Here is a 42,341-nt window from a genome sequence, read left to right as displayed (position 1 = left end):
CACGCCTACCAGGGCCGGTACTGGATCGACGGCGACCGGATCGACTACCTCGACGACCTCGGCTTCTGGGCCGTGGGCTACTTCCGCGGCGACGAACTCCACCACGTCGGCTACATCATGCACCTGGCCTGAACCCCCAGCCACCCCACCGCTCCACACCAGAACACGGCCCGAACCCCCGCACACCACCGGCCGCCACCACAACCCGGTCGACCACACCCAACCGGCCGACCGGTTGGGTGTGGCCGGTCGGCCGGTCGGCCGACCCCGGCCAAACGACCGACCCCGGCCAAACGACCGGCACCGGCCGACCGGCCGGGGCCGGTCGCCCCGAACGGCACCGTCACCCCGGCCTCATCAGCGGCGGGCATGCCCTGACGGGCTTTCACCTCGGCGAGCGGGCCCAGCGGTGACCCGGTGGTCCGACCCCGCTCAGAAAACAGCACTTCAGCGAGGCTCCGCCTTTGTCGACCTGGCCACCGACGAGATCGGGGACCCGTCTCCACGTATGGCCCCGAACTCTGCGGTGCGGCCCGGGGCTTGAGGTGGAAGCGCGGACGCCGCCTTCGGTGCCCGTATGGCTGAAGCCGTGCTCCGCCGCGTCAGGAACAAGTACCGGGCCGCACGGTCTGCCACACGCTGATACGCACGCGGCCGGCAAGCGGCCCGGGCTCACGGCGTACCGGCCACGAATCCGGTGCTGGGTCCGTTCCACGCCGGACGCGCGGGAACCGCTTCACTCACGCCTGCCGCTCTCTCTCGTGGCGTCGTCGACCTTCATGCCGTTCCCGAAGACATGGCCGACGACCGGACGTCACTTCTGGAGTTCCCATGTCCCAACCCTCCGTCTCTCTTCGAGCAACAACCAGGCACAGCACGTCGGACCAGCCCCCGACCTGGGCCCCGGCCCTCGCGACCATCGCCCTCCTCACCGCCCTTGGCGTCCTGATGGCCGGGCAGATGTACACCGTTCTTGCCCTGTTGCACCCCATGGCCGCCTCGCTCGGTACGACACCGGGGCAGGCAACCTGGACCGCCACGGCGTTCGGATTCGCCTACGCCGCCGGATTCCTCCTCGCCGGCCCACTGGCGGACCGCTACGGATCACGCGCCGTGATCACCACCGGGCTGGTGGCCGCCACCGCAGCCACCGCGGCGGTCAGCGTCGCCCCCGACCTTCCGACGGCGGTGGTGCTGCGCAGCGTGCAAGGACTGACGGCCGCCGCCTTCGCGCCCTCCGCACTCTCCTACGTCGCCCACCACATCGCGCCCCGACACCGCGGTACCGCCCTGACCTGCATCACCAGCGGCATGCTGGCCGCCGCCGTGATCATGCAGATAAGCGCACAGGCTGTCGCGGCCCTGCTCGACTGGCGCGCGTTCTTCCTGGTCACCAGCGCTGTCATCGCCCTCTTCCTGCTGCCCGTGCGTCGCGTCCTGCGCCCTGCCCTCCACCACGGCCCCCGCGGCGGGCTGCTCCAAGCTTTCTCCGGAATGCCACGGCTGCTGCGCCGACCGCGTCTGGCCGCCCTGTACCTGTCCACGGTCACCCTGATGTCCGCCTTCGTCGCCGTCTACACGGCGGTGGCTGTCGCCGGGCCGCCCAGCATCGCCGGAAACTCCTCCGCGGTCCTCGTCCTGCGGGCCAGCGCACTGCCCGCCCTGGTCGCCATTCCCCTGCTCGCTCCCGTGCTCCAGCGGCTGGCCGCTCCTCTGCGCGCGGTCCTCGCCTTCGCGCTGGCCGCCCTCGCGGTCATGGTCGGTTCCCTGCTGGGGAACCATCCCGTGCCGCTGGCCATGGCCCTGCTCATGTTCGTGGCCGCTGTCGCGGCGGCGGCACCGGCCGTCATCGAGACCATCAACGCTGCCACCGCCCCGCATTCGCGCGGCGCGGCCGTCGCGCTGTACGGATGCAGCATGTTCGTCGGAGCCAGCCTGGGCCCGCAGCTCTCCGGTGCCCTGACCGGCCTGGGCTTCGGTGGCATCCTGCGCCTTGTCGCCGCCGCGCTCGCTCTGGGCATCCTCCTGGCCCTGCCCACTCTCCGAAACCAGCGCGCCGCGTAGTGAACTGCTCCGGGATCGGTGAGGCTCCGGACTGTCCTGAGTGGTCCGGTGGGGTCGAGTCGCCTGGCTTCAGGCTACTGGCGAGGTGCGGAGTTCGTACCCCTCCGTGCTGAGCATGCCCAGCACGGAGGGGTCCCCCGGTGAACCGGACAAAGCTGTGAGGAAGGCGGGGAAGGGCCTTACCCGGCCTTGGGGCAGGGGCCGTCAGCGTCTCTCCCGCAGGATCGAGAAAGGGATCGGGCGATATGGCTTCGGTATTTCCACTGTCCTTTCGCCATTTCCACTGTCCTTTCGTCGCACTCCACTCCGTAGGATTGACGAATAGATCTGGGACGTAAGGTGTTTGAAGGGCGGCGGGGTATGGACGGCGGCAGTGTGGCCTGGTGGCGTCAGAAGCGGACGAAGGCATCGATCGACTTCGAGCGACCGTACGGTTCTCAGCCGTTGACGTCTTCTCTCGCGGCTGTCCGGGGCACCGATCCCACCGGTCTTGCCGTCCCCGCGCTCCGTCTGGCCGCTCTTCTCGATCCTGACGGCCATCCTCATGCCCTCTGGACACAAGCGCCCCTCCTCGCCTACCTCGCAGCTCATCGCACCTCACCCGCCGGGAAGGACACCGCGCGAGGCAACTCGCAGGTCACGGCCGACCAGGTCCACGCAACCCTGCGGCTACTGCACCGCCGTGCGCTTCTCATGTGCGACCCCTCTGCCGAGCCTCGGGGCGTCCGCGTCCACGCTTCAACTGCCCGTGCCGTCCGTGAAACCATCTCCGACACCGACCTGCCCCGCCTGACAGTCGCGGCAGCCGATGCTCTCTTGGAGGCGTGGCCCGAGGCCGACCAGCACCAGGCCCAGCTGGCAGCGGTCCTGCGTGCCAACACCTTCGCTTTGGCCGACCACACCGAAGGCCATCTGTGGTTTCCCGAAGTGCACTTGGTCCTTTACCGCGCTGGTCAGAGTCTTCGTAACGGAGAGCTGGCAGACGCCGCCGTCGGCTATTGGCAAGAGATGGCCAGCCGCATTGAACGACTGCATGGCTCCGGCCATCCCGACACTTTGTCGGCTCGTAACAATCTTGCCGTCTCATACCGGCAGGAAGGCCGTACTGACAGGGCTGTTCGCTTGCTGGAGCGGGTGCTGGCCGCTCGTGAGGGGCAGCTGGGTCCCGATCATCCCGACACCCTGACCACTCGTGCCAACCTCGCCGTCAGCTACTGGCAGGAAGGTCGGGTGGACGAGGCCATCGATCTGGAGGAGCGGGTGCTGGCCGCTCGTGAGGGGCAGCTGGGTTCCGATCATCCCGACACCCTGACCACTCGTGCCAACCTCGCCGTCAGCTACTGGCAGGAAGGTCGGGTGGACGAGGCCATCGATCTGGAGGAGCGGGTGCTGGCCGCTCGTGAGGAGCAGCTGGGTTCCGATCATCCCGACACCCTCACCACCCGTGCCCACCTCGCCCTCTCCTATCGGCGGAAAGGCCGTGCCGACGAAGCTGTTCGCTTGCTGGAGCGGGTGCTGGCCGCTCGTGAGGAGCAGCTGGGTCCCGATCATCCCGACACCCTGACCACTCGTGCCAACCTCGCCGTCAGCTACTGGCAGGAAGGTCGGGTGGACGAGGCCATCGATCTGGAAGAGCGGGTGCTGGCCGCTCGTGAGGAGCAGCTGGGTTCCGATCATCCCGACACCCTCACCACCCGTGCCCACCTCGCCCTCTCCTACGATGACGTTGGGCGTGTCGAGGAGGCCATCGAGACCACCGAGCGAGTACTGGCCGCTCGTGAGCGCATACTTGGAGTCGACCACCTCGACACCATCGCCACCCGTGCCGACCTTGCTGGCATGTACTGGCAAGAGGCGCACTTCTTCAACGCCACGGCTTTGCTGATACAGGTGGTGGCCGCTCGTGAGCGTCTGCTCGGAGCCGACCACCCCGACACCCTCACTGCCCGCGGTGACCTCGATGAACTATTGGCTATCCCTGACTGACCGGCATGAGGGGCGGAGCCGGTGAAGGAACGGAACAACGCGTCGACCGACAGGACTTCTCACGTCGTCCCGTCGGGCCTGTTCGAGAGCGTGTCGGGTGGGATGGATCCACATGAAGTGGACCGTGTCCGGGCCGAGTCGGCGCTGTTCGTGACGGATGTGTTCGCCACGGTGGCCCGGAAGGACCAGCGGGTCGAGGGCGACTGCCGTCTGCGCGGACTGGTGTTGGACGGCCACCGCCGGTCCGTTCAGGCGATGGCCTCGTGATTACCGGACGGCAACGAGCGGAACCCGCGGCAGTTCGTGAACCGGTGCACGTGGGATCCGATGCCGGTGCGGCGCCGGATCTGTGAGCGGATGCTGCCGCTGATCGGTCCGGCGGTGTGGGTGATCGACGACCTGCCGGTGCCCAAGAACGGCCGGACGCCGGCAGGGTGGCTCCGCAGTACGGCGGAGCCCTGGGAAAAAGGGCGAACTGCCAGGTCGCGGTCAGCACCGACAACGGCGCCGAGTTCCAGCCCGCCTTCCACTGGCACACGCTCGGCAAAGGCATCGCCCACAACTGCACCAGGCCGCGAACACCGCGGCTGAACGGCAGGGGCGAACGCTCCCACCGCGTCGAGACCGAGGGGTTCTACCGGTTCCTCGACGGAGTCGTCATCGATGAGCCGAGGTCTTCGACGGCAAGCTGCGTGAGTGGGAGGACCGCTACGACTGCCATCGCCCCCACGACGGCTTCGGCGGCCGTACCCCCTGCGAACGCCTCAAGCGGAAGACCACGACCCAGGCGTGATCGGCGATCGTCAGTTGCCCAGTCATCGTCCCGGCCCTGCCACACAGCCTCACCGCCCGTCGGGAACGTGCGGGAGCAGACGGCGGATTCGTCTGATGCCGTGCCCTCACCGACGTCTTCGGTGAGGGCACGGCACCTGTGGGCATGGGCCGGTGTGCGGCGAGTGCTGTGCCCGCGGCTACTCCTGGGCCGAGCCGGCTGCGAGAAGCTGCGCGAGTTCGTCTTCGGCCAGTCGCAGCGGGGCGAGGCGAGCGAGGTGATCGTCGGTGAGCCGCAGCGCGGACGCGGCGACGTTCTCCTCGAGATGAGCGATCGAGGATGTGCCGGGGATGGGGCAGAGCACGCTCGACCGGTTCAACAGCCAGGCGAGAGCCACCTGCGCGGGCGTCGCGTTCAGCTCCGCCGCCACTTCGGCGACGATGCTGTTGGCGAGGGCCAGCTCGCCACTCATGATCGGAAACCACGCGATGAAGGGGATGTGCTCCCGTTCGCAGTGTTCGAGGACGTCCTCTCCCACGCGGGCCGCCACGTTGAAGATGTTCTGCACGGCTGTCACATCGATGATCTTCTGTGCGGACTCGATCTGGTCGACCGTGACACTCGACAGTCCGAAGTGGGCGATCTTGCCCTCGTCCTGCAGTTCCCTCATCGCGCCGATCTGGTCGTCGAACGACACCAGTGGATCGACGCGGTGCAGGTAGAAGAGATCGATTCGATCCGTTCGCAGGCGGCGGAGACTGGCCTCGCACTGCTGCCGCAGGTACGCGGGGCGTCCGACGGGCTCCCACACCCCCGGCCGTACCTGGGCCTGACCTGCCTTGGTCGCGATCAACAGGTCGTCGGGGTAGGGGTGAAGTGCTTCGCGCAGGATCTCCTCGGTCACGCCGAAGGCGTAGGAGTCCGCGGTGTCGATGTGGTTGACGCCGAGCTCGACCGCACGGCGTGCGACGCGTACCGCGTTCCCGCGGTCCGCGGGCGGCCCCCAGATCTCCTTGTCGGCGAGGCGCATGGCGCCGAACGACAGGCGGTTGACCGTCCGGTCCCCGATCCGGACCGTTCCGGACTCGTCGATCTGCTGTTGTACATCAGTCATGATTCCCATGCTCCGATCGTTGGTCCGGCGCGGGCCACTCGATGACGGACACAGAACTTGAACATCGCGCCATGGTGGCCGTCCTCGGGCGCTGCCCGCGGGCCATGCCGAACGTACGGCGATAGCGGCCGGGCGGCATCGCCGTGAGCCGGGTGAAGTGATACCGGAGTGCCGCTTCCGAGCTGAAGCCACTGGTCTCGGCGATCCGGTCCACGGTCCAGGTGGTGCGCTGCAGCAGTTCCTGCGCTCTGCGCACCTTGGCGCGTTGCAGCCATTCCATCGGCGGGATACCGACCACGTCGCGGAACCGACGGGAGAAGGTACGGGTGCTCATGCAGGCGTGCTGCGCGAGTTGGGCCACCGTGGACGTCTCGTCGAGGTGCTCCTCCGCCCATCGCAGGGTGTCCTGCAGGGAGCGTGTCCGGCCGGGCACCTCCCACCTCGCGTACTGTGACTGATCGCCGTCGCGGCGGAGCGGTACGACCATGAACCGTGCGATCTCTGCCGCGAGCGCCGATCCGTGGTCCTGCTCGACCAGGTGCAGCACCAGGTCCAGGGCAGCTGTGCCGCCTCCCGAGGAGAAGAGCCCGCCGTCCTCGATGAACAGGCGTTCCGGGCGGACCCGCACCGTCGGGTGACGTGCCGCGAGTTCGTCGGCCCAGTGCCAGTGCGTCGTGGCCTGCAGGCCGTCGAGCAGACCCGTGGCCGCGACGAGGAAGGTTCCCAGACACAGGGACACGACGCGAGCACCCCGGGTGTGCGCGCGCCGGACCGTCTCGGCGAGCGCGTCCGGCGTGTCGAGGTACTCGGGATACGCGGGCACGATCAGTGTGTGCGCCGACTCCGCCCACGACAGGGGACGGTCAGGAAGGAGCCGGAAACTCCCGGCATACCCGGTACGGGTGGCAAGAGGACGTTCGGGTCCCGCCACCGCGACCTCGTACAGCGTGTCGCGGGCATGGTCGTTGGCGGCCGCGAACACCTGCACGGCCAGGGCCACCTCGAACGCTCCTACGCCGTCATGGCTCAGAACGGCCACACGGTGAGGGATCGATCGAGCGGCGCGGGTCATGAGGTCACCCTTCGGCGATCAGAAGTTGTTCGGTACTGGCTCTTGCGGTGATCACGAGGGTGCGGCCGACTGGCGGCCGGGGAGCGCGGAGCGGGCCGGGCGTGTGACCCCGGTGCGAATCCGTACGTATCGGGCTCGCAGCGCGCCGTCGGCGGGCGCCGCCGCACCGGAGCGCGGATGCGCGGCCCGGCAGCCGTGCGGTGCGCATACCGGAAAGAGTGGGGAACCGCGGCTCGGCGCCCGGAGCGACTCCGGGAACGCGGAGAACGGTGGCCGGGGCGGTCGGGGAACTGAGCGAAGGCCGTCTCGGAAAGGAACTCGCGGGCAGCAGCCTGCGTCTCCCCCTCGGGAAGTGCTTCGCCTCCGTGCACCGCCGTCGGCCCGTGGTCGACGTGCGGATGATCTGCCAGGACCGGCGATGCCGTTCGGGAGGCCGGTCACTCTCGATGCCCTGGTCTGCGTCCCGGCGCAGGGGCGGTTCCCGCCCCTGACCGTTTTCCACGGTCGCGGCCTCCGGCGTCCATGGCCCCGGGTGGAGGATGTTCGTCACGAGCAGGTGGTGCCGTTCTTCGGGACGGTCCCGTCGAGCAGGTACGTGTCGACCAGCTTGGTCAGGCAGTCGTTGACGGCGTAGGTGCCGTGTCCCTCACCGTCGACGGTGAGGTGGACACCGACTCCCTCGCCCAGTTCGTCCGCCATCTTCTCGGCCCCTTCGTAGGGGGTGGCGGGATCGCCGGTGTTGCCGATGACCAGGACGGGGTCTGCGTCGTCGGCCGTGACGTCGAGGGTGGGGGCGTGGCCGTCCACGGGCCAGCCGGTGCACTGCAGCAGGCCCCAGGCCATCCAGTCGCCGAACACGCCGGACGCCTCGCGGAACTCGGGAAGGTGCCGGTGCACGTCGTCGGCGGTGAAGCGGTCCTTGTAGTCGGCGCAGTTCACCGCGGTGTTGGCGGCGTTGATGTTGGAGTACCCGCCGTCTTCGAAGGCACGTCCGTTGAGCATGTCGGAGAACACCAGCAGCGCGGTGCCGTTCCCCTTTTGGGTCTCGGCCAGTGCGGCCCTGAGTATCGCCCAGCTCTCCTTGTCGTAGAGGGCGGCGGCGATGCCGTTGAGGGCGAGGCTCTGGGTGAGGGGACGTGTGAACTCGGTGGGCAGGGGACGCTTGTCCAGGCGCTCGATCAGCGCGACGATCTCCTTCTCGCCCTGAGCGGGGTCCTTGCCCTCGAAGAAGCACGAGTCGTGCTTCGCGCAGTCCTTGAGGAAGTTCCGCAGTGCGCCCTGGAATCCCTTGGCCTGGCCGAGTCCGCTGGCGAGGATGTTCTCGGTGGGATCGACCACGGCGTCGAAGACGAACCGTCCGACGTTCTTCGGGAAGAGGTGGGCGTAGACGCCACCGAGCTGTGTTCCGTAGGAGATGCCGAAGTAGTTCAGTTTCGCGTCGCCCAGGACCTGGCGCATCAGATCCAGGTCACGTGCGGCCTGCTGGGTGCCGACGTGCTCCAGTACCGCGCCCGAGTTGTTTTCACAGGAGCGGGCCCACGCGCGTGTCCCGAGGGTGTGGGTCTTCTCCTCCGCGGCGTGGTCCGGGGTCTTGTCCGTGGCCAGCCACGCGTCCATGGCCTTCGTGTCCAGGCACTGCACGCCGGCGCTGTTTCCGACCCCGCGCGGGTCGAAGGAGACCAGGTCGTAGCGCTGGTGCAGTTTCCTGTAGTCGTCGCCGGCGATGAGGGGCAGCGTCGAGACCCCGGAGCCACCGGGTCCGCCGAAGTTGAAGAGCAGGGATCCGATGCGCTTCTCACCGGGATCCGGTGCGGCTTTTGCCCGGATGAGGGCGAGGTCGATGGTCTTGCCGTCGGGGTTTGCGTAGTCCAACGGCACCTTCACGGTGCCGCACTGCCACGTTGTTCCGTCCGGCAGCTTCTCGGGCTTGTCACCGCCGCCCTGAGCCGTGGACGGAGCGGGGCACGCGGTCCAGTGCGGTTTCTGTTCGGTGAGAGCACGGGGTACCGGGGGTGGCCCGGAGGTGTCGCCGGTGTTGGGGTCGCAGGCCGTGGTCCCGGCGACTGCCAGTGCGGCCAGCGACGCCAGGACGAGGACTGTCCGGGACGAGCGGTGGTGAGGAGACATGCTTCTGCCGATCCGAAGTCGTAGCGGGTGGAAAGGTCGAACGCTCAGACCTCGATGTCCTGGTGGTACGGGGAGTGCCGATCGGCGCGTACGCCCCGAAAGGACTTGATTCCCCGGTGGGCCGACGCGACGAGCGCGGCGAACAGGAGGTTCGCGCTGCACAGGAAGGTCCACTCGGTCACGGGGCCGGCGGCACCCGCGGTCGATTCCAGCGACGAGAGCAGCATCGTGCCCACGGGGTGGAAGAGGACGCACAGGAGGAGGAAGACCCAGAACGACTGCTTCTGCAGCGGCTTGGACCACACGATGACGGCAAGGGCCAGTGTGGTCACCAGGACGGCGAGGACATCGATTCGATCCATACGGCGATCCTTTCGCGCAGCGGGCGATGCGGCGTCGACCACCAGGAGGAAGGTGTCCTAGGCCGCAGGACATAGAGCATCGGCACGGCGCCCGGCACCGGCCCGGGGCGGCTCCCCGGGCCGAAGGAGCCCTGGCCCCCGTAGAGGCCGCCGGAGCTGGTCCGCCCCATCCGGAACGCGGGATCCTGACCCTTGTCACCACGGGCTCGAGCAACCGCGGATCGGAGCGCGTCCGGGGCCGGCCACGGGCACGGCGAAAGTGCACGTGAGCGCGGTGCCCGACAGACCGGGTCGGCGGGATCCCGTGCAGTGACCTTCTTCGCCTGCGAGGGCCGACTGCCCGGCTCGTCGGGGATACCGGCTGCCCGACGGGTTCACCGCGCGTCCCTGTGCCGCCGGGACCGCACCGGTGTCGGTCACTCGAACGTGCCCGATGGGTGCTTCTGACGCCGGGTACTCTTCCGCGGCGCCGCCGCTTCCGTCCCGCCGGTCGGCCCGGGACGTGCTGGGCCGACCGGCGGGACCGGATCGAGCAGAGCCGAACGGCACTCCAGAGGCGCCTCGTTCGTCACGAAGCGGGCGATGTGCGGACGGACTCTCCCGTCCGGCCACCGTCGTGCCCGCCTCGACCGCTGTGCGGCGAGCCGATGAGGCGCGGGCCCGGACGCTGTCGTGAGGGAACCGGATCCGCGATCGTGTGCACGGTTCGCCCAGGCGGACGCGTCCGCCGCTCCACGGACACCGGTTTCTCAGGGGACGGAACTCACTGCCCCGGGCGTGGGTCGGACGGTGCGAGTTCCAGGACGGAGACCAGGGACGCCGACGACGTCGTCCTGGTCAGCGTCAGGCCGGCCCGCTCGAAGAGGTTCCCGAACTCGTCGAGGCTGCGCTCGCGTCCGGTCGACAGCGCCATCATGTTGAGGTCCATCAGCGGCTGCAGGCCGGGTGTGCCCACCTCGTCCACGAGGAGTTCCATCACCAGCACGCGTCCACCCGGTTCGAGTGACTCCCGGCAGTTGCGCAGGATGCGTACGCAGGCGTCGTCGTCCCAGTCGTGCAGGACGAACTTCAGCAGGTGTACGTCCCCGGACGGCACCTTCTCGAAGAAGTCACCGCCGACGAAGGTGAACCGGTCCGTGACCCCCAGGCTCGACGCGGAGGCGTCCGCCTCGGCACCCACGTGCGGGAGATCGAGGACCGCCCCGGTCAGTCCGGGATGCCGCTGCATGAGCGTCTGGACGAGGTTCCCCCCGGCGCCGCCGACGTCCACGACGACCTCGGTGCCCTTGAGCCGGATCACGTCCGCCAGCTGGTGGGCCAGGCCGCGCGTCATGGCGGTCATGGCGTTGGTGAACACCTCGGCCTCCGTGGGCACGGTGGCGAGCCAGTCGAAGATGGAGGCGCCGAGAGCGGCCTTCGCCTGGGTGGTACCGCTGCGGATCGCATCCGACAGCCGTCCCCAGGGCAGCCAGTGCGACTGGGCCCCACCCCACAGTGCCAGGTCCCGCAAGGATCCCGGGGCGTCGGTGCGCAGGGTGTCGAGCAGAGACGTACTGACGAACCGCTCCCCGTCCGTCGACGTGGCGAGTCCGAGGGAGGCGCAGGCCCGCAGGAACCGGAAGGTCGAATCCGTGTCCAGTGACTCCGCCGCGGCCACGTCGGCGGCCGTGGCACCGTCGGGATGCAGATGGTCGGCTATGCGCAGCTCGGCTGCGGACCGGACCACCTGGGTGACCCAATACCCTGTCATCATCTGGAGCATGCGCCCCGTGTCGTCCCTGGGCGGTGCGGCGGAACCGGCCGCGACGAAATCATGTTCGAACAAAGTCATGTGCTGCGTCTTTCGATTCGGTTCGGAAGTGTGCGGAGCCAAGGACACTCGGTCGGTCCGCTCCGAGGGGTCGGGTTCGTGCCCGGCGTCGGCCACCGGCGGGTGCGGCGCTGTATGTGCGGCACCGGGCCTTCGGTGCTCGCAGTCGGCGCCCGGTCAGCGCCGGTTCACGCCGCGGCGACCATGGTGTGGGTGTCGAGGACGGTCTCGAAGTGCACGGGGACACCGTCCCGCAGTCGCCATATGTGCACGAAGCGCGTCCGCATCGGCTTCCCGGTGGTCAGGTTCGTGGCGCTGTAGTGGCCGAGCGCGACGACACGGTTCCCGGCCTGCATGATCTCCGCGGGCGCTACGGTGAAATCCTGCCACTCGGTGGCGAATCGGGAGAACACGTTCTCGAGTATCTGCTCGCGTCCCCGGTACGTGCCTCCGTAGTGCAGACCCGGCGGGACGACCCATTCGATGCGCTCGTCGAGTCCCGCGAGCAGCGCGGGGACGTCGCCCTGGGCGAGGGAGCTGTACAACGCCTCCACCACCGCACACCCTGTGGCGGTCTGTTCGTCGTGCTGGTGCGTGGTCATGTGGTGCCTCCGTGCTGTGTCGATGGGCGGCCGGCGCATCCCGGCAGCCCGCGGCGGCCCGGAACGCGGGTTCCGGGCGCTGCGGCCGAGCTCGCGCCCGTCTGCGTAAACCCTCCTCGAGAACGGGCCCGCGGACATCGGCTGATCGACCTATGTCGCTGGTCCACCCCCTCGGAGGGAGTCCGCTCCTCGTGTCGCGGCCGCCGACGCGCGTCCCGCGCGTGAGGAGCAGAGCGGGGTCGGCCGACTTGCGGGGCCGTAGGGCATCGGGGGTGTGCGGGGGCGCCGTGGTGCTGCAGCCGGAGAACTTCTGGGGGGTGTGAACCGGTTGCTGTCCGGTGCCGTTCTCAGCGGTGGAGGCTCCGCCTTGTATGCGGAAAGCCTCATTGCGGTCGGCCCGACTCCCCCTGACGGCCGGGCGCGCACCCGTGCCGCCGCCCACCTGGCGGCGGCACGGGCGCCACAGCCCCAGATTCCCAACGTCTCAAGAATCATCTCCGGCAACAACGACGTCGAGGTGGTGCTTGGGCGGCAAGGTCGACGAAGCGTGATCTTGCACCAGGACAGCCGCGGAGGATGATTCATGGGCCAGTCGATCACCCAGGCACCGGACACAGCCAGTGTGGCCGCCAGGCGAGGGACGTACTCCAAGGGTGGGGCGCCCAGGCTGGAACCCGTGGCGATCGTCGGTATCGGGTGCCGTTTCCCCGGTGGCGTCTGCGACCCGCGCAGCTTCTGGGAGCTGCTGGTATCCAGGACCGACGCGATCGTCGACGTGCCGCAGGACCGCTGGAACGCGGACGCCTTCTACGACGCCGACCCTGCAACACCGGGGCGGATGACCGTACGGCAGGGCGGCTTCCTGCAGTCGCCCGTCGACCGGTTCGACGCGGGCTTCTTCGCCATGCCGCCGAGGGAAGCCGCCGCGCTGGACCCCCAGCAGAGGCTGCTGCTCGAAGTCGCCTGGGAGGCGTTCGAGGACGCGGGACTGGCGCCGGAGCGGACCGCCGGAACCGGCGTCGGGAGCTATGTCGGGGGCTTCACCTTCGACGCGGCGACAGCCCAGCTCGGCGTCGGCGAACGTGACCTGATCAGTACGTCCACACCGACGGGGGTCAGCATGACCATGCTGGCTGCGAGGCTGTCGTACGTTTTCGACTGGCGCGGCCCTTCCCTGACGATGGACACCGCCTGCTCGTCCTCCCTGGTGGCGTTCCACCACGCCTGCGTCGCCGTGTCCCGCGGTGAGTGCGACATGGCCGTGGCCGGAGGGGTCAACGTAATGACCAATCCGGTCACCACGATGCTCATGTCGAAGGGCCAGTTCCTCTCTCCCGACGCGCGTTGCAAGTCCTTCGACCACCGTGCCAACGGCTATGCGCGCGGTGAGGGCGCGGGAATCCTCGTACTCAAGTCGCTGGCCGCCGCAGAGCGGGACGGCGACCGTGTCTACGCGGTGGTGCGCGGCACCGCCGTGAACCAGGACGGCCGCACGCCGGGTATCACCGTTCCCAGCGTCGACGCGCAGCGGGCGGTTGTCCGCCAGGCGTGCGCCGCCGGCGATGTCGACCCCACGTCGATCGGGTACTACGAGGCCCACGGTACGGGTACCGCCGTGGGCGACCCCATCGAGGTGACCGCCATCGGCAGCGTACTCAGCGACTCGGACCGTACTCACTGGATCGGGTCGGTGAAGTCCAACTTCGGGCACACCGAGGCGGCGGCCGGAGTGGCCGGCGTGATCAAGGCGGTGCTTTGCCTCGAACGCGGACTCATACCCCCCAACCTGCACTTCGAGAAGCCGAACCCGAAGATACCGTTCGACTCCGTGCCGCTGCGCGTGCCCACCGAGGAAGTCGCCTTCCCTGCCTGGGACGGGCCGCGCCGGGCCGGAGTGAACTCCTTCGGGTTCGGTGGCACCAACGCGCACGCCGTCCTGGAGCAGGCTCCCACTGCTTCCGCCACCTCCTTCGCGACCGAGGGGACGGACGGCGAGGCCCTTGCCGCGGACGACGACGGCACTCCCTGCCTGCTTCCCCTCTCCGCCCGCAGCCCCAAGGCCCTGCACGCCCTCGCCGACCAGTACGCGGAGTTGCTGGAGCGGCCAGGCGCGCCGTCCCTGCGCCGGATCTCACGGGCCGCCGCGACCCGGCGCCAGCACCATCCTCTTCGCACCTTTGTCGTCGCCGACGGCCCGACGCGGGCCGCTGAGCAACTGAGGCAGCAGCGGGAGGCCGGTCCCCGCCCCTCCGCCCGGCCCGATGTGGCGTTCGTCTACACCGGTATGGGCCCGCAGTGGTGGGGCATGGGCGGTGAACTCCTGCGTACGTCGGCGCGGTTCGACGAGACCGTCACCGCGTGTGACGAGATACTGGCGCGCTTCGGCCTGTCGATACGCGCCGAGCTACTGCGCCCCGAGCCTGATTCACGACTGACGCAGACGCTGTACGCACAGGTCGCCAACTTCGTCGTACAGGCAGGACTCACCGCGGTGTGGCGGGAGTGGGGCGTCGAGCCCGCGGCCATCGTCGGGCACAGCGTCGGGGAGGTGGCCGCCGCCTACGCCGCGGGCGTGTACTCGCTCGACGACGCACTGACGATCTCGTACCACCGCGCCAGCCTCCAGGCACGCCTCGCCGGCCGCGGAGTGATGGCTGCCGTGGACATGCCGGAGGAGAAGCTCCGGCCTCACCTGCCGACAGGAGTGGGCGTCGCCGCGGTCAACAGCGCGACCGCGACCACTCTCGCGGGCGACGCGGGTGCCATGGACGAGGTCACCGCACGCCTTGAGGCCATGGGCGCCTCGGTGAAGCGGTTGCGGGTCGAGGTGGCGTACCACAGCCACCAGATGGACGAGATCCGGGAGCCGCTGCTTGCCGCCCTCCGTGACATCCGGCCCCATGGGACGAAGGTTCCGCTGGTGTCGACCGTGACGGGTGACCGGGTCGACGGGACCGAACTGGACGCGGAGTACTGGTGGCGGAACGTACGCCGGCCGGTCCGGTTCGCCGACGCCGTGAGCCGCCTGTCGGTGCTCGGGACCAGCGCTGTCGTGGAGGTCGGCCCGCACCCCGTACTGGCCACGGCGATCGACGAGGCACTGTCCGGACGCGGCCGCGAGCTGGTACGGGTGGCCTCACTCCGACGGGACCGGCCACAGCGGCGGCAACTCCTGGAAGCTCTCGGCACCCTGTACACGGCGGGCGTCGAACCCGACTGGGAGCAGGTGCACCCCGGCACGCGCGATCACCTCGATCTGCCCCGTTACCCCTGGCAGCGGGACCACCACTGGAACGAGTCGGCGGCCGGAAGGGAGGCGCGGCTGGGCGGTGACGGCCCCCGGCTGGCGGGCCGAGGAGTCCAGGCCCCCACGCCGGTCCGGGACGTCCAGTTGTCCACGGCCGAGTTCCCGTACCTGCCCGACCACCGCATCGGACAGACCGTGGTCTTCCCCGGCTCGGGATATCTCGAAGCGGCGCTGGCGCTGTTCCCCGACGAGACCCCGGTCTCCTTCGAGAACGTCGTCCTCCAGCGTCCGCTGATCCTTTCGCCACAGGTCGTCACGACACTGCGCACGGCTTACGACCCGGAGAGCCGGCTGGTCACGCTTCACTCCAGGGCACGCGCCGACGAACCGTGGACGCTCCACGCGCGGCTGCGACGCCCCGAACTCATCCGCCCCCGGGCACCCGAGCCCCGAACCGGGAACCTGGCGGAACTGACAGCAGGTCTTCCGCGCTGGGACCGCGACGAGATCTACGCCCGGCTGGACGACACCGGTCTGGAGTACGGTCCGGCGTTCCGGGCCGTCGAAGGTGTCTGGCACAGGGAGGCGACCGGAGAGATCTTCGCGGAGCTGCGCACCGGCACCGTCGACACCGAGGGGTACCGCCTGCACCCGGCGCTTCTCGACGCCGCCCTGCAGGCCATGATCGCCGGGGCGCTGCGTTCGGCCGACGAGGTCGCGGGAGCCACGTTCGTTCCGGCCGGCATCGCCGAATTCCGCTTCCACCGGGCGCCGGGTGAACGACTGTGGGTACACGGGCGTGACCGCCGCAGCACGGTCGAGGGACGTATCGAGTGCGACCTCACCCTGGTCACCGACGACGGCGAGGTGGTCGCGGAGGTCTTCGGACTGCGCGCCCAGCGCATGGCCGACGGCCGGTCGGAGGAAGGCACGGGCCTACCGGAGAGGTACTACGAGCACGTCTGGCTGCCTCGTCCCCTCGAAGCGGCGGGCGGCGTTGACGGCACCTGGATCGTCGTCGGCGGGGCCCAGGACGTCGCAGGACTCGTTCAGGAACTGGAGGCGCGGGGCGGCACGGCTGTCCACGTCTCACCGGACGAGGGCGACGGGGGCGGCTGGCCGGAGCGGGTGGCCGCGCACGTCTCACACGTGCCGTCCAACCGCGGAGTGATCTACGTGAACCCCCTGGCGCAGGGCGACGACGCCTCGGCGTGCTTCCCCGTCGCCGACCCGCTGCGGCTGGTGCACGCCCTCCCGGCCTCGCACTCCGCCACGCGGCTGTTCCTGGTGACGGCGGGTGCCCAGAGTGTGAACGGGGACGACGCCACGAGCAACCCGTTCGCCGCGTCCCTGTGGGGTCTCGGCAGGGTGATCGGCGCGGAGCGGCCCGAGCTGCGCTGCCGTCTGATCGACATCGGCGCGGACACGTCAGGCACCTATGACGGTTCCTCCGTTGCCGTGCTCGTGGACGAACTGACCCACGACGGCCTGGACGAGGTGGCACTACGTGGAGCCGACCGGTACGTACGCCGCCTTGAGCACTCCGGTGACCGCTCCCCGCTGCACCACGTGACGGTGCGCACCGAACAGACACCGGTACATCTGAACACCGACGGCCCCGGGCTGGACGGCCTGCGCTTCGCGGCGACGGACCGCCGTGCGCCCGGCCGGGACCAAGTGGAGATCGCTGTCTCCCATGTGGGCCTCAACTTCAAGGACGTGCTGAAGGCGACCGGCCTGCTGGCACCCGCGGCGAGGGAGGGCAGCTACTCGCAGGACACCCTCGGTCTTGAGTGCTCGGGCACAGTGGTCCGGGTCGGCGACGCAGTCTCGGACGCAGCCGCAGCACTACGCGTCGGCGACGAGGTCTTCGTCCACGCCAGGGACCTGTTCTCCTCCCACGTGACGGTCGACGCCGTCCGCGTGGCCAAGAAACCGTCGGCACTCTCACCGGCCCAGGCAGCCTCCCTGCTGCCCGTGATCACCGCGCACCAGTCCCTCGTACGGCTGGCCCGGGTACGCGAGGGGGAACGGGTCCTGATCCATTCGGCGACCGGCGGGGTGGGCCTGGCGGCAGTACGCATCGCCAAGACGCTGGGTGCCGAGGTCTACGCGACGGCGGGCAGCGAGGACCGCAGGGAGTTCCTGCGTGGCGAGGGAGTGGCAGGCGTCGCCGACTCGCGCTCGACGTCCTTCGCCGACGACATCCTGCGCATGACCGACGGCGAGGGCGTGGACGTAGTCCTCAACGCGCTGGCCGGCGAGATGCTCCAGAAGAGCCTGGGGCTGCTGCGCTCGTTCGGCAGGTTCGTAGAGCTGGGCAAGGCAGACATCGCAGCCGACCACGCCCTGCGGCTGGCACACTTCCACCGGGCACTGTCGTTCCACGCGTTCGACTACGACCGGATGATGCTGCTGGACCCCGAGGCCGTCCATACGTGCATGCGTGAGATGGCCGAGTTGTGCGAACGGGGCGAGTTCGAGCTGCCGCCGGTCACCTCGGTGCCCGCCGGACAGGTGGACGAGGCGTTCCGGTCGATGGCGGGACGCGATCGCATCGGCAAGACGGTCGTGAGCGTCGGCCGGGAGTCGGTGACCGTACCGGCGGCCTCCCTGGCGGCCGCTACGTCCTCCGCCTCCGAGGCCACGCCCCCCGTCCGGCACGACGGCACCTACCTGATCACCGGCGGCCTCGGCGGCCTGGGACTTGTGGCGGCCGAGTGGCTCGCGGAGCAGGGCGCGCGCCACCTCGTCCTCCTGGGCCGTAACGGCGCAGCCAACGAAGAGGCCGAGCAGGTGGTAGGCGATCTGATCGCTCGGGGCGTCGAGGTACGTGTCGAGAAGGCCGACATTGCCGACCGTGCCACGGTGACGCAGCTGTTCGCCCAGCTACGCGCCGAACTCCCGCCGCTGCGCGGGATCCTGCACGCGGCAGCGGACTTCGACGACGTGGTGCTCGCGGACACGAACCCGCCGCGGCTCCTCGCGGCGACCCGTCCGAAGGCGGACGGCGCCTGGAACCTGCACCTCCAGACGCAGACGGACGACGGCCTCGACTTCTTCCTGCTCTTCTCCTCGATCGCCGCGCAACTCGGCGCGGCGGCGGCGGGCGCATACGCGACCGCCAACGAGTTCCTCAACGGCCTGGCCCGCCACCGCCACTCCCGTGGGCTGCCCGCGACCAGCGTGGGCTGGGGCATGATCGACACGGTCGGCGTGGCGGTCAGCCGGAACGGAATCGTCGGAAACATCCTGCGCCGCAACGGCCACATCGGACTGACGCCCGCCCAATGGACGGCCGAACTGGACACTCTGCTCCGCACGCGGCCCGTCGAGGCATCGGTGGCCATCGTCGACTGGCAGAGCTGGGCACAGGCCAACCCCCAGCTGGCGTCACTGCCGGCCCTCCGCTCGCTGGTGCCCGAAAGCGGGCGGGAGAGCCAAGGCGAGTCATCGGTGCCGCGTCGCCTGCGGCAGGTCACAGGAGACGAACGCCTGCACCTCCTCGCCGAACATCTCGTACCCCTGCTGCACCGGGTGACAGGACTGTCCCAGGAACAACTCCGCGATCAGCAGACGGTGGACATCGACTCGCTGACCGGCGTCGAGCTGCGGGTGCTGCTCCAGAACAACCTCGGGGTATCGATCCCGGCGGTACGGCTCCTGCGCGATCTGTCGGTGGACCGGCTGGCCGCCCTGCTGGCCGAGGAACTGGAGAAGGAGCCGACGGACAGCTTCCGCCCACAGGAGCGCCTCAGCGCGCACACCTTTCCGTCGGCCGACGGCCTCACCGTCCACGGCCACCTCAGCGTCCCCGCAGGACCAGGACCCCACCCGGCGGTGGTCGTGTGCACCTCCGGCGCTGGTGGAGCGCTGGACGACAAGGGCAGGTACGCGGGCGTCAGCGAACACGCTCCCCTGCACGCCGCCGGCTTCGCCGTCCTCACCGTCGACCAGCGCGGAGCTCCGGGCCACGGCGACGAGTACGCGGCCCGGGGCGAGATGGGCGGCGGGGACATCGACGATGTCGTGGCGGCGGCCCAGTACCTCGCCGACCTGCCGCAGGTCGACGCCACACGGCTGAACATCCTGGGCACCAGCCGGGGCGCGTACTCCGCCCTCCTGGCGCTGGCCCGCGAACCCTCACTGTGGCAGCGCGCGGTCCTCATCATGGGCCTGTACGACCCGGCGCGGCTGGTCGAGGCGGAAACGTCGGACCCCGGCACCCTGCTCCCGTCCCACTCCGATGTCAGCCCCGACGAGATCCGCGCCTACTTCGCCGACCCGCGACGTCAGCCCCTGCGCTCCTTGGACGCGGTCAGGACACCGCTATTGCTCGTGCACGGCGATGCCGACGAGGTGGTACCCGTATCGCAGGCGGAGGAGCTGGCCGAGCGAGCGCGTCAGCTGGGCCTCCCCGCACGTCTGGTGACCGTTCCCGGTCTGGGCCACGACAACGAGCACGCAGGCGAGGACTGGCCCGAACTGTGGTCCCGGATCGGCGAGTTCCTGGATGGCCGGGTATGACGGGTCAGAGCGTCCACACGGATGCGGTGATCATCGGTGCGGGTATGTCGGGCCTGTGCCAGGCGGTGGAGTTGAGCAAGTCCACGTTGGACTTCGTCGTCCTGGAAAAGGCGGACGGCCTCGGCGGAACATGGCGCTACAGCACTTATCCGGGCGCTTCGTGCGACGTCGAGTCCCACCTGTACTCGTACTCGTTCGAGCGCAACCCGGGCTGGAGTTCCACCTACGCCAGGCAACCCGAGATCCTCGCCTACCTGCACAGGATGGCCGAGCGACGCGGGCTGCTGCCGCACATCCGCTTCGGCACCGACGTGACGGGCGCCCGCTGGGAGACGACAACGGGCAGATGGACGGTGACGACGGCGGACGGGACGGCATACGTCAGCCGCTTCCTGATCCTCGGCGTGGGGGGCCTGCACATGCCGCTGACGCCGGCGCTGCCGGGGTCGGACGAGTTCACCGGAGCGGTGTGGCACTCATCAGGCTGGAACCATGATGTCGACCTCACGGGCAAGCACGTGACGGTCGTGGGAACGGGTGCCTCCGGTGTCCAGATCATCCCCGAAGTGGCGGCGCGGGCGGCCCGGCTGACGGTCTTTCAACGTACACCGGCCTGGGTGCTGCCCAAACTGGACACCCCGCATCCTGCCTGGCGCAAGAAACTCTTCCGCGCTCTGCCGTGGGCACTGGCCCTGCACCGACTACGCATTGACGTGGCCCGTGAGAAGCGAGGCATCGGTTTCCACCACCGCCCGGACGCGCTGAGGGTGGCGGAGGACGTGGTACGCCACCAGATCGACGAACACATCGACGACCCGGACCTACGCCGGAGGCTCACCCCGGCCTACCGCTTCGGGTGCAAACGGGTGCTGCTGTCCAACGACTACTACCGGTCCCTCAACGCCCCTCACGTCCAGGTGGTCTCCGGCAGCCCGGTCGCCCTACGCCCCCAGGCAGTCGTGGACGAGACCGGCGCAGACCACGAAACCGACGTGATCATCTACGCGACCGGCTTCGACCTGGCAGGTTCCTTCAACCGGATACACATCGAAGGAACCGGTGGACGCCTGCTGAAGGACACCTGGCACCGCACCGGCATGAGCGCCTACAACGGCGTCGCCGTATCGGGCTTCCCCAACATGTTCCTCCTCCTGGGCCCCAACGGTTTCGTCCCCTACACCGGCGCAGTACAGAACATCGAGGCCCAGGCTCGCTACGTCATACGAGCCATGCGAGCCGTCCGCTCCTCCCGCGCACGAGCCCTCGACGTACGCCCGGCCGCCGAACAAGACTTCCAGGGCGCCGTACGCGCGCGGTACGACCGCACGGTGTGGGCCGTGGGCGGCTGCCGGAGTCAGTACGCGTCGGACTCGGCCGCGGGGACGGTCCTGTGGCCGGACTCGACGTGGGCGTATCGGTGGCGGCTACGGAGGGTGCGCAAGGAGGATTACGAGTTCCAGCGGTAGGTCATGTCCGCCGGAGTACAACGCCGGTGCGTCGAGGCCGCGTGCGCCTCTGCCGAGGGGGCGGTGAACAAGACCTTCAGTGAATGAGGTCAGGTGTTCGGTGGCGAGGTCCTCGCCACCGCGATCCTCGACCGGCACCTGCGCCACTGCGACGTCGTCCCGATCAACGGGGCCCCGGCCACCGACTCAAGGACCGCCTCAGGGCCATCGAACGGGAAACCGGCATGACCTGACCACTGGTCACGTAGTCGTACCGGCCCGGTCGCATCGGAGAGTACGAGGACACTCCGGGCGTGTGAACGATCGAGGTCAGACCTCGGTGGATCCGAGCGTCAAATGGCCGGCCTGCCCGAGGGATTCCTCCGTCTGTGCCAGCAGTGCCCGGGCCTTGCTCTGGACGGCATCCAGGGCGTCCGCGCCGGCGACGAAGCGCAGCGGCGGTTCGTCCTGGTCGGCAATCGTCAGCAAAGCCCGGGCGAGCTTGGCGGGGTCGCCGGGTTGCTTGCCGTTCAGGCTCTTCCACGTCTCGGTCATCAGGGCGGTGCGCGGGGCGTAGTCTTCGATGGACAGCTCGGGCCAGACCCTGGAGCCATCCGCGAGCAAGTCGGTCCGGAAGAAGCCGGGTTCCACGACTGTGGTGCGGATACCGTAGGGGGCCACGTCGTAACGCAGGGCCTCCATCCAGCCCTCCACACCGAATTTGGATGCGGTATAGGCCGCAGTGAACTCCATACCACTCACGCCGAGGGCCGAGGTGATGGTGATGACGTGGCCGGCACGTTGCTGACGCATCGCGGGCAGAATGGCGCGGGTGACGTTCATGGGTCCGAAAAGGTTGGTCTCGATCTGCTGACGCAGTTGGGCAGGCGAGATTTCCTCAAAGTAGCCGGGGAAGAAATCCCCGGCATTGTTGACCAGGACGTCGATGCGGCCGAAGCGGTCGAGCGACGCTTCCGTGGCTGTTTGAGCATCCTCCAAGCTGGTGATGTCCAACGTGGTGACCAGCAGGTTGTCCTGCGGCCCGCCCAGGGTCTTCTCGATGTCCTCAGTGCGGCGGCCCGTGGCGACGACCTGATGGCCGACTGAGAGGGCTTCGCGGGCGATGTTCCTGCCCAGACCGCGTCCTGCACCGGTGATGAAAACAACCTTGCTCATGAGTGTTCCCTGTGGATGTGAGGCGGTCCGGGAGGACCGGGTACAGCTGATGGGTGTTTTCCGTTGATGGCTCGAAAGGAATGGCCGCCCGGTCCTCCGGTATGTTCCGGCCACTGATCGGGAACTGCGGTCAGCGCTGTTCGGGGACCTGTCGGCGAAGTGTTCTTCGGGGCACGGAAGCGCTGGTCACGGTGGAACGGAGCGACGAGCGTGAGCGCGTCCGGCAGACGGACACGGGTCGGCATCGACGCCGGCGAGGGGCATCACCGGGCGGTAGCGGTCAACGCCGACGGGGAGACGCTGTTCTCGACGAGAGTGGTCAGCGATGAGGCCCGGATCCTCACGCTCATCGAGACCGTCCGGGAGCGGGCCGACCAGTGCGGTGGACGGTGGACATCTCCGGTCGGGCATCCACTCCGCTGCCGGCCTTGCCGGCCACGCACGGCCAGAGCGTGGTCTACGTGCCCGGGCGCACCGTCAACCGGATGACCAGTGCCTGCAAAGGCGAGGGAAAGACCGACGCGAAGGACGCGCGGGTCCTTGCTGACCAGGCCAGGACGCGCCGGTACGAAGAAGCGGGCCGCGAAGCTGGTCTGCGACCTCGCCCACCAGCTTTCCGGCTTCGGACGAGCGGATCAAGGACAGCGACCGGGAGGTCCGCGAGACTTTCCGCACCGCCGACCGTGCCGAGATCATCGAGTCCATGCCCGGAACGGGCCCGATTCTGGACGCTGGGCCTGTCGCCGTCGCGGGTGACCTGACCGGCAGTGGCCGAGTACGATGCCGCGGTCCCCGGCCTGCATGGTTCCCGCGGGCGCTACGGTGAAGTCCTGCCACTCGGTGGCGAATCGGGAGAACACGTTCTCGGGTATCTGCTCGCGTCCCCGGTACGTGCCTCCGTAGTGCAGACCCGGCGGGACGACCCATTCGATGCGCTCGTCGAGTCCCGCGAGCAGCGCGGGGACGTCGCCCTGGGCGAGGGAGCTGTGCAACGCCTCCACCACCGCACACCCTGTGGCGGTCTGTTCGTCGTGCTGGTGCGTGGTCATGTGGTGTCTCCGTGCTGTGTCGATGGGCGGCCGGCGCATCCCGGCAGCCCGCGGCGGCCCGGAACGCGGGTTCCGGGCGTTGCGGCCGAGCTCGCGCCCGTCTGCGTAAACCCTCCTCGAGAACGGGCCCGCGGACATCGGCTGATCGACCTATGTCGCTGGTCCACCCCCTCGGAGGGAGTCCGCTCCTCGTGTCGCGGCCGCCGACGCGCGTCCCGCGCGTGAGGAGCAGGGTGCGGACATGTCCGGGACACGGGAGAGGGACGGTTACGCTGGGGCGGTGGAAGACATTCGGTTGGCCGAGGTGCTGGCTGCGCTTTCCCTGACAAGCGACTTGGCCGCGGGCATGACCTTCGAGAAGGGGCTGCGCACCTGCGTCGTCGCCACGGTGTTCGCCCGAGACGTCCTGGCGGGCGACCGGGAGACCTGCCGGGCGGTCTACGAGACGGCGCTGCTGCGCTCGGTCGGCTGCACGTCCTACGCTCCCGAGCTCGCGGGGGTCTTCGGCGACGAGGTGGCGTTCCAGAGCGCGCTGAAGCACCTCGACCCGGGTGACGACGCGCCTTTGGCCGAGCAGTTGCTCCGGCTCGGGGGCTGGACGCGCGAGAGCGCACAGCGGTTGACGGACACACTGACCGAGGTGCTGCCCACGGTCGGTGTGGAGGCCATGCGCAACGGCTGCGAGGCCAGTCGGGCTCTCGGTTCGGGTCTCGGCGTACTGCCGCGGACCCTCACGGCGTTGGACGACGTGTACGAGCGATGGGACGGACAGGGCATTCCCCTCGGAACCGCGGGTGAGGACCTGTCCTTCGCCGCCCGGGTCGTCCACGTGGCCGAGCAGGCTGTCCTGGCCCATGCGAAGGGTGGTGAACCGGCCGCCGTCTCGGCGGTGGTCAGGCGCGCCGGCGGCCACCTGGACCCCGACCTGGCCCGTGCGTTCGCGGCCGACGCCGCGAAGCTGCTCGCCCCGCTTCGTGAGCCCGACGCCGTCGCCTCCGCGGTGGCCGTCGAACCGCCCCCGTACGTCAGGGTGTCCGCCGGGGAGATCTCCGGCCTGTGCGCGGTTCTCGGCAGGTTCGTCGACCTCAAGGGCACGTGGCTGGTCGGACACAGCGAGCACGTCGCGCGGCTGGCGGAGAGTGCCGGCCGGCTGGGGGGCCTCGGCGCCGACGAGGTGACCCGGCTGCGTTGCGCGGCTCTGCTGCACGATCTGGGGCGGGCCGGGATCTCCGCCGACGTGTGGGACCGGGCGGGACCGTTGAGCACCGCCGACATGGAGCGGGTGAGGATGCACACGTACTGGACCCAGCGTGTGCTGGAGCGCGTGCCCGGGCTCGCCGAGCTGGCACCGATCGCCGCCGCACACCACGAGCGCCTCGACGGCAGTGGCTATCACCGCGGTGACTTCGGGACCCGTACCTCTCCCTCGGCCCGCATCCTCGCCGCCGCCGACGTGTTCGCCGCACTGACCGAACCGCGTGCGCATCGGGAGGCCCTCACCGTCGACGAAGCCGCCGGACACCTGACGCGCGAGGCGGATTCCGGCGCCCTGGACCGTGTCGCCTGCGACCTCGTGCTCCGGGCGGCGGGTTCACGGCAGTCCCGGCCCCGCTGCCCGGCCGGGCTCACGGCGCGGGAGGTCGAGGTACTGCGACTGGCCGCCCGTGGACTGACCAACCAGCAGATAGGCGCCGAGCTGTCCATATCGAGCCGCACCGTGGGCCATCACCTCGGGCACATCTACGACAAGACCGGGCGGCGGACCCGGGCCGGGGTGGCTGTCTTCGCCATGGAGCAGCAGCTCCTGCCCTGACCGCCGACCGGCCTTCGCGGTCGTGGGCACCGGCGGCTGGAGCGCCGGTCACCGGAGTCGGTCCGTCCGCGCCCGTCAGGATGCGCGTCCTGTGGACCCCCGGCTCGCGCCGGCCCACGGGGCTCGGACGCCTGGACAGGGTGGGACACGGCAGAGGAACGGATCCACCCTGGGGGCACTGGGACCAGGCTCCCAGCCGCTCGGGAGCCTAACCTGACCGACATGACAACCTCGAAACTGGGCGACTACCTGCAGGGTCGGCGCGCGCAGGTGACGCCGTCGGACGTCGGTCTGCCCCAGGACGGGCGTCGACGCGTCCCCGGTCTGCGCCGTGAAGAAGTCGCGATGCTGGCCCGCATCAGCGTCGACTACTACCTGCGACTGGAGCAGGGCCGTGAGCGACGCCCGTCCACCCAGGTCCTGGACGCCCTGAGTGACGCGCTGCTGCTGGACAACGACGGCCGGCTGCACCTCTACCGGATCGCGGGCATGACCCCGCTCCCGCGCCACGAGGGCAGCATCGAGCGGGCCGATCCCCAGCTGCTGACGATGGCCGAACTGTGGGACCGCACGCCGGCCCTGCTCCTGGGGCGGGCGTACGACGTCCTGGCCATGAACACGCTGGGACGGGCCGTCTTCCCCCACCTCGAACCCGGCAGGAACCTGCTGCTCGCCATGTTCCTCGACCCGTCGGTCCGCTCGTTCCACGCGGACTGGGACAAGGCCGCCGCCAACGCGGTCGCGGGATTCCGCTTCCTGGAGGGCGCCCGGCCGAACGACCCGCGGATCCACGAGGTGCTGCGGACCGTCACGGAGAACAGCCGCGAGTTCGCCGACCTCTGGCAGAGGCGGGACGCACGGGGCAAGAGCGACGCCGCGAAGGTTCTGCTGCATCCCGACGTCGGCGAGCTCACCCTGCGCATGCAGACCTTCGACGTACGCTCCGCCCCGGGACAGCAGTTGGTCGTCTACCACGCCCAGGAGGGCACCCGGACCGCGGACGCGCTGCGCCTGCTCGGCTCGCTGGCGGCGACCACCCGTTCCGGGCACCAGGAAGACTCGCCGAAACGGATCACGTGAAGGCGCGGGCCCGCTCCCGAGCCCTGGCCTGTGTCATCTGTGTCCCCGTCCTCATCGCGGGAGGTCTGACCGCCTGCGCCGCAGTACCGGACGGCGGGAGACCCCCGGTCTCCGACGAGGCCGCACAGCGCGGCCGGCCACAGCCCCCGTCCACCGCGACACCACCGCCCGTCGCGACACCGCGGACGCGCCAGGCAGAGGTGACGGACGCCTCACCGCACCCGTACGTCGGAATGTGGGTGACGGCCGACGGGCACATCCGCCAGGAACTGCTCGCGAACGGCCGCTACGACGAGGCCCGCGGAGACCGGGAGAGCGCTTACACGGGCTCCTACCGGGTCTTCGGGACCCGGATCGAGTACGTGGACGACACCGGGTTCACAGCGGACGGGACGTTCGACGGAGACGTACTGCACCATGGGGGCTACATTTTCCATCGCGAGGGCGGCGACGCGCGCGAACGGAGCGGGGAGGGACGACGCTGAAGGACAACCCCTCGGGGCGGGGACCGAGCACATGCCTGACGGCAGGGAGTCCGGACGGGCCGGTGCGGCTCACCGCTGCCGCAACCGCTTCGGCGGGACCTCATGAGGACGCGGCCGCGGCGCCGTCCGGCCGGCTCGGGAACGTGACAGGCCGCTGGGCAGGCAGTTCGCGGCTCGCCGCGAACGGGAGCCCGCCGGCCCGCGTCCCCGCGGCCGTCTCCGCACTCGCGTCGATGGGGATGCCCCGACACCGGCTTTCGCCGACCCTGTTCGCGGTCGTGCACACGGTGCTGATGCTTCTCACGGTCCCGACACTGGAGGAGCCGCCGAGCACACTCGCGTGGATCACCGCTTGCTCCGCCACGGTGTTGACAGTCGCGGCGCTCGCACGACGCGACCGGACGCCGCTCGCCGCTCTGGGCGCGATTCTCGCGGTGTCGGTGCTGGGGCAGATTCTGACAATTCCCGACATGCTGGGCCTGATACCCGGGCTGGCGGTCCTGATGGCGATCTTCTCCGTCACCACTGTGAGCGACTGGACCGTCGCTCTGGGCGCGACCGTCACCGCGGCAGTCGTCCAGCCCCTGCCGATGGCCGTACGGCATGGCTTCGACGGCGTCTCCTTCTCCGACTGGCTCATCGCCGTCGGCCTCTACCTGATGGTGTCGGCTCTCGGCGCGGGCCGCCGGCACCGGCTGCGGGAACGGCAGGCGGTGGAAGAACGACTGGCCCGCGCCGCGCAGGAGCGCGCGCAGGCCGCCGATACGGAACGGGAGCGGCTGGCGCAGGAGTTGCACGACATCAGCGCGCATCACCTCACCTCGGTCGTGGTGTCCGTCGAGGCCGCCCGCAGGCTCGGTGAAAAAAGACCCGAACTGGGCGCCGAAGCGCTCGCGTTCGCGAGCCGCACGGCCCGCGAGACCCAGTCCGCGCTGCGGCGTCTCGTGGAGGTCATGCACGTGGGCGGCACACCGGCTCCCGCCTCGATGACCGCTCCGATCGAGGCCCTGATCGCCGGCTTCGGCAAACTGGGCCGTCCCATCTCCGTCTCGCTGCCCGCCGACCTCGCCGGCCCCACGGCGGAGGCGGTCCACGGCATCGTCCGGGAGGCGCTGACCAACGCCCTGCGCTACGCACCGGGCGCCTCGGTCGGCGTCCGGGCGGAGCGGGCCGGGGACGTCCTGCGGCTGACCGTCGACAACGGCAAGCCACCCGGCGGCACCGGCGGCGACAAGCTGGGCCTCGGCTCCGGCCGCGGAGTGGCGGGGATGCGTCAGCGCGCCGCTGCCGTCGGAGGGCAGTTGTCCGCGGGGCCCCGCCCCGGCGGGGGCTGGCGCGTGGAGGCCCTGCTCCCCGACGCCCCGCCCGCACGGCGGCCGGTCGGGGGACGGCGGCGCGACTTCACCCGCGAGCAGCGGATCGCGGACGGGGCGGTCTTCGGCTCGGCCGCCGTGCTGTCGTGGAGCGTCGCCCTGATGAACGCGAGGAACGCCGGTCACGGAGTCCAGGTGTGCCTGCTGCTCGCGCTGGTCCTGACCGTTCACGCGCTGCCGCTGTTGTGGCGACGGCGTGCTCCCTGGCTGGTCCTCGCGGCGGTCGGGGCCACTGCCCTGGTATGGCCGGTGCTGCTCCGCGGCAATGTGCTGCCGCCGTCCGGCGCGGCCTTCCTCGTGGGTGGCGGAGTCGTCGAGCTGGCCGCCGTCTATGCCGTGGCGGCCTACGGCCGAGCCCTGAGACCCGCGACCGCGCCCGCCGCCCTGCATGCCGGGCCCCCGGCGTCACCTGTGACGTACCCGTCCGGTTCGCGGCTGTCGTACCTGTCGGTCCCCGCGGCGACCCTCGCGTTCGGGATCTCGATGGCAGCCACCCTGGCCGCCGACGGAACGCTGCTCGGCGAGCCGATCGTCTCTCTTCCCGCGCTTTTGCTCTACGGGTTCTTCACTCTCGTCGTGCTGTTCGTCTTTCTCGGCCTGGGCTTCACGGCCGTGTGGGGAGCGGGGTGGCTGATGCACAGGCGCCGCAGGCGGGAACTGAGCAGCCAGGACGCGGCGCTCACGGCCCTGTTGGCGCAAGCGAGGGAGCGGATCCACAGCGAGCGGCAGCGGGTCGCCGGCGGTCTGCAGGAGACGGTGTTCCAGCAGACGACCCGGGTGATCTCCTCGGCGGAGGCGGGCAGCCTGGACGACGTCGCCGCCGCGTCGAGGGCGGCGCTGGCCACCATGCGTCGACTGCTCGGGAGCCTCGACGCGGGCAAGGCGCCCACGGTGCCTCGGGGAACCGCCGCGCAGGGCGCTTTTCGCACATAGGAGGAGCCGGCGCGATGCGCCACTGTGCGGGTGACCGCCTTCCGGCTTGCCCGCTGAGGGTGAGCCGACTCGCTATGCCCTGCGCACTACCTCCGTGGGAGGATGTGCGAGAGCGGTGAACCCGGCACGGACAAGGCAAGGAGAAGCGCCATCAGTATTCGTCTGCTGGTCGTGGACGATCAGGCGATCGTTCGCGCGGGCTTCGTGGCGATCCTGGGCGCCGAGGACGACATGGTCGTGGTCGGCGAGGCCGCGGAGGGGGACACGGCGGTGTCCATGGCCGCCGAACTCGCTCCCGACCTGGTGCTGATGGACATCCGAATGCCCGGCATGGACGGGCTGACGGCCACCCGGCTGATCACACGTCACAGCGGCGGTACCAGAGTCCTGGTGCTCACCACGTTCGACCTCGACGCCTATGTCTACGAAGCGCTGCGTGCCGGAGCCTCCGGCTTCCTGCTCAAGGATTCCGAGCCGGACGACCTGCTGTCCGCGATACGGATCGTCGCCTCCGGCGACGGCGTGCTCGCGCCCGCGGTCACGCGACGCCTGATAGCGGCCTTCGCCCACGGCGCCCCTGTCCATGCGAACGTGGCCGAAGTCCTGGACCGCCTCACCCACCGCGAACGCGAGATCCTGGTGCTGGTGGCCACGGGCTTGAGCAACGCGGAGATCGGAGCGCGTCTGGAGCTGACCGTGGGCACGGTGAAAGTGCATGTGAGCGCGGTACTCAGCAAACTGGCTCTGCGGGACCGCGTCCAGGCGACCATCTTCGCCTACGAGAGCGGACTGATCCGTCCGTCGGGGACGCAGGCCGACTGAGGAGCGCGGGCCGCACGTCCGCGCGGCGGCGGGATCGTAGCGCTGTCCGTCCCGCCCGGCGCACGGTGGCGCCGAGCGGGACGTGAGCCCGGCACGACCGACATGCCGCCCACGAAGCGGGGCGACCACCCGCAGGCCGACGCGGGATCGTGGGGCCACCGCCGTAGAGCCGCCCTGGTTCGGGCGGTGACGTGCTGCCCGCGAACATGCGGGGCGCGCGGTTTCCCACCGCCTCCGGCCCGGTGCGCACCTGTGGTTCACGACGTTCCCCGTCGAGGCGGGTAGACCAGCGACATAGGTCGATCAGCCGATGTCCGCAGGTCGGTTCTCCAACAGAATCTGTAGAGGTGGAGCACGGACCCGATCGCCCGGCCGCGGCCGGAACACCGGGCTCCCCGTTGCTCCCCTCTACGCACCGCAAGAGAAAAGGACCCATCGTGGCAACCACGCGCTCAGCACACACCGTCTGGGAAGGCGGCCTGCTCACCGGAGGCGGCATCGTCACCTTCGACTCCTCCGGCACCGGTTACCGGCCGGTGTCGTGGCCGTCGCGCGCCGAGCAGGCGAACGGAAGGACCAGCCCGGAGGAGCTGATCGCCGCGGCCCACTCCAGTTGCTTCTCCATGGCACTGTCGCACGGCCTCGAAGAAGCGGGCACCCCGCCCACCGGGCTCGTCGTCTCCGCCGACGTGACGTTCCAGCCCGGCGAGGGCGTCACCGGCATCCACCTCACCGTCGAGGGCACCGTCTCCGGCATCGACAACGACGCGTTCGTCGCCGCGGCGCAGGACGCCAAGATCAACTGCCCGGTCAGCAAGGCCCTGGCGGGCACGACGATCACGCTCTCGGCCAAGCTCGTCTGAACCGGACCCCAAGTCTCTACCGGACCCTGTGTCTCCAGGGGTACCGCGCGCCGCGGAGGCGCGCGGTACCCCTTGGCTTGAGCGCCGCCAGGGCGGGCACGGCCTGTGCCCGGGCACGGAGCGGTCACGCAGACCGGCGCACAGGGACGGGCTCGGCGCCGCACAGGTGTGTGCTGCGGCCGGGTGGCCGGGCCCGGTCGTTTGGGTGTGGCTGATCGTGTTGTCGTGGTGGCCGGTGCCGTGTGGCGGTTCGGGTCGTGTTCTGGCGTGTGGTGGTGGGGTGGTGCGAGGTCTCAGCCCGGGTGCATGACGCAGCTGACGTACTGCCGCCTCTTCGAGCAGCTCCTCCACGCCACCACTACGGCCACCACCGACGACGACGCCGGCGCGGCCGAACTCGGCGCCGCCCGTGACCTGCACATGGACGACGCGAGCCCACGAGCCGCCGTCCTCCGCCACCGAACGCAGACACACTGCGCCTGGCTCCGCGCCAACGAGGAGCGCCTCCGGCTCCAGCAGACGTGGCACCGGTTCTTCGCCGACGGCCAGTACGACGTCCTCATTACGCCCGTCGCTCCCACTGCGGCGATCCCGGCCGGGAGCCGCTCCCTCATGGTCGATGGCGTCGAGCGGAGCTTCTTCGACCAGACCGGTTGGGCCAACCTCACCAGCCACGTCGGTCTGCCCAGCTTGGTCATGCCTTTTGCGCGCGGCGCCGAGGGACTCCCGATCGGTGTGCCGCTCGTAGGCCCGGCCTATGCGGACCGGAGCTTGCTCGCGCTGGCCGAGCGCCTGGCACCCCTGCTCAAAGGGACGGCCGAGGGCGTCATCGCACCACGGAGCGGATGACCTCTGCGTCGCCGCTGTAGGCGACGGCGCCTTCATCGTCGGCAGGCGACCGCCCTGCGGTGCCACGCGTGAGGACCGCTCCACCGTACTGGTTGAAGAGGCGCTCGGCTCGCGCCAGATCCTCCGGGGTGTCCACCGCTACACCGTCGTCCAGGACAGGGACCATGTGTACGGCGTGACCGTGCTCGACGAAGCGCAGCATCTTCAGCGGTGTCCGTCAAAGCAGAACAAGCTCACGTCGGGTTAGACCGATTCTGTCTAAGTAGACTTGGACACGTCGTGGTCGATCTAGGTTGGTGGAGAGTTCCGGTGCACGAGAGCATGCTTGCCAAGCCCGAGGACGTGGTCGACCGTGATCGGGAGTGGGGTTTGCTGACCGAGTTCGTCACGGATCCTGATCCGGCGATGCGTCTGGGGATCGTGTCGGGGCGTCGGCGGCACGGGAAGTCGTATCTTCTGCAGGCGTTGTCGGAGCGGGTCGGGGGTCTGTACGTCACCGCGGTGCGGGAGGAGGGGCGGCTGCCGGCGATGCGGCGGTTCAGCGATGCCATCGCGGCTCACGCGGGTCTGCGGCCCGGCACGCTGCGGTTGACCGACTGGCGTGAGGTTCTGTCCAACGCCCTCGATGTCACCGTGCGTTCACAGACTCCGCTGCTGGTGATCGACGAGTTGCCGTATCTCCTCCAGCACTCTCCCGAGATCCCGGGCCTGCTTCAGCAGCTCTACGACGAGCGCCAGCGGGGCACCGGGGCCGGCCCCGGAGCGCGGGTGATCCTGTGTGGGTCCGCGATGAGCGTCATGCACGAACTGCTGTCGGGAACGAAGCCGTTGCGCGGCCGTGCGGTGATCGATCTGAGGCTGGGGGCCTTCGACTACCGGGCCTGCCGTGCCTTCTGGCAGATCGGCGACCCGCTGACCGCCCTGCAGGTGGACGCCGTCCTCGGCGGCGCTCCCGGTTACCGGCCGGTGGCTGCCCGCCCGCACCCGGACGACGGCTTCGTCTCCTGGCTCACGCGGACGCTCCTGGACCCGGGGCGGGCGGTGTACTCGCGAACGGAGACGGAGTATCTGCTGCGCGAGGATCCGCGGATCACCCAGCACACCCTCTACTACGACATCCTTACGGCGATCGCCCAGGGTGCCACCACCCCCACCAGGATCGGCGCGGCCCTGGAACGCCAGCGCAACGCAGTCACCCACCCGCTCGACGTCCTGGAGTCCACCGGCTACATCCGGCGCGAGCAGGACATCCTGCGTCCCCGCCATCCCGTCATCACGCTGGCCGACCCCGTCATCCGCTTCAACCAGCTGATCACCCTGCCGCAGGCGGCCACCGTTGAAGAGGGTTTCGCCGAGGAGGCGTGGCAGGCCGCCGCGCCGACCTTCAACTCCAAGATCCTCGGCCCCCACTTCGAGGACCTCGCCCGTACCTTCACGCGCCGCTACGCCCACACCCTGCTTCCCGGCGGCCTGCCCGGTCCGGTCGGTACCACCGAAGTGGCGGACCCCGGGGCCCGCACCAAGCACGAGGTGGACGTCATCGCCCTGGCCCTGGGCGAGCGCCCGCAGGCCCCCCGGGCCCGGATCGCCCTCCTCGGCGAGGCCAAAGCCACCGCTGCCCGCCGCGGCACCGGCGACCTGCAACGCCTGGAACGCATCCGTACCCTGCTTGCCGACCAGGGGTACGACACCACGGGCACCACCCTGGCCCTGTTCTCCCTGCACGGGTTCTACCCGGACCTGATCGACTCCGCGGCCGGCCGCGACGATCTGCTCCTGGTTGATCTGGCGACTCTCTATGGGGTCGGGTAGCCACCACTCCTGTCGCAATGACAACGGCGAACTCGGCGGCGTGGTGGGGTGCGCCCTCGCACAGCAGCGGCGGACCGTGGGCTGCCAGGCGCGGCCGATGCCGATGAACAGCCAGCCGGGACTGTAAAGACAACGGATGATCCGCCCAGCAAGGAGGAGAAGCCAAGTGACGGATCAGAGCCCGGGACGTCCCTCGGGGTGGGTGTGGGGTGGTGTGGGCTGGAGAGCGTGACTCCATTATGGCGGCCGGAGAGGTGGTGCGGGTCATGATGTGCGAGCCGGCGTCCGGAGCGAGCGGGGGCGGATCCCCGGGCGAGCTGGTTGCCGCAGTCTGCTCAATCAGCCCTGAACAGGACGGACTCTCGGCCTTGACGCTCGTTTGACGCTCTGGGCGTCTGCACGAAGGACGATGAGTCGAGAAACCGGCTCTGACCAGGGCTTTTCTGGGACCCGTTCAGGCCGACACCTTTCCGATGACGCATCATGTGGAGTGCGTGGCGATCCTCGAGCCTGCGGCAAAGGGGCCATGACCTGGGGTTTTCCTAGGTCGCTCAAGGGTGGACAGGTGTCCTCGACCTGTTTTTCGAAGCACATCATGTTGAGCGTGTTGTGCTCGTTGAGCCCGCTCGTGACAGCACCCGACCTGCGATTTTGGCAGGTGCGCGGGGTGTGCGGGGCAGGCGTTGCGGGCGACACCCGACGATCGGGTGTCGCCCGCAACGGTGTCTTGACGCCCACTTGACGCACTTCATGAGGGTGCGTCAGGAGCGTGTCACCGCCGGCCGTACGGCTTGCCGGTGGTTGCGCGTTGCGCCCGACGCTGCGGCTTCCGCCAGGGCCGCTGCGCCGACCAGGCCGGAATCAGGACCCAATGCGGCCGGTACGGCACGCAGATGATGCAGGAACGGCATCGCCGCGTAGCGCCGCAGGTGGTGGTTGAGCGGAGAGAAGAGCACATCGCCTGCCTGGGCGACGCCACCGCCGACCACGGCGATGTCGATCTCGACCAGTGCGGCCGTGGCGGCGATACCGGCTGCCAGGGCGCGGGCCGCACGGTCGAACGCGGCGACGGCGGCCGTGTCACCGGCTCGGGCCGCCGTCGCGACCGCCGACGCGTCCGCCGTCGCAGGCGGCCGCCAGCCGAGCGAAAGCGCGTGCCGGGTGATGGCCGTACCGCTGGCGATGCCTTCCAGGCAACCACTCGCACCGCACGGGCAGGGCTCGCCGTCGAAGTCGACACTGATGTGCCCGAGGTGACCGGCGTTGCCGGTGAGACCGTGGCGCACTTGGCCGTCGAGGATCAGACCGGCGCCCACGCCCGTGGACACGACCAGGCACAGTGCGTCCTCGTGGCCGCGTGCGGCACCGTGGCGGTGCTCGGCCGCGGCCATCGCCACCGCGTCGCCCGCCAGCACGACGGGCCTGTGCGCCAGTGCCGGATGCGCGCTGACGGATTCGACGAGCGGAAAGTCCCGCCAAGCGGGGATGTTGACGGGGCTGACGGATCCATGCGCCAGGTCGACCGGGCCGGCGCTGCCGATGCCCAGTGCACGGACGTCTTCCCACAGCGGGGCGGCAGCCAGGGCGTTCACCACCTGGTACACGGCGTCGAGGAGTGTGCCCGCGGATTCCTGCGCCGGGGTGGCGCGGCGCAGGTGGTGGACGAGAGTGCCGGCCGCGGTGACGAGCGCACCCGCGATCTTGGTTCCCCCTATGTCGAGGGCAGCTATCAGGACATCGTCCGGGGCTGGGACGACTAGTTGCTGACTACTCACAGTGATGACTCTCCGAAGGGTGGTGCGTACGGCCGGGTCAGGACACCGTCACATCGGAGCACGAGTATGACAACGATGTCCACGGCTGTGCGCATCTCCTGCGGACAAGGTCTCCAAGCCGAACCAGATTTAGTCATGGTTTAGTAAATGCGCAGTTCAGGGCCCTGAGAATCAACGAAATCAATCTAGACCGGTCTATGGACACTGCCGCGAAGTCACGTCTATGTTGAGCGCTCACCAGGCCGGGGCCTCGGTGCCCGATGTGGCGTTCCCCTCGGCCTGGCGTCGACATTTCGCGATGAGAGGTGGCGGGGATGCGGAGACGTTGGGTGCTTCTTGTGGCTGCAACGATGGTGGCAGCCACGGCCTGTAGCGGTTCGGAGGGCGACGAGCGTGGCGAAATCGCCGCTCCGCCGAGTGATCCGGCGAAGGTGTCGGGCGAGATCACGGTGCTGACCAACCGGACGGACCAGATATCCGACGGCACCCTGGAGAAGTACGCCGCGGAGTTCCGCAAGGTCTACCCGGGCGTGAAGGTCAAGTTCGAGGGCCTGAGCGACTACGAGGGTGAGACCAAGATCCGGATGAACACCGACAAGTACGGTGACGTCCTGCTGATCCCCAACTCCCTGTCCGTCGAGCAGTACCCCACCTTCTTCGCGCCGCTGGGCCAGGCCGGCGAACTGTCGGCGAAGTTCGACTACACCGACCACGCCACCGTGGACGGTCAGGTCTACGGCCTGGCCAACATCGGCGTGGCCAACGGATTCGTCTACAACAAGGCGGTCTGGGCGAAGGCCGGCATCACCGACTGGCCCGCCACGCCGGAGGAGTTCGTCGCGGACCTGGAGACGATCAAGGCGAAGGCCGGCGCCGTCCCGTACTACACGAACTACAAGGACGGCTGGCCGCTGACCAACTGGACGAACGCCGTCGGTTCTCCCGAGTGCGATCCCGGTGCCTACGACGCGCTGGCGACGACCGGGAAGCCCTGGACCGAGGGTTCGGACCTCTACACGATCGACAAGCTGCTCTACACGATCGTCGAGAAGAAGCTGAGCGAACCCGACCCCACCACGACCAACTGGGAAGACTCCAAGGCGCAGATCGGGACCGGCAAGGTCGCCTCGATGTGGCTCGGTTCCTGGGCGATCTCCCAGATGCGCGCCGCGGCGGAGGCGGCCGGCGAGAACCCCGACGACATCGGGTTCATGCCGTTCCCCGCGCAGAAGGACGGGAAGTTCTGCTCGGTCCTGCGTCCCGACTACCAGTACGCGGTCAACGTCCACTCCGACAAGAAGGCCGCCGCCCGTGCGTGGATCGACTGGTACATCACCAAGTCCGGCCAGGCCGCGGCCGAAGGATCCATCTCCTCCGTGAAGGGTGCCCCGCTGCCCGACACGCTGAAGGCGTTCTCCGACAACGATGTCACCACCATTCCGCAGCACCAGAAGAACCGCGCCCGGGTCAACGAGATCGACAAGGCGTCGGAGATCGGGATCACCGCGCAGGAGTACCGGCAGAAGCTGGTCGACGTCGCCCGCGGTGCGGCCGACGGGGACATGGACAGCTACTTCGACGAGTTGAACGGGAAGTGGTCCGAGGCTCGGCAGACCCTCGGCGGCTGACCGCACCACGGCACGGTGAGAACGCTCGGAGAACCCGTCCCGGGCGCACCGGGACTCCACGTGCCCCCGTCGCTCGCCGTGCCGTCGTCGCTCAGTACGCCCGACCGGGAACCCACCACGAGGAACCATGAGATGACCGCTGTCCAGAAGACCCGCGCCCCGGCGCACGCCGTCGGCCGGCGCAGTGCTCCGCCTCCCGGGTCCGGCGCCGGCCGGCCGCGCACCGGCAGGCGCCGCCGTACCGCCGCCCTGACCCCCTGGCTGTTCCTGGCCGCGCCCCTGACGCTGCTGGTGATGTTCACCTACCTCCCGGTGGCCGAGATGATCGGTTACAGCTTCACCGACTGGGACGGTGTCAGCCCCACGCGCTCCTACGTGGGCGCGGAGAACTACACCGACCTGGTCACGCGGCCCGCCCGGTTCGAGGTCTTCCTCGTGAGCGGCTTCTACCTGGCGGCCTCCGTCGTGCAGATCGCTCTCGCCCTGTACTTCGCGACGGTCCTCAGCTTCAACACCCGGTTCCGCAACCTGTTCAAGGGACTGCTGTTCTTCCCCTACCTCATCAACGGGGTGGCCGTCGGATTCGTGTTCCTGTACTTCTTCCAGCCCGACGGCACCCTCGACACACTGTTGCGCCTGATCGGCGTGGACGGCAAGCACCTGTGGCTGGGCGACCCGGACCTGGCCAACCCCTCACTCGCCGGGGTGTCGGTGTGGCGCTTCATGGGGTTGAACATGGTCCTGTTCCTCGGCGCCATCCAGTCGATCCCGCCGCACCTGTACGAGGCGGCGCAGTTGGACGGAGCGAACCGCTGGCAGCAGTTCCGGCACATCATCGCGCCCGGCATCAAGCCCATCATCAGCCTGAGCTTCATCCTCGCCGTGTCCGGCTCCCTGGCCGTCTTCGAGATCCCGTACATCATGACCGGCGGCGCCAACGGCACGGAGACGTTCGTCATCCAGACGGTCAAACTCGCCTTCCAGTTCGACAAGGTCGGTCTGGCCTCGGCCTCGGCCGTCGTCCTGCTGATCCTCATCCTGCTGATCACCTGGGTCCAGCGCCGGCTGATCCCCGAGGAGAGGGTGGAACTCTCGTGACCACCGGCACCACCGGCACCACCGGCACCACCGTCCCCGCCCGGCGTCCGGGCCGCGATCGCAGCGCCCTGTTCCGGACCGCCGTCGCCTTGAAGTACCTGTCCCTGCTGCTGGCGTCGGCCGTGGTCCTCGTGCCTCTCGGCGTCGTTGTGCTGACCTCGCTGAAGACGCGGTCGGAGATAGTGAACGACGGCCCGCTGTCGCTGCCCGGCGACTGGTCCAACTTCGCCAACTACGCCACCGCCTTCGAACAGGGCGCGATGTTGGCGGCGTTCGGCAATACGGCGCTGATCCTCGTGGTCTCCACCGCCGGGACCGTACTGATCGGCTCGATGACCGCCTACGCCATCGACCGTTTCCGGTTCCGTCCGAAGAAGCTGGTGATGGGCCTCTTCCTGCTGGCCACGCTGGTCCCCAGTGTGACGACACAAGTCGCCACCTTCCAGGTGATCGACGATCTGGGCGCCTTCAACACCCGTTGGGCACCCATCCTGCTCTACACCGGAACCGACATCGTCTCGATCTACATCTTCCTGCAGTTCATCCGGTCGATTCCCCTCTCCGTGGACGAGGCCGCGCGCATCGACGGCGCCAACTCCTGGACGATCTACCGGAAGATCATTCTCCCGATGCTGCGGCCGGCCATCGCCACCGTCGTCATCGTCAAGGGCATCGCCGTCTACAACGACTTCTACGTGCCCTTCCTGTACATGCCCGATCCCGAACTCGGCACCATCTCCACCGCCCTGTTCCGCTTCAAGGGCCCCTTCGGCGCCCAGTGGGAGACCATCTCCGCCGGCGCGATCCTGGTGATCGTGCCCACCTTGATCGTCTTCCTGGCGCTGCAGCGCTTCATCTACAGCGGCTTCGCGGCAGGTTCCAGCAAGTGACCCGCCCGCCCACCGCGCCCCGCACCACGTCTCACAAGGAGTCCCGAATGAAGGCCCGCACCCCGCTCTCCCAGGGTTGGACACTGCGCCTGGACACCGACCGCCGCGCCCCCGAGCAAGTGCCCCCGGGGCTGGCCGGGACCGCTGTGCCCGCGCAGGTGCCCGGCTGCGTCCACACCGACCTGATGGCGGCGGGCCTGCTGGCCGATCCGTACCTCGACCGCAACGAGGACGAGGTCGCGTGGGTGGGCCGCGCCGACTGGACGTACGCGACCGAACTGCCCCGGCGGGACACGGCCTTCGAACGCGCCGACCTGGTCTTCGACGGTCTGGACACGGTCGCAGCCGTCCATGTCGGCGGCCGGCTGCTGGGCCGCACCCGCAACATGCACCGCTCCTACCGGTTCGACGTCACCGAACTGCTGACGGACGGACCCGCACCGCTCGAAGTCGCCTTCACCTCCGCCTACAGCGAAGCCGAGGAGGTGCGGACAGCGCTGGGGAAGCGGCCCAACTCCTACCCCGAGCCGTTCAACTACATCCGCAAGATGGCCTGCTCCTTCGGCTGGGACTGGGGCCCCACGCTGGTGACGGCCGGCGTGTGGCGCGAGGCGCGGATCGAGCAGTGGTCCACGGCCCGGCTGGCCGCGGTCCGTCCGCACATCACCGTCGCCGAGGACGGCACCGGCGTCGCCGAGATCGTCGTCGACCTGGACCGCACGGCGACCGGACGTGACCGCGCCCTGCGGCTGGTGGCCGCGGTCGGGGACGCGTCCGCGGAGATCGCCGTCGCCCCGGGGGAGAACACCGCCACGGTGACGGTACGGGTCCCGGACGCGGCACTGTGGTGGCCGCGCGGCTACGGTGACCAGCCGCTGTACGGCTGCACCGTCGTTCTCAGCGATGCTGACGGCAGCCGGGCCCTGGACACGTGGGAGCGTCGCGTCGGCTTCCGCACGATCGAGGCCGACACGTCCGCGGACGAGCACGGAAGCGCCTTCACTCTGCTCGTCAACGGCACTCCCGTCTTCGCCCGGGGCGTGAACTGGATCCCCGACGACGCCTTCCCCACCCGCGTCACGCCCGACCGCTACCGCGCCAGGCTCACCCAGGCCGCCGAGGCGGGCGTGGACCTGGTGCGGGTGTGGGGCGGCGGGATCTACGAGGACCGGGCCTTCTACGACGTGTGCGACGAACTGGGCCTGATGGTCTGGCAGGACTTCCTGTTCGCCTGTGCCGCCTACCCGGAGGAGCAGCCGCTGCGCTCCGAGATCGAGGCCGAGGCCCGGGAGAACGTGGTCCGGCTGATGCCCCACCCGTCGCTGGTCCTGTGGAACGGCAACAACGAGAACCTGTGGGGCTTCGCCGACTGGGAGTGGGAGCAGGCCCTTGCGGGCGACTCCTGGGGTGAGGGCTACTACCTCGGCCTGCTGCCGCGCATCGTGGCGCAGACGGACCCGACCCGTCCGTACTGGGCGGGCAGCCCCTGGTCGGGATCGTGGGACCACACGCCCAACGACCCCGACCACGGCACCGCGCACTCGTGGGAGGTGTGGAACCGCCGTGACTACAGCGACTACCTCACCACCGTGCCGCGCTTCGTCGCCGAGTTCGGCTGGCAGGCGCCGCCGACGCTCGCCACGCTGGAACGAGCCCTGTCCGAAAGGCCGCTGACCGCCGATTCCCCCGGCATGGTGCACCACCAGAAGGCCGAGGACGGCAACGGCAAGCTGAACCGGGGACTCGCCCCGCACTTCACGGAGCCCGCCGACTTCGACACCTGGCACTACCTGACCCAGCTCAATCAGGCGCGCGCCGTCGCCGCGGGCGTCGAGCACTGGCGCTCCCACTGGCCGCGCTGCGCGGGCACGGTGCTGTGGCAGCTCAACGACTGCTGGCCGGTCACGTCCTGGGCGGCGATCGACGGCGACGGGCGGCTCAAGCCCCTCTACTTCGAGATGCGCCGGCTCTACGCCGACCTGCTGCTGACGATCCAGGACCGCGACGGCGACCTGGTGCTCGCAGGCTGCAACCAGAGTGCGGCGACCTGGGAGACCACCGTCACCGTCCGCCGGGTCGGGGCGGACGGCACGGTGCTGGCACAGGCCGAGGTCGTGCTGAAGGCCGCAGCACGGAGCGTGGCGCTGGAGCGGCTGCCGGAGTCGGTGATGCGGTTCGGTGACGTGCGGGAGGAATTCCTCGTCGCCGACACGGAGGGCCTGCGTGCGGTGCACTTCGCCTGCGCGGACCGTGAGTTCGCCTACCCCGCCGCCTCCTACGACGTCCGTGTCAGCGAGGACGGAGAGAGCGGCGCGCTGGTCACCGCCACGGCCCACGGGCTCGTGCGGGACCTGTTGCTCCAGGCCGACCGCCTGGACGCGCACGCCCGCACCGACCACGGGCGTGTGACGCTCCTGCCCGGCGAGAGCACGACGTGGCGGGTCACCGGCTGGCCGCAGCCCGATGCGGAGGCCGCCCGCGCGGCGCTGTACAGCGTCAACGGAGGCGGAGAAGTCCGTGAATGAGGCAAGGACACGCCGGTCGGGGCGCGTCACGATCGCTGACGTGGCGGCCCGGGCCGGTGTGTCCCGCGGAGCGGTGTCCCTGGCCTTCAACAACCGGCCAGGCGTGTCGGAGGCCACGCGTGAACGCATCATGGCGGCTGTGGCCGAGCTGGGCTGGGTGCCGAACCAGGCCGCGATCAAGCTGTCCGGTTCAGCGACCGGCGCCGGGGACACCGTCGGCCTGGTCATCGCCCGCCCCGCGCGGCAGCTCGGGCTCGAGCCCTTCTACATGGAGTTCGTTTCTGGGGCCGAGTCCGTCCTGGAGGAGCACGGCTGCTCACTGTTGCTCCACCTCGTACGGGACACCGACCAGGAGATCGCCGTCCACCGCCAGTGGTGGCAGTCCCGCCGGATCGCCGGCTCCATCCTGGTCGACATCCAGCAGAACGACCCCCGGATCACAGAACTGGCGGCGATCGGGCTGCCCGCCGTGGCGGTCGGCCATCCGTCCCTGACCGGCGATTTCACCTCGGTGTGGACCGACGACGAAGCCGCGGTGCACGAGGCGGTGCGCTACCTCGCCGCCCTCGGACACAGACGGATCGCACGAGTGGGCGGCCATGCGGCGCTCGGCCACACCGTGATCCGTACCGCCGCGCTGAACGCGATCGTGGCGGAACTGGGCCTGGAGCCGGCCCGCAGCGTCACCACCGACTACTCCGGTGAGCAGGGCGCACGCGCCACCCGCTCGCTGCTCGCCTCCCGGGAGCGGCCCACGGCGATCATCTACGACAACGACATCATGGCCGTCGCCGGTCTGTCCGTGGCCGCCGAGATGGGCCTGAGCGTGCCGAAGGACGTCAGCCTGGTCGCCTGGGACGACTCCCAGCTGTGCCGGCTCACGCACCCGAACCTGTCCGCCATGAGCCACGACGTCTTCGGCTTCGGCGCCGACGTCACCCGTCGGCTGTTCGACGTCGTGCACCGCCGCAATCCCTCGTCGGGCCCCGCCGCGACACCCGTCCTGCTGCCCCGCGGCAGCAGCGCACCCCCGCACGACACC

28 protein-coding genes and 3 pseudogenes are annotated in these 42,341 nt (G+C 69.6%); 21 read left to right on the top strand and 10 right to left on the bottom strand.

Translation table 11 applies throughout. The features are described from left to right. The 4 genes and pseudogenes from ORI94_RS33160 to ORI94_RS33145 all read left to right on the top strand — a co-directional run. Positions 1-132: Atu4866 domain-containing protein (locus tag ORI94_RS33160; RefSeq protein WP_266082501.1), on the top strand; the 132-nt coding region annotated here is incomplete at its 5' end. A gap of 699 nt (positions 133-831) precedes the next feature. Continuing rightward, a complete protein-coding gene (locus ORI94_RS33155) occupies positions 832-2,064 on the top strand; it encodes an MFS transporter (protein WP_266082499.1) in 1,233 nt (410 codons plus the stop codon). Between the two features lie 360 nt (positions 2,065-2,424). Beyond that, the gene (locus ORI94_RS33150; RefSeq protein WP_266082497.1) at positions 2,425-4,050 is read left to right on the top strand and encodes a tetratricopeptide repeat protein; all 1,626 of its coding nucleotides are present in this window, start codon (positions 2,425-2,427) and stop codon (positions 4,048-4,050) included. A gap of 102 nt (positions 4,051-4,152) precedes the next feature. Beyond that, a pseudogene (locus ORI94_RS33145) lies at positions 4,153-4,544 on the top strand (transposase); the annotation flags it as partial. Between the two features lie 477 nt (positions 4,545-5,021). Here ORI94_RS33145 and ORI94_RS33140 read toward each other — a convergent pair. The 6 genes from ORI94_RS33140 to ORI94_RS33115 form a co-directional block, all read right to left on the bottom strand. Continuing rightward, on the bottom strand, positions 5,022-5,936 hold the full coding sequence (locus tag ORI94_RS33140) for an aldo/keto reductase (RefSeq protein ID WP_266082495.1): 915 nt from the start codon (positions 5,934-5,936) through the stop codon (positions 5,022-5,024). Then, a complete protein-coding gene (locus ORI94_RS33135; RefSeq protein WP_266082493.1) occupies positions 5,929-6,975 on the bottom strand; it encodes a GlxA family transcriptional regulator in 1,047 nt (348 codons plus the stop codon). The genes ORI94_RS33140 and ORI94_RS33135 overlap by 8 nt, the downstream gene beginning before the upstream one ends. Before the next feature lie 579 nt (positions 6,976-7,554). Next, positions 7,555-9,135, bottom strand: a complete 1,581-nt coding sequence (locus tag ORI94_RS33130) for an alpha/beta hydrolase (protein WP_266082491.1) — start codon at positions 9,133-9,135, stop codon at positions 7,555-7,557. 44 nt (positions 9,136-9,179) lie between these two features. Then, on the bottom strand, positions 9,180-9,497 hold the full coding sequence (locus ORI94_RS33125; protein WP_266082489.1) for a hypothetical protein: 318 nt from the start codon (positions 9,495-9,497) through the stop codon (positions 9,180-9,182). A gap of 763 nt (positions 9,498-10,260) precedes the next feature. Next, positions 10,261-11,328 (bottom strand): methyltransferase, encoded by a 1,068-nt coding sequence (locus ORI94_RS33120; RefSeq protein WP_266082487.1) that lies wholly within the window; start codon positions 11,326-11,328, stop codon positions 10,261-10,263. 167 nt (positions 11,329-11,495) lie between these two features. Next, a complete protein-coding gene (locus ORI94_RS33115; RefSeq protein ID WP_266082485.1) occupies positions 11,496-11,909 on the bottom strand; it encodes a nuclear transport factor 2 family protein in 414 nt (137 codons plus the stop codon). A gap of 583 nt (positions 11,910-12,492) precedes the next feature. Between ORI94_RS33115 and ORI94_RS33110 the strand changes: the two genes are divergently transcribed. The 3 genes and pseudogenes from ORI94_RS33110 to ORI94_RS33100 all read left to right on the top strand — a co-directional run. Next, on the top strand, positions 12,493-19,683 hold the full coding sequence (locus ORI94_RS33110) for a type I polyketide synthase (protein ID WP_266082093.1): 7,191 nt from the start codon (positions 12,493-12,495) through the stop codon (positions 19,681-19,683). Continuing rightward, positions 19,680-21,149 carry a flavin-containing monooxygenase gene (locus ORI94_RS33105; RefSeq protein WP_266082095.1) on the top strand — a complete coding sequence of 490 codons (1,470 nt, stop codon included), beginning with the start codon at positions 19,680-19,682 and terminating at the stop codon, positions 21,147-21,149. Before ORI94_RS33110 ends, ORI94_RS33105 begins: the two co-directional genes overlap by 4 nt. A 66-nt stretch (positions 21,150-21,215) precedes the next feature. Next, a pseudogene (locus tag ORI94_RS33100) lies at positions 21,216-21,382 on the top strand (ATP-binding protein); the annotation flags it as partial. Positions 21,383-21,458: 76 nt separating this feature from the next. Here ORI94_RS33100 and ORI94_RS33095 read toward each other — a convergent pair. Further along, positions 21,459-22,304, bottom strand: coding sequence for an SDR family oxidoreductase (locus ORI94_RS33095; RefSeq protein WP_266082099.1), 846 nt, complete (start codon positions 22,302-22,304; stop codon positions 21,459-21,461). A gap of 210 nt (positions 22,305-22,514) precedes the next feature. On the opposite strand from ORI94_RS33095, the pseudogene ORI94_RS33090 reads away from it, so the two are divergent. Continuing rightward, positions 22,515-23,070: pseudogene (locus ORI94_RS33090) on the top strand (IS110 family transposase); the annotation flags it as partial. Here ORI94_RS33090 and ORI94_RS33085 read toward each other — a convergent pair. Next, positions 22,997-23,353 carry a nuclear transport factor 2 family protein gene (locus ORI94_RS33085; protein WP_266082101.1) on the bottom strand — a complete coding sequence of 119 codons (357 nt, stop codon included), beginning with the start codon at positions 23,351-23,353 and terminating at the stop codon, positions 22,997-22,999. The pseudogene ORI94_RS33090 and the gene ORI94_RS33085 overlap by 74 nt on opposite strands. A gap of 346 nt (positions 23,354-23,699) precedes the next feature. On the opposite strand from ORI94_RS33085, the gene ORI94_RS35430 reads away from it, so the two are divergent. The 7 genes from ORI94_RS35430 (at position 23,700) to ORI94_RS33045 (ending at position 31,571) form a co-directional block, all read left to right on the top strand. Next, positions 23,700-25,166 (top strand): HD domain-containing phosphohydrolase, encoded by a 1,467-nt coding sequence (locus ORI94_RS35430; protein WP_323056109.1) that lies wholly within the window; start codon positions 23,700-23,702, stop codon positions 25,164-25,166. A gap of 222 nt (positions 25,167-25,388) precedes the next feature. Further along, the gene (locus ORI94_RS33070) at positions 25,389-26,246 is read left to right on the top strand and encodes a helix-turn-helix transcriptional regulator (protein ID WP_266082103.1); all 858 of its coding nucleotides are present in this window, start codon (positions 25,389-25,391) and stop codon (positions 26,244-26,246) included. 200 nt (positions 26,247-26,446) lie between these two features. After that, positions 26,447-26,731, top strand: a complete 285-nt coding sequence (locus ORI94_RS33065) for an Atu4866 domain-containing protein (protein WP_266082170.1) — start codon at positions 26,447-26,449, stop codon at positions 26,729-26,731. 233 nt (positions 26,732-26,964) lie between these two features. Then, positions 26,965-29,037, top strand: a complete 2,073-nt coding sequence (locus ORI94_RS33060; RefSeq protein ID WP_266082105.1) for a sensor histidine kinase — start codon at positions 26,965-26,967, stop codon at positions 29,035-29,037. Between the two features lie 150 nt (positions 29,038-29,187). Then, positions 29,188-29,859 carry a response regulator gene (locus tag ORI94_RS33055; RefSeq protein ID WP_266082172.1) on the top strand — a complete coding sequence of 224 codons (672 nt, stop codon included), beginning with the start codon at positions 29,188-29,190 and terminating at the stop codon, positions 29,857-29,859. 437 nt (positions 29,860-30,296) lie between these two features. Continuing rightward, positions 30,297-30,722, top strand: coding sequence for an OsmC family peroxiredoxin (locus ORI94_RS33050; protein WP_266082107.1), 426 nt, complete (start codon positions 30,297-30,299; stop codon positions 30,720-30,722). 306 nt (positions 30,723-31,028) lie between these two features. After that, positions 31,029-31,571: an amidase family protein gene (locus ORI94_RS33045; protein WP_266082110.1), complete on the top strand. Its 543-nt coding sequence runs from the start codon at positions 31,029-31,031 to the stop codon at positions 31,569-31,571. On the opposite strand, the gene ORI94_RS33040 is transcribed toward ORI94_RS33045, so the two are convergent. Then, a complete protein-coding gene (locus tag ORI94_RS33040; protein ID WP_266082112.1) occupies positions 31,549-31,773 on the bottom strand; it encodes a hypothetical protein in 225 nt (74 codons plus the stop codon). The genes ORI94_RS33045 and ORI94_RS33040 overlap by 23 nt on opposite strands. Before the next feature lie 119 nt (positions 31,774-31,892). On the opposite strand from ORI94_RS33040, the gene ORI94_RS33035 reads away from it, so the two are divergent. Further along, the gene (locus ORI94_RS33035) at positions 31,893-33,383 is read left to right on the top strand and encodes an AAA family ATPase (protein ID WP_416237938.1); all 1,491 of its coding nucleotides are present in this window, start codon (positions 31,893-31,895) and stop codon (positions 33,381-33,383) included. A 761-nt stretch (positions 33,384-34,144) separates the two neighbouring features. Here ORI94_RS33035 and ORI94_RS33030 read toward each other — a convergent pair. Continuing rightward, positions 34,145-35,158, bottom strand: coding sequence for an ROK family protein (locus ORI94_RS33030; RefSeq protein WP_266082116.1), 1,014 nt, complete (start codon positions 35,156-35,158; stop codon positions 34,145-34,147). Positions 35,159-35,508: 350 nt separating this feature from the next. Here ORI94_RS33030 and ORI94_RS33025 point away from each other — a divergent pair, with 350 nt between their 5' ends. From ORI94_RS33025 to ORI94_RS33005, 5 genes are all read left to right on the top strand, one after another. Next, positions 35,509-36,786, top strand: a complete 1,278-nt coding sequence (locus ORI94_RS33025; protein ID WP_266082118.1) for an ABC transporter substrate-binding protein — start codon at positions 35,509-35,511, stop codon at positions 36,784-36,786. Between the two features lie 132 nt (positions 36,787-36,918). Then, positions 36,919-37,884, top strand: a complete 966-nt coding sequence (locus ORI94_RS33020; protein WP_266082120.1) for a carbohydrate ABC transporter permease — start codon at positions 36,919-36,921, stop codon at positions 37,882-37,884. A 68-nt stretch (positions 37,885-37,952) separates the two neighbouring features. After that, complete coding sequence (locus ORI94_RS33015) at positions 37,953-38,774, top strand: carbohydrate ABC transporter permease (protein WP_266082174.1); 822 nt, start codon at positions 37,953-37,955, stop codon at positions 38,772-38,774. 47 nt (positions 38,775-38,821) lie between these two features. Then, positions 38,822-41,299, top strand: a complete 2,478-nt coding sequence (locus tag ORI94_RS33010) for a glycoside hydrolase family 2 protein (protein ID WP_266082122.1) — start codon at positions 38,822-38,824, stop codon at positions 41,297-41,299. 40 nt (positions 41,300-41,339) lie between these two features. Then, positions 41,340-42,341 (top strand): LacI family DNA-binding transcriptional regulator (locus ORI94_RS33005; RefSeq protein WP_266082483.1); only part of this gene is annotated, 1,002 nt, incomplete at its 3' end.

The organism is Streptomyces sp. NEAU-W12 (genome assembly GCF_026242095.1).
In the GTDB taxonomy this organism is placed as follows: Bacteria; Actinomycetota; Actinomycetes; order Streptomycetales; family Streptomycetaceae; genus Streptomyces.
Note: the sequence above shows the minus strand (reverse complement) of the source record. Positions and strands in the feature narration are given on the sequence as shown.

Bases quoted from the DNA above. Each gene is read 5' to 3' on its own strand.
- ORI94_RS33110 (WP_266082093.1), top strand. From the start codon at position 12,493: ATGGGCCAGTCGATCACCCAGGCACCGGACACAGCCAGTGTGGCCGCC.
- ORI94_RS33040 (WP_266082112.1), bottom strand. From the start codon at position 31,773: ATGCTGCGCTTCGTCGAGCACGGTCACGCCGTACACATGGTCCCTGTC.
- ORI94_RS33045 (WP_266082110.1), top strand. From the start codon at position 31,029: ATGACGCAGCTGACGTACTGCCGCCTCTTCGAGCAGCTCCTCCACGCC.
- ORI94_RS33060 (WP_266082105.1), top strand. From the start codon at position 26,965: ATGGGGATGCCCCGACACCGGCTTTCGCCGACCCTGTTCGCGGTCGTG.
- ORI94_RS33115 (WP_266082485.1), bottom strand. From the start codon at position 11,909: ATGACCACGCACCAGCACGACGAACAGACCGCCACAGGGTGTGCGGTG.
- ORI94_RS33120 (WP_266082487.1), bottom strand. From the start codon at position 11,328: ATGACTTTGTTCGAACATGATTTCGTCGCGGCCGGTTCCGCCGCACCG.
- ORI94_RS33070 (WP_266082103.1), top strand. From the start codon at position 25,389: ATGACAACCTCGAAACTGGGCGACTACCTGCAGGGTCGGCGCGCGCAG.
- ORI94_RS33010 (WP_266082122.1), top strand. From the start codon at position 38,822: ATGAAGGCCCGCACCCCGCTCTCCCAGGGTTGGACACTGCGCCTGGAC.
- ORI94_RS33085 (WP_266082101.1), bottom strand. From the start codon at position 23,353: ATGACCACGCACCAGCACGACGAACAGACCGCCACAGGGTGTGCGGTG.
- ORI94_RS33130 (WP_266082491.1), bottom strand. From the start codon at position 9,135: ATGTCTCCTCACCACCGCTCGTCCCGGACAGTCCTCGTCCTGGCGTCG.
- ORI94_RS33020 (WP_266082120.1), top strand. From the start codon at position 36,919: ATGACCGCTGTCCAGAAGACCCGCGCCCCGGCGCACGCCGTCGGCCGG.
- ORI94_RS35430 (WP_323056109.1), top strand. From the start codon at position 23,700: ATGACCTTCGAGAAGGGGCTGCGCACCTGCGTCGTCGCCACGGTGTTC.
- ORI94_RS33140 (WP_266082495.1), bottom strand. From the start codon at position 5,936: ATGACTGATGTACAACAGCAGATCGACGAGTCCGGAACGGTCCGGATC.
- ORI94_RS33155 (WP_266082499.1), top strand. From the start codon at position 832: ATGTCCCAACCCTCCGTCTCTCTTCGAGCAACAACCAGGCACAGCACG.
- ORI94_RS33150 (WP_266082497.1), top strand. From the start codon at position 2,425: ATGGACGGCGGCAGTGTGGCCTGGTGGCGTCAGAAGCGGACGAAGGCA.
- ORI94_RS33125 (WP_266082489.1), bottom strand. From the start codon at position 9,497: ATGGATCGAATCGATGTCCTCGCCGTCCTGGTGACCACACTGGCCCTT.
- ORI94_RS33095 (WP_266082099.1), bottom strand. From the start codon at position 22,304: ATGAGCAAGGTTGTTTTCATCACCGGTGCAGGACGCGGTCTGGGCAGG.
- ORI94_RS33025 (WP_266082118.1), top strand. From the start codon at position 35,509: ATGGTGGCAGCCACGGCCTGTAGCGGTTCGGAGGGCGACGAGCGTGGC.
- ORI94_RS33035 (WP_416237938.1), top strand. From the start codon at position 31,893: ATGCTTGCCAAGCCCGAGGACGTGGTCGACCGTGATCGGGAGTGGGGT.
- ORI94_RS33105 (WP_266082095.1), top strand. From the start codon at position 19,680: ATGACGGGTCAGAGCGTCCACACGGATGCGGTGATCATCGGTGCGGGT.